Genomic DNA, 57,671 nt, shown 5'->3' with positions numbered 1-57,671 from the left:
AAGCATCAAGATAATCGCCAGTGAATGAACGTCCAGATTCGTAACTATTCAGCACTTTTTCAATTCGCTGGTCTCCAAGTCCGCACCAATTCAGTACGAATCTTACGTCAGATGTTGTCGCTTTGTTTTCGACAGTTTTATTTCCCATTGAAGTAGAGTAGGCGAGATAGCCTAAAATAAGAATTAATCCAATTAAGGATATTCCACCCCAAATCGCAAGTGCATTTTTTCCTATTCTAAATATTTTGTTTTTCAATCAATTAATTTTTCAACGGTTTGTTTGGGCATTGCACAGAACGTTTATGTGTAAGCAACGTTGCGTGGATGTGTGCGAGGATTTTCCGAAGGAAAATCAGAAGCTAACAAACGAGCGATAATTTTTGGTTTAGCTAAAGCTAGCATTCTTTTATATACTTTTTTGGGCAACGTATTTTATTTTAAAAGATTCATTTCAGAACCTGTTAGTATTTCTATTATTTTTTTAGCTGTTTCTATTGAAATCACTCCGCTCAATGCCAAATCAATAAATTTACCTTTTATCAATTCGAACCAGTTCTTTTTATTTACTCTTTCGGTTAATTCTTTTAATTCCTCAATTTCGTCAAAGATTATTTGTTGCCCATAACCTTGTTTTAATAGCATTTCCTTTAAATCCACAAGCTGATCTTTTATTTCATCTCGACTTTTATATGAGAAATAATCAGAAGTTGATTCTGTTTTACTTTCATAAATATACCATAAGAATAAGTCCTTGAATGGGTTTAAGAAATTGGTGTTAAAATATCTCTGATATTCATAAAAATCTTTTCCTCTATCATACCAATCTCTAGCTAGTTGAATGTAATGTGGTGTCGACTTGTCTTCTTGATTAAATTTTGAAAGAATAGTAAAATATGCAAATGCTCCCTGCATATCTGGTGTAAACAATCCTTGGGTTATTTTTTGTTTATCTGTCCAATTTAAATTATTGTTATCAGATGGTAGTTTTGTTTTAATTTCAGAATAATCACTTTCTATTCTTTCAAGTATTCGATTTGAAATGTTTTGATGTTTTAAAAAATTTATCAACTGAGTCAATTTAGTAATAACATCTGAAAATTCACAATATTCAACATCAGAAATATAATCTCTGAATTTATCTTCTAATTCGTTTAGTGTTAATTGTCTCATATGGTGACCAACTCGTTATATAACAAATTTTATCTTTCATACCCCACGAATAGGGCAGAAAATAGAAAGTCTTGGATAGTTGTTATCCCGTAAATATAATTTATTATTTGTAAGAAAAACGAGTTTTTAAGTTTTTCTGTCAGAAATAAATGCAATCAGATGGCTTCACAAATTTTGCTAATAATTGAGAGGTTCATAAAGTAAAATCAATCCTCCAACAAATCGGGGCGACGTTCTTTTGTGCGTAAATAAGCTTGTTCTTCACGCCACTTTTCAATTTTTGGGAAGTTGCCACTAAAAAGGAGTTCTGGTACTTTCCAGCCTTTGTACTCGCGCGGTTTGGTGTAAATAGGTGGTGCGAGCAAATTATCTTGAAAGGAATCGGTTAGGGCAGAGGTTTCATTACCCAAAACACCGGGTATTAGCCTAATAATGGCATCGCAAAGTACGGCGGCGCCTAATTCGCCACCAGATAGTACATAATCGCCAATAGAAATTTCGCGGGTTATAAAATGGTCGCGCACCCGTTGGTCCACACCTTTATAATGTCCGCATAAAATAATAATGTTTTCTTTTAGTGATAATTGGTTGGCAATGCCCTGCTTTAGGGTTTCTCCATCGGGGGTCATATAGATAACTTCGTCGTAATGGCGTTGTTCTTTTAAAGCAGAAATACATTTATCAATAGGTTCTATCATCATCACCATGCCAGCGCCTCCTCCAAACTGGGTGTCGTCAATAGATTTGTATCTGTCTGAAGTATAATCTCGTAAATTATGAAAATGGACTTCAACCAAATTAGCTTCAATAGCGCGTTTTAAAATAGAGGCTTCAAACGGACTTTTAAGTAATTCTGGTAAAACGGTAATAATATCAATGCGCATGGTTCTGTTTTAAGAATTGCAAAGATAATTGAATTAATGGGTTTTGAATATCGATTTGTTATTCTAATTGTGGATGCTTTAAGTAAGTTTAAACCGTTAGCTGTAATTAAAGTTTTAAATGTCAAATGAATGTTCTGTGTCACACTGAGCTTGTCGAAGTGGATTTTTTTTAGGTCTTCGACAAGGTCAGACTGACATTTTGGAAGTATTTGGCTTAAATTTCACTTGAAAAGAAATGTTTCATTATAAATCAGGGTATAATCTCAAATAGGTTAAGCCTAATCATATTTTCTTTTTTGGAACCAAATGCCTTCTAAACTTAGATTTATAGAAAGTAAGTGGTAGTTTTCTTTTATTAAACCGTTGGTAATTTGTCCCTTGCTTCCATAAGAATAGCCAATATTTATCATGGAATTTGTGTAAGGATCTAAAGGGATTCCTATACCTAAACTCATACTGCTGTTTTTTATACGTTGGTTGTTTACTTCTAAATTGCCATCATTAAAACTATAACCAACCCGGTATTCTAGGTTATTAAAGAATTTAGATACTTTTTTTTCGGCGGCATATTGTAAACCCATGGCAAACAAGTTTTGGTTTACATAGGTACCCAATTGGTCTGTTTGGTTGGTGTTATCCCAATAGCTTTTTTTGTAATCAACATTTAGCGAAAAATTATTTTTAAGCATTGTATTTAATCCAAAACCGAGCTCTAATGGTAAGTTGAAATTATCAATATCAGTTTCGGAGTTTTCAGTTAAATCGGTGGTGGAATCTGTGCTATTTAAAGTGATGGTGCTCGATTTGCTTCCGTTTAAACTGGTTGGTAACTGGACGGTGCCACCTATAGAAAAATTCTTTAAGGCATTATATTGGAAACCTGTGCCCACACGGAAACCAGAATAATAGTTTTCATCTTCAATTACTAAAGTGTTACTTGGTAAATAATCGGTTTCCGTTTGCGTTATTTTACCAAATAGGGCCGAAGCCATAATACCAATTCTAAATTTATTGGTTAAAGCATAGCCATAGTTTAGTTTTAAATCGTTTATGCCTCCGGTACCATTTATATCGGTAATAAAATTGCTATTGTTAGTGCCTTCAATATTTGTTTGAATGCCCGAAATACTATATCCCACACTGGTTAATGGAATGAGGGTGATGCCCAAACCAGATTGTTTTGTTACAGGAAATGCAATGGCAATGTTAGAAAAATTGGCTATGATGTTTGAGTTTGAACTGCTGCCTTCGGCCAAAGTATTGGTTTGTGCTTTAAAGCCAAAATCATAGAAAAATGAGTTTAATAACACATTACCAAATGAAGCGGGGTTGGAATTATTAATAAAAGAGTTAGAAGGCATAGCAATTCCTAAACCACCCAAAGCATTTACTTTTCCGGTAGATGTTTCGTTGCTTAAACCTAACCCATATAAGGAATATGGCGAGCTGGATAAGGCGTTGGTTTGTGCCAAGGTTTGCTCTGTAAGTACCACCAAGAACAGGCTTAGTATTATTAACTTATTTATCATAAATAGCGTAAATTAATTCGATTTTGGTTTTTAAATTGTTTGAAGCGGCTTCGCCATTTAAAATATACCGGTTTACAGATTGATCAAAATCTTTTGGATACAAGGCTAAATAATAATCATCGCCATTAGCATCGTTTAGTTTGAAGTTTAGAAAATATTTAAGGGGCATGGAGTAGGTGGTTACATTAAATTCCGTGTCTTCATTTGTAATGGTAGCTAATACGGTATTGCCTTGTGTATCTACCAATGCACTTATAATATTTGCTTTTTTATCTATGATATAGACGTTTAGAGAGTCGTTTGTATGCAGGTTATTAGTGCTAGAGTTTTGCTTTAACGATATGGATAGGCTAGCATCAATAATAATTCCCGTACCTGGTATGTCATATAACGATTCTAAATTGGGAATGTCAATTCTTGTAGCAATACCCGTTCCTGCTTGCATATAACTGTTGTTGCTGGTGGCGGTACTTGATAAGTAGGTTTCTTGATCGGTTAATGTTTCAAAATTAGTGCCCACTTTGTCACTTGAAATGTTATGAAAACTGTTTGTTGCATCAAAAGGCATGTCCAAAGTGAGTTCTGTATCGGTGGAGAGTTCTCCTTTAACGGTGTAATAAACTCTAACAAAACTGCTTTCTAAAAAACCTAAAATGGCGGTGTTATTTGCGTCTGGTTCAATAAGTAACCCTTTGTAGACTTTTAAAAATTCGTCTGTATTATTTATTTTATTGTCTCTTAAATTTTCAAAAAGGGTTTTTCCGTAGGCGTTATTCAAAGTAACATGTAATGAATCGTCTTTTTTGGGTTTAGCATAAAAACTTTTTGTGCCTATAGGAGAACTGCTTGCTGAAATTTTTGTTGTATTATAATAGCTATCTGCATCTTCATCGGGTTCCAAATCCTTTAGTAATTCATAAACATTTATTTTTTGAACGGGGATGGTATCATTATAAAAATAGGAGTCGTAATTTAAAATTAAAGCAACCGAATCAAAAACAGCATTGCTACTTAATGTGTAAGTAGCGTTTGTTATTTGGGAATATGCTTTGCTTGTGGTTTTTCCAAAAACAGGATCGGTGTAAGCACCAATTAATAACCTAGCAGTAGAGGAAATAGCAATAGAATCAAGTTTAAAAGTGCTTGTTTTAACGGTTAAGGTATCAATATAGAAAACCTGCGTATCTAGGTTTATCCAATCTTCTCCCACCGGGTAATTTTCGTCGTCTTTGGTGCATGATGTTATTAGTGTACATATTACTATGAATGTACATAAGGGAACCGCAAGGGCTTGCTTCAGGGTCATAAAAAAAATAATTTCGGCGAACTTAATTAAACAGCCTTTTCAATTAAAATTAGTTATACAAATACAGGGTTTTAATATGCAAATAGGCTAATAGTTTCTACCAAATTTGATTGGAGGCGTTGGTCTTGTAAAAAGCGGTGTTTGTATAGACTAATGGCCAGAACAGCTATAATCTTTTTGTTTCTTGATTGTAAAAAATAGTTTTGGCAAAAATTTGAATTGAAGAATATAACAAAACAACAAAAGATGAAAAACAATAAAACACTTTTAATATTAATCATTTCTATGGCATCCATCACTTTTATTGGATGTTCATCTGATGAGGATACAGATAGAGGAAACTGGCAAGAACGTTCGGTTTTTGATGGTACTCCAAGAAGCAATTCCGTTAGTTTCACTATTGGCGATTTTGGTTATATGGGAACAGGTTATGATGGCGATGATTATTTAAATGATTTTTGGCAATATAATATTGAAGGTAATTATTGGGTGCAAAAAGCAGATTTTCCCGGAGTTGCCAGAAGTTCAGCATCTGGTTTTGCTATTGATGATAAAGGCTATGTTGGTGTTGGTTATGATGGTGACGATGAATTGGCCGATTTTTGGGAATATAACCCAACCACAAACGCATGGACCCAAAAAGCCAATTTTGGTGGTGGTGTAAGACGTGCTGCCGTGGAATTTGGAATTAATGGTAAAGGTTATATTGGAACTGGTAACGATGGCGACAATGATAAAAAGGATTTTTGGAAATATGATCCTGTAACAGATGCTTGGTCTGAGCTTGTAGGTTTTGGAGGTGAAAAAAGAGTGGATGCTACCACTTTTACCATAAACAATAAAGTGTATTTAGGAACGGGTGTTAGCAACGGGTTGTACAAAGTTGACTTTTGGGAATTCGATCCAACAACTGAAGTGTGGACTCGTAAAAATGATTTGGATGAAGATGATGATTACTCCATTATCAGATCCAATGCAGTGGGTCTAAATATAGGTGGTTTGGGTTATATAGCTACCGGGTATTATGGTGGTGCAATAAAAACCATTTGGGAATATGATCCAACCTTTGATACTTGGGAAGAAATATCTGCTTTAGAAGCAACCGTTCGTCAAGATGCTGTTGCTTTTTCAAACGGAAGTAGAGGTTTTGTATTAATGGGTAGAACAGGTAGTTTGTACTTAGATGATATATATGAATTGTTCCCGATGGATGATTATGATGATGAAGATTAAATTTGTTTGATTGATAGTTTTGTTTTAAATCCAAAGCACAAGCTCTTAGGTAGTTAAAATTGAGTGCTTTGGATTTTTTTTATTTTTAAGTTATGAATAAAAAATCAAAATATGTGATAGCGCTATTACTAATTTTAAGCGTTATTTTAATAGGTGTAATTATTTCCAAAACCAATGTGGAAGAACCTTTTAACACCAAGGTTTTTAAAACAGATTCCGGATACGGTTATAGCATAAGTTTTAGAAATACCCTGTTAATAAAACAAGACTATATACCAACCATACAAAATAATGTGTCTTTTTGCACGCCCCAAGATGCCCAAAAAGTTGCCGATTTAGTTAAGAAGAAATTGAACCATAAAGAAAACCCGAAAATTACACTTTCAGAGTTAAAACAGCTTGGTATTAAATTAAACTGTATAAATTAGTGCTATGGAACACATAGACTTAACAAACGCCAGAAAGCGTAACCAAATTTTATTGCACGGTTCTATTTGGGCGGTTTTTATATGTTTTAATTTAATGCAACCCAGAGCAGAATCTGATGTGGTAGCAAAACGCATTTTTTTTGCTTTAATGGGCAACATGTTTCTTTTTTATATTAACTACTCCTATTTAGTAACTAAATTTCTTCTTAAAAAAAAGACACTTTTATATGTGGTATTGGTGTTGGCGTTAATCATATTATCCGCAGTTATAACTAATGGGCTGATGCCAGAAGTTAGACATAATCCAGATTTTAACCCACCTTTTCCAAAAAACAAACCAGATTCTTTTTTTCGTATAAAACTCATTGGGCCTATTATTTTTAATGTTTTGTTAGTGGTTACAGGAACCGCTTTAAGGGTTTATGCAGAATGGAATAGGAATGAAAGAAAGAAAAAAGAAATTGAGGTACAAAAAACATCAACCGAATTGCATGCTTTAAAGCATCAAATAAATCCGCATTTTTTGTTTAATTCATTAAACAGCATTTATTCGCTTACAACAAAAAAATCAAATGATGCTCCTGAAGCCATCATAACACTTTCAGAGTTAATGCGGTATATGCTATACGAAACCAATAGCGAATTTGTGCCGTTAGTAAAAGATTTGGAGTACATTCAAAATTATTTAAAGTTACAACGCTTGCGCATAGCAAATAATAAAGATGTCACGTTAAATATACACGGTGCTGTTACAAATCAAAAAATTAGACCGCTACTTTTTATTTCGTTTATTGAAAATGCCTTTAAGTATGGTACTGATTTTAAAGGACATACAGAGGTTAAAATTGAAATTAAGATTAATGGTGATGACTTACAGTTTAAATGCATCAACGTAATAGGGATTAGAAAAACCGATAAAGACAGTTCGGGCATTGGCCTACAAAACACCAAAGAACGTTTGGAACTTTTGTACCCAAAGAAACATTTACTACATGTTGAAGAAAAAGATAACAGATTTATTGTAAGTTTAAAAATTAATTTAAGCTTATGAAGTGTGTAATTATAGACGATGAGCCTTTAGCAATCGACATTATTGAATCTTATATAAAACAAATAGGAGGACTGGAAATTGTTGTTAAGTGCACCAATCCGTTGGAAGCCATAACGCTATTGAATAAGAACAAGGTAGATCTTATTTTTTTAGATATTGAAATGCCAAACCTAACGGGTATCGATTTGGTAAAAGCATTGGACAATATGCCTCAATTTATTTTTACAACAGCGTATCCGCAATATGCTTTAGATGGTTTTAACCTTAATGCCACCGATTATTTGGTAAAACCCATACCATTTCATAGGTTTTTAAAAGCGGTAACCCGCGCCAAAGAAAAGTATGAGTTGGAAAATAAAAGCGTTTCAAAAACTGATACTATTATAGAAGTTCCTCAAGCCAATACACAGGACAATTTTATTTTTGTGAAATCGGAATACGAAAACATTAAAATAAACATCGATACCATAAAGTACATTCAGGGTTTGAAAGATTATATAAAAATCTACACTTCAGAATCTGATAAAGCCATTTTAACCCTTTCTAGTTTTAAGGATATTTTAGATAAGTTGCCAGCAGCACGTTTTATAAGAGTTCATAGATCGTACGTAGTGAATATCGATTTTATAAAAGCCCTGCAAAAAACAAAGGTTATTGTTGATGGTATTCAAATACCCATTGGAGATACTTATAAAGATGATGTTGTAAAACGTTTTGGAGTTTAGGTTTATGAAATTAGTTGATTTTATTACGATCAAACAAAACAACACATAAAAAAATCCGTAACATAAATTACAGATTTTTTTAAGGTATTATTCAGTTGTTAAAAGCCTATTTTTTAGCCTTAATCACCTTTTGTTTGTTTATTTCGTCTTGTAATTGGCGGCGTACTTTTTGTTCGCGCTCTACAGCTGTTTTGCGGTGTTCTTCAAATTCATCTTCTACATCTGCAAGTGTACGTTTGGCCTCTTTGGTAACAGCGTTACTGTTTTTAAATTGATAAATAAAGAAAATAAGCAAAGCTAATAGTACGCCTATTATAGACCACATAATTCCGCTATAGCTGCTTTTGCTCATTTGTATTCCAAGCAACGACATATTGTTTTTCTCGCTCTTGGTTTTGTCTAAAGTGTTTTGGGTGTTAGCAAGACTGGTTTTTAAATCTGCAATTTCTTGCGTTTGTGCTTTTACGGTTATTTCGGTAGCTATGATATCTTTCTTAATAGTTGCCAATGAATCTAGTACATGCTCCTTTAGCTCGGTTAGCCAATAGGTTTTTATAACTCTATATGATTGTCCTCGTTCATCATTCCAACCATTCGATTTTTTTATAACATAATCAAATTGATTATCAAGAGTTCCACTGTTTAATGATAGTTTATCATCATCATTATCAGTTGTTTGAGAAATTGCGGCTAAAGAGAATAAAAGTGTTAGTAGGGTTAAAGCTTTGGTAAAATTCATTTTAAGTTTGGTTTTCAATTTACTAATTTAAAAAATATTGTCGATAAACAGTTAAAATTTAACAAAAAGCCTCACGAAAGTGAGGCTAAATTATATACGGGTAAAAACGTAAATTAGATTTTTTATAATTTAATAGTATGTAAAACGTCTCACTTTCGCAATGTATTTTGAGAGCCTAATTACTTGATGGCTATAACCATACTCGTTATCGTACCAGATATAGAGCACTGCATTTTTTCCATCAGAACGCACTATCGTTGCCTTGCTATCGTAAATAGCGGGCGCAGAACAGCCAACAATATCGGTGGATACTAACTCGTCGCTTAACTCATATTTTATTTGTTCAACCAAATCGCCTTCTAAAGCATATTTTTTTAAAATGGTATTGATGCCATCCACCGAAGTTTTGTTTTTCAATTCTAAATTTAAAATAGCTAACGATCCGTTGGGTACTGGAACACGTATGGCGTTTGAAGTTAATTTACCAGCTAAACTAGGCAGTGCTTTAGCTACTGCGCTACCAGCACCGGTTTCGGTAATTACCATGTTTAATGCTGCTGCACGACCACGACGGTACTTGCTGTGCAAATTATCAACTAAATTCTGGTCGTTAGTATAGGCGTGAATGGTTTCTATATGGCCGCTTTTTATTCCAAAAGAATCTTCAACAACTTTTAAAATAGGGGTAATAGCATTTGTGGTACATGATGCGGCTGAAAATATATCCAATTTATCAGGATTGTTTTCTAAATGGTTAACCCCGTAAACAATATTTGGAACCTCTTTTCCTGGTGCTGTTAACAATACTTTATCAACGCCTTTAGATTTTAAATGTCTACTTAAAGCCGTTTTATCTCTATAGGCACCTGTATTGTCAATAACTAAAGCATTATCTATACCATAGGCTGTATAATCAATTTCTTCTGGAGCATTTGCTGAAATGATATTTACCGTAGTGCCATTTATTATTAAGGCATTATTTTTTACATCAACAGAAACAGAACCTGAAAAAACACCATGAACCGAATCATTACGCAACAATGCGGCTCTTTTTTCAAGTATTTGGGCATCAATTGTTCCTCGTGTAACAATGGCCCTTAAACGTAACTGACTTCCTTTTCCAGTCCGTGCCATGAGTTCGCGGGCAACCAATCTGCCAATTCTACCAAAACCGTAGAGAACAACATTTTTTGGTTGAAAATCTTCCGCTTTTTTTGCACCTTTTAATTTTTCTGTAATAAAGCTTCTGGCATTTTCAAAATTGTTTTCTTCAGAATGGAATTCATAGGTTAGTTTACCAATATCTAACTTTGCAGGTGGAATTTCCATAGCTTTAATAGCTTGGGCAATTTCAACAGAATCGAAAATAGAAATAGGTTTTTGCACAAATTTGCCAGCATATTCATGCAAGCTTAAAATTTGGCTTACGTTTCTGTCAATTAACTGGTTTCTAAAAATTACCAGCTCAATAGACTTGTCGTACCATAAATCGCTCACAATTTTTATAAATTCTACAGTGGCTTTTCTACGATCTGCTTGAAAGGCTAATTCCTTTTCATAATTTTTATTCAAAGGCATTCTTAAATAGTTTAGGTTGTTTATTCTTTAGCAAAAATACTACAACTCAAACGTTTTCGTGAATTATTTTAATAAAAAAAACCACTTAAAAATTTAATTTCAAGCGGTTTTTAAAGTTTATAAATATTTAAGTACTATCTAAAATTATAACGTTCTTTTTCGCCATTAGCATTTATAAGTTCTATGCGTAACGGTTCGTAAGCCGATTTGTTTTTAATGGCTTCCTGCGCATCATCAACCGAGTTGATTTTGGTATCGTTGATGGAGGTGATGATGGTTCCTTCTTTTACACCGTTCTTTTTCCAATAGTCGGCATATTTTTCATCCAGTTCAATAATTTTAATTCCGTTAGAAGCTTTAAATCGTTTTAAATCTTCGTGTTTCGCATTTTTTACACGACCTACTAATGGAAGTGTTAAAGTTTCATTTCGGGTTAATGTTACGTTAATGGTTTTTAACGAACCATCTCTAGATATTTTTAAATTTACAACATCTCCCACGCGTTTTGCTCCAATGTGTCCGGTTAAATCGGCAAATTTAGAAACCTTCACATTATCAATTTCCTTAATAATGTCGCCTTTTTTTATACCTGCTTTTTCAGCACCCGATTCTTCAACCACACTATCAACATAAATACCTTGCGTGTCGTTGATGCCTAACTTATCAGAAAACTCACTGTTTAATGAGCCCCCGCTAATACCAAGAATACCATTTTGTACGTTACCAAACTCCATAATATCTTCAATAACGCGACGTGCAATGTTGCTAGGTACAGCAAATGAATAACCTATATAAGACCCGGTTTGCGATGATATAGCGGTATTAATACCAATAAGCTCCCCTCTGGTATTTACAAGCGCACCACCCGAATTACCTGGGTTTACAGCAGCATCGGTTTGTATAAACGATTGTGAACTGGTACCCGATAAATCTCTAGCTTTCGCACTTATAATACCCGCTGTAACGGTAGATGTTAAGTTAAATGGATTACCAACGGCCAGCACCCATTCGCCAATTTTAGCTTGGTCTGAATCGGCAAACGTTACAAACGGCAAATCTTCATCAGCATCAATTTTTAAAAGCGCTATATCGGTTTTAGGGTCAGACCCCACAATTTCAGCTTTATAGGTTCTATTGTTGTTCAAAGTAACCGACAGTTCATCCGAATTATTAATAACGTGGTTATTAGTAATAATATACCCATCCGAGTTAATAATTACGCCCGAACCTGTTCCCATTTGTGCTCGCGGTGTTGTTCTGCCCGAAAACAAATCCTGCAAACTCATTTGACCTGAACTAATCGACACGTTTTTAACGTGCACCACAGCATTCACCGCATTTTCTGCGGCCACTGTAAAATCAGGAGCTTCGTAAGCCAAATTATTTACATTGCTAGTTGGCAAAAATGCCGGAGTCGCAGCTGGTGTAGTTAAAACAAATTCACTTTTTGGCTCTACAAAAACTTTGTAAGCCCCAAGGGTTAAAGCCCCACCTAATGCCGAAACCAGTACTAATGATAATATCTTCTTCATATATTTTCAGTTTAAGTTTTATTTTTAATTAACGATTAAAATTAAATATTTATTGACTTAACAATTCAACTTTAACGATTTTTAACGCCCACTTTAACGCCTATTTAACAAACACAAACGCAACCATAATATGGGTGTTACCCTTCCCGATAAATATCTGGATCTCTGTGGGCTTTCCACTTCAAATGCGTAGCATTCACAATTTCATTAATCTAAAATAGCATGCATGAGTAATCCCTAATGCACCTAGCAACAGGCTTAGTAATAGTCACAAAATTCGTTAATCGTTAATCAAAATTCGTAAATCATAAAAAGACTTCTTTATCTTTGTGCATTATTATGCAACAGACTTTTTACAAATATCAAGGAACAGGAAACGATTTTGTGATGATAGATAATCGTCAAGAATCGTTCAACAAAAAAGATACCAAACACATCGCATACTTGTGCGACCGTCGTTTTGGCATAGGTGCCGATGGTTTAATTCTATTGGAAAACCACCCAACTTTAGATTTTAAAATGGTGTACTACAATGCCGATGGTAATGAGAGCACCATGTGTGGCAACGGTGGGCGCTGTTTGGTGGCTTTCGCAAATCAATTAGGCGTTATAAAAGATAAAGCGGTGTTTGAGGCGATAGATGGGTTACACCATGCCACCATAAATAATGGCATTGTAAAACTTCAAATGCTAGATGTAGATGTAGTTGAAAAACACGAAAATCACGTATTTTTGAATACAGGATCGCCACACCATGTACAGTTTGAAGAGCAAATAGAAAATTTCGATATTAAAACAAAAGGTGCCAAAATTAGATATGGTGCACCTTACAACGAAGCGGGCAGCAATGTAAACTTCGTAAAGAAAATTAGCGACCAAATTTTTGCTGTAAGAACTTACGAACGTGGTGTAGAAGATGAAACTTTGTCATGTGGAACCGGTGTTACAGCTGTAGCTTTGGCAATGCATGCACTAAAAGAAACGAACGATAATTTGATAACCTTAAAAGTTCAAGGAGGCGAATTGCAAGTAAGTTTTGATGTGGAAAATGGCGTTTATAAAAACGTTTGGCTTATTGGGCCGGCAACTTACGTGTTTAGCGGAACGATATGATTACCCTAAAAGGAGAACATATCTATTTACGTGCTTTAGAGCCAGAAGATTTAGAGTTTATTCATGCAATTGAAAACGACGAATCGGTATGGGAAATAAGCAATACCATAACACCTTATTCCAGGTTTTTAATTAAGCAGTATTTAAAACAATCTCACAAAGATATTTTTGAAGTGAAACAATTACGCTTGGTAATTTCAAATTATGATGATGTGGCTTTGGGTATGATAGATTTGTTCGATTTCGATTTTAAAAACAGTAGAGCTGGTGTTGGTATTTTGCTAAAAGAAACTAAGGACAGAGCTAAAGGTTATGGTAGTGAAGCTCTTAATTTACTAATAAATTACAGTTTCAACCATTTGGGATTGCATCAGTTGTATTGTAATATTTCCGAAGAAAACAATGCAAGTATTAAGCTTTTTGCCAATCAAGGTTTTGAAAAAATAGGATTAAAAAAGGATTGGAATTTAGTTAACGGTTCTTATAAAAACGAGTATATATTTCAGCTTATTAAAAATTAAATGTACATAAAAAAAATACTTATTGCCATTGCGTTTATTGGGTTGGTTGCTGCTGCATATTTTGCATACTATGTTTATAGTGTTATGATGAATTCCAACACTGCTTTTTACAACGATACCGCTTACGTTTTTGTGGCCACTAATGCTACTTATGATGATGTTAGGGAGCAATTGGAACCTTTATTAAAAGATATCAATACGTTTGATGCTTTGGCGAAACAAAAAAAGTATGTAACGAATGTGAAAGCAGGACGTTTTGCTATTACCAAAGGCATGAACAATAACGATATTATCAATTCCATTAGAAGCAAAAACCTTCCTATAACATTAGCTTTTAACAATCAAGAAAGTCTTGAAAAATTAGCAGGACGCGTTTCTTTACAAATTGAAGCAGATAGCCTGTCTTTGTTAAAAGCTATGAAAGACACGTCGTTTTTATCTAAATACGGTTTCAGCAATGCAACAGCTTTGGGGATGTATTTACCAAATAGTTACGAGTTTTTTTGGAACACTTCCGCAGAACAATTTAGAGAGCGCATGCTTAAAGAGTATAATCGTTTTTGGACGCAGGCTCGAAATGAAAAAGCAAAAGCCATTGGTTTATCAAGGGATCAAGTTATTGCTTTGGCATCCATTGTTTATGAAGAATCCAAACAAGCTTCAGAACAACCACGTATAGCAGGTGTTTACATGAACCGTATTAGAATAGGTATGCCACTGCAAGCAGACCCAACCTTGAAATTTGCAGCATATCAATTGCCAGAATATAAAGATACCGTAATAAAACGTGTTTTAAATATCCATAAGGAAATAGTATCTCCTTATAATACCTATAAAAATTTAGGATTACCTCCAGGTCTTATCGCTATGCCTGATATTTCGGCTATCGATGCGGTTTTAAATTATGAAAAGCATGATTATCTATATTTCTGTGCGGATGCTAAACGCTTAGGGTTTCATAAATTTGCCAAAACTTTATCGCAGCATAATGCGAACGCACGTGAATATCAACACTATTTATCATCTCAAGGCATAAATAAATAGTGATACAACCGGCAATAAAATACCTGTTGTTTTTTGTTTTATTGCCGCTGTTTTCGTTTTCACAATCTAATCTTGATGCTTTTTTAACACCCAGCGATACACTTAATAAACCCCGACGAAATGCGGTTGTAATTGCCGAGGCTTCACTTGCTGGTATCTCGTTAATTGGTCTGCATCAACTTTGGTATGCCGATTATGAGCAATCCAAGTTTCATACTATAAATGATAACAATGAGTGGCTTCAAATGGATAAAATGGGGCATGTGTTCACCTCGTATCAAATGGGGAAACATGGTGCGCAATTATTAAACTGGAGCGGTGTTAGTAAAAAAGACCAATTAATTTACGGAGCAACTTTAGGGATCGGTTTTTTAACAACCGTTGAAATTTTTGATGGTTATTCCCAAGAATGGGGTTTTTCTTGGGGCGATATTTTGGCAAATGCATCCGGAACGGGTTTGTATGTGGGTCAAGAATTGCTTTGGAATGAACAACGCATTGCTTTAAAATTCTCTTTTCATCAAACAAAATATGCTTTAGAACGGCCTGATAAACTGGGTGAAGATTTTTTGGAACAGATTTTGAAGGACTATAACGGTCAAACATATTGGCTAAGTGGAAATTTACATTCGTTTTTTAAAGAAAAAAACATACCTAAATGGTTGAATGTAGCAGTAGGGTATGGGGCTGATGGTATGTTGACTGGTGTGAAAGATGTTGACAATCAGTTGTTAACAAATTTAGATAGGCAACGTCAATTCTATTTGAGTTTAGATGTAAATTTATCAAACATTGAAACAAACTCAAAGTTGCTTAGGTCGGTTTTAGATATTTTTAATATGATAAAAGTTCCCTTGCCAACTTTAGAATTCAATAAAAAAGGCTGTGTATTTCATCTATTCTACTACTAAAAAAAGTAGTTAAACGATTAGTTTTGAAATATTTAAAAATAAGTGTACCTTTGCACGCTGAAATTTTCAAGTGATTTTACCATGTAATTTTGCTGAAGAAATTTAAAAACTATGAGAAAAAGTATTGCAAGTTACTTAATGTTAACTGTAACAATATGTATTCTATTGTTCGTATCGTTTTCACCAGATGAAGCGATGGATTTAAGTAAGTATTCAACAGCTGGCTTAAAGTTAAATTATACCGTAAGTCAAGACCATAGCATTAAGGATGATGCTTTAGTGTCAAATGAAGTTAACAAGCCAATTTCTCCAATATTAGGAAAATCGTTTGTAGGATTTAAAGAAGCCTTAGCATTTAAAGAATCCCGAGGCGATTATTTTGTAGTTAACACTTTGGGTTATTTAGGAAAATACCAATTTGGAGCAGAAACTTTAAAATTAATTGGTATCCATAATCCTTCCCTGTTTTTAAAAACCCCTGAGCTTCAAGAAAAGGCATTTATAGCTAATACCCAACGTAACAAATGGATTTTGCGTAGAGATATTAAAAACTTTGTGGGTAAAAAGCTTAATGGTATCTTAATTACCGAATCTGGTATTTTGGCAGCAGCCCATTTAGCAGGCGCAGGTAGTGTGAAAAACTACTTAAGAAGTTACGGTATTGATAATTTTGAAGATAGCTATGGTACTACCATTGAGTACTATATGAAAAAGTTCTCAGGTTACGATACATCTTCTATTAAAGCTAATAAGAAAGCCAAAGCTATTTAACTTTAGCTTTTATGGATAATAAATATCGTAGGTCTTTTATGAAGGTCTACGATATTTTTTTTCCATTGGTTTGCCGTTTGTGTTTTTATAAATTCGGTAGATAAAGTAATATCACAAGCCACACAAACTTGGGTGTTCAGGTCGAGAATATTACTTAAATCTTCAAGCATTTTATTGTTTCTATAAGGCGTTTCAATAAATATTTGCGATTGATTGTGTTCAAAAGATAAACGTTCTAAGCGTTTAATTTCACTTTTTCTTTCGCCTTTATCAATTGGTAAATAGCCATTAAAAGCAAAACTTTGCCCATTCATGCCAGAACTCATCAGTGCCATTAAAATAGACGATGGCCCCACCAATGGAATTACTTTAATGTTTTTTTGATGCGCAATTTTAACAATGTCGGCACCAGGATCTGCAACGCCAGGGCAGCCCGCTTCAGATAAAAGACCAACGTTGAAACCGTTCAAGCAAGGCTCTAAAAAGGTTGGTAAATCTGCAACTTCAGTATGTTTGTTCAAATGGAACATTTTTAATGAAGGTTGCGATTTTTCTGGAGTAATACGCTTTATAAAGTGTCTAGCTGTTTTATCGTTTTCAACAATAAAGGTATCGGTTTCTTCAATAACTTGTTTAACGGTAATAGGAAGCACCTCTAAAGGTTCGTTGTCGCCTAATGTTGTTGGTATAAGGAATAATTTTCCTAAAGGATTTGCCATTAATATTTGATGAGTTTTTTAATTGCTTTCACACCGCTAATATCTGATAATTCTATAAAATACATACCATTTGCCAAGTTGTTTATTGATATGGTGGTAACAGGGCTGCTAATGGAAGTGATTGATTTTATTTGTTTACCTTGAATATCAATGACTTTGATATATGCTAAAGGATTGCTTATTTGCGACACATTAAAATTTAAAATATTATTTGTTGGGTTTGGATATATTTTGATATTTGAAATAGTATCGTCTTTAACACTTAAATTAGCATCTACGATTTTGTAGATAGAAGATCCGCCTGCAATGTAAATTTCACCATTTACATCTTCTCCAAAAGTAGTCCACCCCGCAGTGATGTTTGGAGTTTGAAAAGAAAGAGACCAACCAGATCCGGTATCTGTCAAAATTCCAATGGTCTGCTTGCAATAGTCTGCAAAAAAATACTTGCCTATAAAACTGCTATATAGAGAACCTCTATACAAATAGCCTCCTGTTATAGAGCCCGAGCACCCAGTCCCTACGTGTGGATACTCCGCCACGGGAGCAACCGTATTATTGAAGTCTATTGTGCTGCAGTTGCCTGTTGAATTGAAAATATGGTTATTGCCTTCAAAACAACGCCACCCAAAGTTGTTCCCAGCTCCATTTGCCGTATTGATTTTATTAATTTCTTCGTAGTTGTCTTGCCCAACATCGGCTATCCAAATGTCGGATGTAGTTTTGTCAAATGAAAATTTCCAAGGGTTTCTTAATCCGTAAGCCCAAATTTCTGGTAATGTATTAGTATCTCCATCATTCAAATACGGATTGTTAGAGGGAATCGCATAGTTGTTGCCATTGCTGGTGTTATCAACGTCTATTCTAAGCAATTTTCCTAATAAGGTATTCAGGCTTTGGGCATAATTACTTGGGTCTCCCGCGCCCCCGCCATCGCCACTAGCAATATATAAATAACCATCAGATCCAAAATTCATATCGCCTCCATTGTGGTTTGATGCAGGTTGGTTTATTGTAAGTAAAATAAGTTCGGAATTGACATCGGCTGTAGTTTCATTTGTTCTGGAATATCTTGCTATAACCGTGTTGCCGGAGTTGTTTACATAATTAACATAAAAAAAGCCATTACTACTGTAGTTTGGGTGGAATGCTAAGCCCAACAAACCGCGTTCGCCACCAGAATCACTTACTTTACTATCGATGTCTAAAAACGCTGTACTATTTACGCTGCCATTGGCATTTAAAATTTTAATAACTCCTTTTCGTTCAACAATAAATAGTTTGCTGTCGTTTGCGTTTTTGATACTTACAGGAGCCTCAAAACCGTTTGCAACTAGTTCTATTTGGATGTTTTGTGCAGCTATTATAGAAGTAAAACAGATTATAAAAAGAAAGGTTGTTTTTTTCATCTTATTGTTTTTTAGGAGGTTACAATTTCCTAAAGTTACAAAAAATCTTTGATGAAAATATAAGTTAATTCTGAAGTTTAGTGGCAATTACCGAACATGCTTCGTCTAACATTCTATAAACATTTTCAAAACCATCGTTTCCGCCATAATAGGGGTCTGGAACATTAAAGTTTTGGTCTGGGTGAATTTCGTTTAAAATGAAGTTGACTTTAGCTTTGTCTTGTTCGTTTCGGGCAAGTTGTATCACATTTCGATAGTTCGATTCATCCATCACATAAATAATATCGAAGGTATCAAAATCGGATACGTTAAATTGTCTGCCTCTTAAATTGGAAATATCTAAACCGTATTTTTTGGCTACAGCAATAGAACGAGTGTCTGGGTTTTTACCAATATGGTAATCGCCCGTGCCAGCAGAATCTACAATAAAAGAATCGTTGGATAGTTTTGATTTTAAAATGCCTTCGGCAAGCGGAGAACGACAAATGTTTCCCAAGCATACCATCAGAATTTTAGTCATCTTAATTGTGTTTTAAACAGATAGTTTTTTAGTAATATCTTCAACGTATTTTTTAAATTGCTTATCCGTTGAAGATAGGTTGTCTACAGTTTTACAAGCGTGTAAAACAGTGGCATGGTCGCGTTTTCCTATTTGAGAACCAATACTTGCCAATGAAGCCTTGGTGAATTTTTTAGCAAAAAACATGGCCAATTGCCTCGCTTGAACAATGTGTCGTTTTCTGGTTTTTGATTGAAGTGTGTCAATATCCATTTGGAAATAATCGGACACTACTTTTTGTATATAATCAATAGAAACTTCACGTTTCGTGTTTTTTACAAACTTCTCAACGATAACTCTAGCAAGATCAATAGTGATTTCTTTTTTGTTGAAAGATGATTGCGCAATTAACGAAATAATAGCACCTTCCAATTCACGTACATTGGACTTGATGTTTTTGGCAACATACTCAATAATATCATCTGGCATATCTACACCATCACGATATAATTTATTCTTTAGAATTGATACACGGGTTTCAAAATCCGGTGTTTGCAATTCAGCTGAAAGTCCCCATTTGAAACGAGATAACAAGCGTTGTTCAATATCTTGCATATCAACAGGTGCTTTATCACTCGTTAAAATAACTTGCTTACCATTTTGGTGTAAATGGTTAAAAATATGGAAGAATACATCTTGTGTACCGGTTTTTCCAGAAAGGAATTGTACATCGTCAATAATCAACACATCAATAATTTGGTAGAAATGTATAAAATCATTTCTGTTGTTCTTCTTAACAGAATCTATATATTGTTGTGTAAATTTCTCAGCAGAAATGTATAAAACCGTTTTCTCGGGGTATTTATCTTTAATGTCCACACCAATAGCATGCGCTAAGTGGGTTTTTCCTAAACCAACACCTCCAAAAATAAGCAACGGATTAAAAGAAGTACCTCCTGGTTTGGAAGCCACTGCTAAACCTGCGCTACGTGCCAATCGGTTAGAGTCACCTTCTAAAAAGTTTTCAAAACTGTAATTAGGATTAAGTTGTGATTCAATCTTAACATTTCTGATACCCGGAATAACAAACGGATTGCGTAATTCTGGGCTTTTATTGTTCAGTGGCACATCAACTTCCTGAGATTTCATGGCGCTTCTGTTGGCACTTGGAATTTTTTCGGTAAAAGGCTGCTTGTTGCCATACGTGTTTTCCATTTTAATAATGTAAACAAGTTTGGCTTTTTCGCCTAATTCTTTAGTTAATGATACCTTTAGGATTTTTACGTAGTGTTCTTCAAGCCATTCGTAAAAAAATTTACTAGGTACTTGAATACTCAAAGCGTTATCTGTAAGTTTAACTGCTTGAATGGGTTCAAACCAAGTTTTGTATGCTTGCGGTTGAATATTATCCTTTATGAATTCAAGACAATTATTCCATACCGTTTGCGCAGTTATACTCATTTTTATTATTCTGATTTTGTTTGTTAGGTTGTGAAAGAAAATTAATATTATTAACCCCCTTTTTGGTTTGGCAAATATGTGAACAAAATTCTTAAAAAAAAAATGAAATAGTATTGAATTTTTAGAATTTTTTCCCCATGTTTATCCCTTTGCCGAAGCTACAAAAAATTATTTAATTAACCTTATGAAAATCGACGAAATACAAATAAGAGTGAGATACGGTGAAACAGACCAAATGGGCGTTGTTTATCACGGAAACTACGCATTATATCTGGAAATGGGGCGTATTGAGTGGCTTAGGAAATTAGGAATTTCTTATAAGAGTATGGAGGAAAATGGCGTGATGCTACCCGTAGTTTCTTTAAGTATAAACTATAAAAAATCAGCTGTTTATGATGATGTAATTAATGTAAAAACTCAACTAAAAAATAGGCCCACCGCTAAGATTGAATTTGAGTATGAAATTACTAATGAAAAGGGTGAGATTTTAACCTTGGCAAGTACCACATTGGTGTTTATAGATATGAAAACCAACAGACCAATGAAAGTGCCTCAATACATTTTAGACGCTATTAATAATTAATCTAAATTTCTTTTATGTCGATTTCAAAAAGATGATTGAAAGTTTCAAAAACAGATTCGGCTTCTTTTTTTCTAACAGAGATTGTTATTTGGCAATCCAATTCCAATTTTTGGTTGGTAATGTTTAAATTTTTCTCTTTTATAATCCGCATCACGGTGTTCATGTTTTTGTAATCAAAAGAGATTACATAATCAACATTGATGGTTTTTTCAATAATTGTGGATGCTTCCAGGGTTAATTGCGCTGTGGCGCGATAGGCGCTTATTAAACCGCCAACACCCAGTTTAACGCCTCCAAAGTAACGAACCACCACAACTAAAATATTGGTAACCTCAAACGATTGTATTTGCCCGTAAATGGGCATGCCAGCAGAATTACTGGGTTCGCCATCGTCATTGGCTCGGTAGTATATGGTTTCCGTTCCAAGTTGGTATGCGTAGCACCAATGTCTTGCTGCATGGTGTTCTTTTTTTAATGTTTCCAAATGAAGCTTTACATCATCTTCATTTAAAACAGGGTAGGCATAACCAAAAAACTTGCTGTTCTTCTCTTTAAACAGTATGGCTTCGGTTGAAGTTTTGATGGTTTTGTATGTGTCTTTTTCAACCAAACTCAATTAAAATAGGTCTTTTTTAGTTTTAAATAAATTTGAAACATCTTCGGTTTCTGGATTAATGTGCCATGTTTCAATGCCTAAGGCTTTTGAGGTGTTGCAATTGGCTTCATTGTCATCTATAAAAAGACATTCGTTGGCATTTAATTTGTTTTCATTTAAAACAAAATCGAAAATATCGCGGTTCGGTTTTCTTAAATTGATTTCGTGCGATAAATAAAATGCATCAAAATAATTTTTAAATGCATCGTAAAACGGAACATTTCTTTTTATGTAATCTATATGAAGTTCGTTGGTATTGCTTAAAAGTATGAGTTTGTACTTTGAAGATGCTTTTAACTCTTTTAAAAATTCCAATCGGTGCTTCGGAAAATCTTTAAGCATGAAATTCCAAATGTCTATTAATGCTTCTGAAGACATATCTGGAAAATTTTCAACATAAAACTCAAGGAATTCTTCGGTTGAAATTAATCCTTGTTCATATAAACCATTAAAAGCCGTCATTTCTTCCGAAAGGGTATCAATTTTAAATTGATTAAAAGTGTGTTTAATAGCGCCTTCAATATCTAGGTTGATGAACACGTTGCCAAAGTCGAATATAATGGCTTTAATCATTCTTGTAGGTTTTGAGTATATCGGTTAATATTTTTTCTTCTGAAATTAATGTTCCAGAAAAATTAGGTGCTTTTACACCATTTTTGAATGTGGTAGTTCCTGTAAAAATGCGCGCTTCATCCCAAAGGTTTTCATTTATAAAAGTTTGAAGCGTTTTTGTGCCCCCTTCAATAATAATGGAATTGATGTTACGGTTATAAAGACAGTCGCAAATTTGTTTTGCTATAGAAGTTTTTAAATCCCAATTTATAAATTCCAAATTCCAATGTTGGTTTTTGGAATTTGTGTTTTGATTTTTTGAGCTTATTACAATTGTTTCAGCTTGTACATTAAAAACATTTAGGCTTTTTGGTAACTTTTCGTTTTTGTCTAAAACAACTCTAATAGGGTTGTGCCCTGTCCAATCTCTAACGGTTAAACTGGGGTTGTCTTGCAAAACGGTATTTGTTCCTACTAAAATAGCTTGCTCTTCGGTGCGCCATTTGTGGACTAACTGTCTGGAATATGCATTGGTTATCCAAACAGGTTTTTGTTCGTTCTTTGTTTCTGGGGCAATAAAACCATCGGCGGTTTCGGCCCATTTTAAAATAATATAAGGCCTTTTTTTATTGTGAAATGTGAAAAAGCGTTTGTGGTGCGCTTTGCATTCTTTTTCTAAAACACCAATAGTTACATGGCAACCGGCATTTTTTAGTTTTTCTATGCCTTTTCCAGCAACTTGTAAATTATCGTCAATACAACCAATAACTACATTTGGTATTTGGTGTTTGATAATGAGGTCACTACAAGGTGGTGTTTTTCCAAAATGGGAACAAGGTTCTAAAGTAACATATAGAGTAGCTTCTTTTAAAAGCGATTTGTCTTTTACCGCATTGATAGCATTCGCTTCGGCATGGTTGCCACCATAAGCACTGGTAAAACCTTCGCCAATAATTTGTTGGTTATAAACAATCACGCTGCCAACCATGGGGTTGGGTCTGGTAGTGCCTAAACCGTTTTTGGCAATTTCAATGCAACGTTTTATGTATGTTTCGTGGTTGTTCAAAAAAAATAGGTTATTTAATTTTTACGTCTTCGGTTTTATCAACCTCATAACTATGTGAATAGCCTAAAACTTTATAGTTAATTACGCCTTTATAGTTTACTTTTATTTTTTTGGTTAACAAACTCCCTATCAAACTGCTTAAATTTTCATCACCAAAAATGCTGTCAATAGGTACATTGGCGGTCAATGGTATTGAAAACTCCTTTTTAGCAGGAATTTCAAAATTATTTGATGAAACTGAAGCCATTTCGCTGTTGTTTACATAAACTTTTATATCGCTAACTTCCAGTTCACCACCAATAATATTAGGGTTTTCAAATAGAGCGTCAGCAGTAAGAATGATGTATTCTGGGGTAGATTCAAGTATTTTTATATTTTCAACACCTAAAAACTCAGGCTTCTCATTTACAGAGCAATTAAAAAGGGTAAGCAATATTGTTGATAAGATTATAAGGCGTTTCATTCCTGATTTTTTAGATTTAATGTATCTTCATCCCGATAAACATCGAGTACAAAATTAACATTTTAAGTGAGTAAAGATACTATTGTTATTCGGAAAATAGCACCTAAAGATAACGCTCAAATAGAGCAAGTTATTAGAGCGTGTTTTCATGAATTTAAAATTCCTTTGGAAGGAACGGCGTATGCTGATGAAGAAACACCAAGAATGTACGAATCTTATCAAAACACCAATGATGCTTATTTTGTAATTGATGCCGATGGTGAAATTTTAGGTGGCGGTGGGGTAAAACCATTAAAGGATTTTGAAACTGATGTGTGCGAAATTCAAAAAATGTATTTTTCACCTAAAATACGAGGAAAAGGTTTTGGACGCGCCCTTTTTGAAAAATGTTTGGAAACTGCCAAAAATTTGGGATATAAAAAATGTTATTTGGAATCGGCACCACAGCTAAAAGCCGCTATTCATATCTACGAAAGTTACGGTTTTAAGCATTTGAAAAGCGCTTTAGGAAATACCGGGCATTACTCATGTGGTGTTTGGATGGTAAAAGATTTGTAATCAAATATTTTTATTAGATTACCGTAGGTGCTAGTATAGGTGAGCACTAATTATTTTAAAATATTATTTTGAATTTAAAAGACGTACAAAATACATTTCATTTAGAATTAGATGCTGTTTATGATAAAGAAGAAGTAGATAGCTTCTTTTTTATGCTTATTGAATCGTATTATAATGTGTCTAGATTGAAGTTGGCCATGGAGCCAAATTTATCGGTTGATGGTTATGAAGCTATTTTAAATGCTTTGAATTTATTAAAAGAAGAGCAGCCCATTCAATATATTTTAGGTGAAAGCGAATTTTACGGGTTGCCTTTTAAGGTAAATCAGTATACTTTAATACCAAGACCAGAAACGGAGGAATTGGTTGCGTGGATCATTTCAAAATTCAAAAATCAGAATTCGGAAATCAGAATTTTGGATGTAGGAACGGGTAGTGGTTGTATTGCTGTTTCATTGGCCAAAAACTTGCCAAACGCTAAAGTTTATGCTTTAGATGTGAGTAATGAAGCTATAAGGATGGCAAAAAAAAATGCTCAGTTGAATGATGTGACTGTTGAATTTATTGAAGCCGATATATTAAAACCTGAAACATGGGGTCCCGATTTTAGTAAAATGACATTTGATGTCATTGTTTCCAACCCGCCTTATGTAAGAGAGCAAGAAAAACAGTTGATGAAACCTAACGTTTTAAATAACGAACCACACTTGGCTTTGTTTGTAAATGATGAAAACCCACTGTTGTTTTATAAGGCCATTACGGAGTTTGCGGTTAAAAATTTAACTGAAAATGGCGAGTTGTTTTTTGAAATCAATGAATATCTTGGAAAGGAAATGATACAACTGTTGGTAAATAATAACTTCAAAAATATAGAATTGAAACAAGATATCTTCAAAAAAGATAGGATGATTAAAGGAGAAAACAATTAACAATAACCAAATACCAAATACCATCTATAAATACAATGGATATAGAGCAACAGATACAAAACCTTCGTGACGAGTTGAATGAGCACAACTATAACTATTATGTGCTTGATAATGCAACTATTTCAGATTACGATTTCGATATCAAATTAAAAGAGCTTCAGGAATTGGAAATGATGCATCCGGAATTTTTTGATGTCAATTCGCCAACGCAACGTGTGGGAGGAGAGGTTACTAAAAATTTCGAGACCATTCCGCATGAGTATCGTATGTATTCGTTGGACAATTCTTATTCCAAAGAAGATTTATTGGATTGGGAAACGCGCTTAAAAAAGCAAATAGATGGCGATATTCAATACACTTGCGAATTAAAATATGATGGTGCTTCCATAAGTTTAACTTATGAAAATGGTGTATTGGTTCGAGCACTAACACGAGGTGATGGTTTCCAGGGCGATAATGTAACGGCTAATGTGAAAACCATAAAATCTGTGCCTTTGCGATTAAAAGGAACTGATTATCCCCAGAAATTCGATATACGTGGTGAAATTGTTTTGCCTTTTGAAGGGTTTAACAAAATGAACGAAGAGCGTATTGAAATAGGCGAAGAACCTTATAGAAACCCAAGAAATACAGCATCAGGTAGTTTAAAATTGCAAGATAGTGCCGAAGTTGCCAAACGTCCGTTGGAATGTATGCTTTACAATCTTACAGGATTAAATTTGGGAATTAGCACACAGTTTGAAAGTTTAGAAAAAGCCAGACAATGGGGTTTTAAAGTGCCCATTGCAGCAAAAATCGCAAATTCCATTGATGAGGTTTTAGAGTTTATAGATTATTGGAACGTACATCGCCACGAGTTGCCTTACGAAACCGATGGTGTGGTTATAAAAGTAAACAGCTTGCAACAGCAAGAGGAGTTGGGGTACACCGCTAAAGCACCTCGTTGGGCTATGGCATATAAATTTAAAGCGGAACAGGTATCAACAAAATTAAATAGTATCACATATCAAGTTGGAAGAACTGGGGCTATTACCCCAGTTGCTAATTTAGAGCCTGTTGAATTGGCGGGCACGACTGTAAAAAGAGCATCGCTTCATAATGCTGACCAAATTGAAAAATTAGATATTCGAGTTGGTGATGAGGTGTATGTTGAAAAAGGAGGGGAGATTATTCCAAAAATTTTGGGTGTCGACTTAAGTCAGCGTCCTTTAAATTCCCAACCAACCGAATATATTACAACTTGCCCTGAATGTGAAACTGAATTGGTAAGGCAAGAAGGAGAAGCCCAGCATTATTGCCCTAATTATAATGGCTGCAAACCGCAAATAATTGGGCGTATTCAGCATTTTATATCCAGAAAAGCCATGGATATTGAAGGTTTGGGAGGGGAAACTGTAGCACTTTTGGTAAATGAGGGATTGATTTCCAATTATTCCGATTTGTATGAATTGACCAAAGAGCAGGTTATTCCGTTGGAACGTATGGCAGAAAAGAGTGCTGATAATTTAATTCAAGGCATCGAACAGTCTAAAAATATTCCTTTTGAACGTGTTTTGTATGCTTTGGGAATTCGTTATGTAGGAGAAACGGTCGCCAAAAAATTAGCTAAACATTACAAAAGTATTGATGCTATTGCGCAAGCATCAGAAGAGGAATTGGTTCATGTAGATGAAATAGGAATTAAAATAGCCGAAAGTGTGCAAGCATTCTTTTCTTCCGAAGAAAACAGACTCATCATTAACAGGTTGAAGGATTTTGGTGTGCAATTAGAGATTTCAGCAGAACAACTCAAAGGGCAAACTGATATTTTAAAAGGGCAAAGCATTGTAATATCTGGTGTATTTGAGTCGCTTTCTCGCGATGAACTAAAAAAACTCATAGAAGATAATGGTGGTAAAGTAAGTAGTTCTATATCATCAAAAACAAGTTTTATTGTTGCTGGAGATAATATGGGGCCAAGTAAAAGAAAAAAGGCAGAGGATTTAAGTATCTTACTTATAAATGAATGCGAATTCTTACAAAAAATAAAATAAACGTTGCGTTTTGTAGGTAAAATGTATTTTTTTGCCGTTTAAAAACATAATGTAGTTATATTTGTAATTCAACAATAAATTGTTATTATGAACAAGTCGAAAGTCTTGGTGATTTTAGCATTATTACTTTACATACTATCTGTCATATTTCAGCTTAGGAGTGAAGATATAATAGCAAACGCTCTCAAATCCATTATATTGCCCGTAGTTACTGTTTTGTATTTCGTTACCGTAAATAAAAAATCTTTGTTTTTTACGCTTTTTTTAGTGCTGTTTTCTCTTTCGGAATTAATGATTTTTATAGCACCTTATATTTCGCATGATTTTTATTATTATGTAGCAAACGGTTTGTATATACTTGCTTATGCTTTTTTAACTATAGAAGTTTTAAAATCTATTTCTTTAAGTTACTCACTAAAAAATTATACAATTCATATACTAATTTTAACAATTTTAAATATATATATCATTTATGTTTTACAAGGGATAATAGCCCCCTATGTGGTGGATGCCAATGAATATTATTTTGAATTAGCCTACAACATAATCATGCTAATACTTTTATCGGTTACATTAATAAATTATTTTTACAGAGATAATGTGAAGGCTTTGTACTTGTTTTTAGGGTCGTTATGCATTGTTTTTGGAGAGGTAATATGGGTGGCTTATACTTATATTACAGCAAGAAATTTTCTTCAAGTGATTTCTACGACTTTGTTTTTGTTCTCAGTTTATTTTTTCTATAAACAATCTAAAATCGAACCTGACCGTGTAAAGTGGGAAGAAGAGAAGATGTATCTTGATTAATTTCATACAATCACACCCGTTTTTAATTATTTTCTGTCAGATAAATAATTCAATAACCGATAAAACGCACAAAAAAAACACTAAACATCGATAAAAGGTATTATTTTAACGTTTAAAACGTTTTTATTTATATATTTGAGTCAACCTACTTGTCTTGAAATCATGAAAAATTGGCCCAAATTTACTTTTAGTACGATCTTTTTTTGTGCATTAATCCTATTAATAGCATTAAACGTTTATGGAGTTATCACAAATGATGCTCTCATAATGAAAACAGCTATGCCTCTTTTCATACCTGTATTATTAATTTTCTTCTTTGTTAGATTTTCATCTTTGGGATTTGTTTTTATCTCCTTTTTATTATTCTCTTTTTTGGGGGATATAAGCCCTATGTTTTTTAATGAAGATGTCATAATTGAAACGTCAAGCATACTTTATATAATAAGTTACTTGTATTTATTAATTATGGTGGTTCCCAAATTTAAACTTTCGGAAGTTACTATTTTAATTGGAGTCTATTTGTTGGTTGTGCTTTCAATAAACCTTTATTTCTTGAATATTATATATGGTATTTTAAGTGAAGTTGTATCAAATAGAACTGAAGTGATGCTGTATGGTATAAAAAGTATTTTCTTAATTGTTTTAATGTTAGTGTCTTTAGGGGTTTATTTAAACACACAAACAAAACAATCTACCTTATTTTTAACAGCCGTATTGTTTATTGGTTTATCTGTAACATTGAACTATTTAAAATTATATTATTTAAACGACTGGAGTTTAGAGCTATTGCATAGGGTATTGTATGCATTGGGACTATACATTATGTTTAAGTATATAATGAATACAGGTATTAAAGTAAAAAAGCCTAAACCATTACTATTAAAGGAAAGTTATAGGACTGATACAGTTTTATCTTAAACAATGATGGAAGTGCCGTTTGCAGATTTATCTTTGTTGGCATCAAAATAAAAATCTATTTTGCCTAAATTTATTCCATAGCATCCCACTTGGTTTACCAGCATGTTTTTGTTTTCAATATTTTTTATAACAGTCGGTTTTGGTAAAAAAGTATGTGTGTGCCCTCCAATAATTAAATCAATATCTTTTGTTAAAGCTGCCAGTTTTAAATCGCTTATTTTGTTAGGATTCGTTTTGTAATCATACCCTAAATGCGATAAGCATATTACCAAATCGCACTTTTCATTGGTTTTTAAAATGTGGGTCATCTCCTGAGCCATTTCAACAGGGTCTAAATACTTTGTTTCATTGTACATGGCAGGGTCTACCAAACCATCTAATTCAATACCTAACCCGAAAACACCAATTTTAATACCCTCTTTTATAAAGGTTTTGTATGGTTTTACGTGTGTATCCATGATGGTGTTTGAAAAATCATAATTTGAAGATATAAACTGAAATTCAGCATGTGGAAGTTGGGCATATAGCCCATCAATTCCGTTATCAAAATCATGATTGCCAATAGTGGCTGCATCATATTTTAATTTACTCATCAATTTAAATTCCAGTTCGCCTCCATAATAATTAAAGTAGGGGGTTCCTTGAAAAATATCGCCAGCATCCAATAAAAGGGTGTTTGGATTTTCATTTCTAATAGATTCAATTAACGCAGCTCTTCTTGCTACGCCTCCTTTATTGGCATTTCTACCATCATCAGGTCCAAAAGCATCAATATGGCTATGGACATCGTTGGTATGTAGAATGGTAATTTTTGTGGTTTTAGGTAATGTAGAAAACGATTGAAGTCCGAAACCTCCAATGGTTACCACTGCCGTTGTTGCCGATACTTGTTGTATAAAATCTCTACGCTTCATTTTTTTTGAGTTTCAGTGTTTCAGAGCTTCAAAGCTTCACAGTTTCAAAGATTCAAAGATTTCAAGTTTATCAGGGTTATTAAGTTCAGTTACTCTTATTTTGCTCATAACTCATAACTCATAACTCATAACTCATAACTCATAACTTTGCCTCTTTGTCACTTTGAAACTTTGCTACTTAATCATAATAAACCTATCGTCCATTATTGGGCTTATAGTGTCAACTTTTTTGAAATTATCAATTAAGGCATTTCGTATTTTGTAATCTAAAACATAAACTTCTTCATTTGGTTTAAAAAATGTCATGTCGTCACCTCCATTATACAAATAATCGTTTGTAGCAACATAATATGTTTTGTGAGGGTCTATTTCTTGGCCATTAATTAAAGCTTCAATCACATCAAAATTTTTATCAATTGAAAGTTTAAGTTTCGATATGGGGTGCGCTTTATATGCTTTACTTAGGTAGTTTACCAAACTATCTATCTGACTCCCTTTCATGGCTACCACTATAATACTGTTTTCAAAAGGCATTAATTCAAAAGCAGTCCTTGTAGTTATGTTTCCTTTATTGATTATAGAGCGGATGCCACCGTGGTTTAAAATAACCATGTCTATGTCTTTACCCGTTCTCTTTTTAAAAACAGGGTTTGCTTCATCAAAAACGGCATCGGCCATAAAATTTCCAATCGCTGTATTAAACTCCCCATCAGATTTTGTGTAAGTGCCAGCCGAAAACGCCAACACACTGTCCAGGTCTTTTTTAATATGTGTTCTGTATGGTTTTATAAAAGCTTCAATATCCTGATCAATGGCTAATGAATCTGTAATTTGAATTTGCTTCCCTTCAATTTTTGTTAGATATTCTTTAGGTTGCTTGCAGTTAAAAAGTACTAATATATATAACAAATAAATTAAATATGTAAACCTCATATTTTTAATAGATTTTTTGAGTGTACTTTTGTTACCTTTGCCCAAAGTATAAAGATAAATGATTTTAAAAGGTTTTAAAGAAAAATCTATTAAAAAACACATCAATAAATTGTTGTCTGAACGTTATGTAAATGTTTCAGGTAAGCAGGTTGAAAGTTTAGGGATTATCTTTAATTTAGATGAGTTAGATAATTTTGAACAGTTTAATACATTGGCATCTTGTTTAAAGGTTAAACCAAATAAGTTAAAGGTTATAGCGTTTTCTTCAAATAAAAAAGAAACACTTAAATCTTGGGATGTTTGTTTTAATCCAGATGATTTTGGATGGAAAGGCGCTATAAAAAATAGCGAATTGCAAACCTTTTTGGATACTAAATTCGATGTTTTAATTAGTTATTACGAAGCTGATATTACCGAGCTAAAATTGCTTACGGCCAAATCTAAGGCTGAATTTAAGGTAGGTTTATTGCAAACAGACGAACGGATTAACGATTTAATTGTTAAAACAAACCTAAAAGAATTTAACGTATTTAAAGATGAAGTTTTTAAATACCTAACTATATTAAAAAAAATTAAAAATGAATAGTAAGTTTCTAGGAACTGGAGTTGCATTGGTTACACCTTTTAAATCAGATTTAACGATAGATCATGATGCCTTAACAAGCATAGTGAATTTCAATATTGAGAATGGCGTAGAATATCTTGTGGTATGTGGTACTACAGGCGAAAGTGTTACCATTTCTAAGCAAGAAAAAAAGGAAGTTATTGAAACTATATCTAAAGCGAATATGGGGCGCGTGCCTATGGTTTTAGGGATTGGTGGAAATAATACAGCTCAGGTTATAGAAGAAATAAAATCTACAGATTTAAGTAATATCGATGCTATTTTATCGGTATCTCCATATTATAGTAAGCCAACTCAAGAAGGAATTTATCAGCATTTCAAAGCAATCTCTGAAGCGTCACCTATTGATATTATTCTATATAATGTTCCTGGACGTACTTCTAAAAATATGGAAGTTGAAACAACCTTAAGATTGGCCAACGATTTTAAAAATATTGTTGCCGTAAAAGAGGCAGGGAACAATGTTTCTCAATATTTGGAGTTAATTAAAAACAAGCCAGAAGATTTTTTAATAATTTCTGGAGATGACGATTTAGCTTTAGGTGTTGTATTGGCAGGAGGTGCCGGCGTCATTTCAGTAATAGGTCAAGGGTTTCCTAAAGAATTTTCAGAAATGATTCGTTTAGGGTTAAACGGAAAAGCAAAAGACGCTTATAAACTGCACTTCAGGTTAATGGATGTTATCGGCTATATTTTTGAAGAAAATAATCCTGCTGGTATTAAAGCGGTTTTTGAAGCATTAGGGTTGTGTAAAGACAGAGTAAGGTTGCCTTTGGTGCCAGCTTCAAATGCACTAAAAGAGAAAATCAAATTGTTTGTGGAAAAGTTTTAAGAGCTAAGTTAATTTCATATATCTGTTAAATATTACTTAATCCTTATGATTGCTGTATTTAAGCCATTATTTTAGCGGTAAAATAATATTTTTAAAATCCATATTAATAACTTAATTTTGCATCTTGTTTCAAAACTATGAAATCGCAATTACAATATTCTTTTGAATAGCATTAAAAATGTAGCGATTGCATATGACCTTTAAAAAGCAGATGTTAATTCTCATATGAATAGATTTCTTTACATATTAATAACTATCACACTTTTAAGCTCTTGTAGCGAATATCAAAAAGCATTAAAAAATGAAGATATTGCCACTAAGTTTAAAATGGGAGAAGACCTATATAACGAAGGTAAATTTTCTAAGGCCAATAAATTATTTGCGCAAATAGTACCTAGTTATAGAGGTAAGCCCCAAGCAGAAAAGCTTATGTATTTGTATTCAAATTCTTTTTATCAAATGAAAGATTTTTATACGGCAGGATATCAGTTTGAACGTTTTGCATCTAGTTACCCTAATAGTGAAAAACGGGAAGAAGCATCTTTTTTAAGTGCTAAGAGTTATTATATGCTATCTCCAGTTTACAGTAAGGACCAAAAAGAAACAAAATCGGCTATTGAGAAGCTACAAGAATTCATCAATTTGTTTCCAGAATCTGAGCATCTTTCAGAAGCTAACAAACTAGTTAAAGAATTAGATTTTAAGTTAGAGAAGAAAGCTTTTGAAATAGCCAAGCAATACAATACTATTTCCGATTATCCTGCATCTGTAAGGTCGTTTGATAATTTTATGTTCGATTTCCCAGGTTCTACATTGCGAGAAGAAGCTTTGTTTTTAAGATTTGATGCGGCGTATAAACTAGCCGTTAATAGTATTGAATACAAAAATACAGTTAATGGCCTTATTCCCTTAAAGAAAAACCGTTTGGAAAAAGCTAAAGAATACCACGATTCATTTAAAAAAGCATATGCTAATTCTAAACATAAAGAAGAAGTTGAAAAAATGGCGATTGAATTAAATGAACAATTAAAAAAATATAGCACTAAAAGTTAAATAACAAAGACAATGGATTTAAAGAAAACCAATGCACCTGTTAATACCATCACGTACGACAGAAACCAAATTGACGAACCAACAGAGAACATCTACGAGTCAATTTCAATCATAGCAAGACGTGCTGAACAGATTAACACAGAGATTAAAAAAGAACTTATCGATAAGTTAGAGGAATTTGCTACTTACAACGATAGTTTAGAAGAGATCTTTGAAAATAAAGAGCAAATAGAGGTTTCTAAATTTTACGAAAAATTACCAAAACCACATGCTTTAGCTGTTCAAGAATGGTTAACAGATAAAATATATTTTAGAAATACTGAGGAAGATAATCAGTAAACTTTTTTAAAATGTCAATATTAAGCGGCAAGAACATACTATTAGGAATTAGTGGTGGTATTGCCGCTTACAAAACAGCTTCTCTTGTAAGGTTGTTTGTAAAATTGGGTGCTAACGTAAAAGTCGTTATGACGCCTGCTTCTAAAGATTTTATTACACCTTTAACCTTATCAACACTTTCAAAACATCCAGTTTTTTCATCGTTTACCAATGAAGAAGATGATAACGCTGTGTGGAATAACCATGTAGATTTAGGTTTGTGGGCAGATTTTTTCGTTATAGCTCCAGCCACCGCAAATACCTTATCAAAAATGGCAAATGGCGTTTGCGATAATTTGTTGTTGGCAACCTATTTATCGGCTAAATGCCCCGTGTATTTTGCTCCAGCCATGGATTTGGATATGTACAAGCATGAAAGCACATTGCGCTCCTTTAAAATCTTAAAAACCTACGGAAATATTATGATTCCCGCTACCAATGGAGAACTTGCAAGTGGTTTGATAGGCGAGGGTAGAATGGCAGAACCTGAAGATATTGTAACTTTTATTGAAAACGATATTTTAGATAAACTTCCCTTAAAAGGAAAAAAAGTACTTATCACCGCAGGACCAACTTATGAAGCTATTGATCCTGTTCGGTTTATTGGCAATCATTCCAGTGGAAAAATGGGGTTTGAGATAGCAAAAGTATCGGCAAACTTGGGTGCTGAGGTCATTTTAATTACGGGACCAACGTACGAAAAAGTAGCTAACAGTCTTATAAATGTCATCCCAGTTGTTAGTGCAGATGCTATGTATAACGCGGTTCACCAGCATTTCAAAACAGTTGATGTTGCCATACTTTCAGCAGCAGTAGCAGATTACAAACCAAAAGAAGTCACTTCACAAAAAATAAAAAAGAAAGAAGCAACGTTAACTTTAGAGCTAGAAAAAACAAAAGATATTTTAGCGTCATTGGGTGTCATTAAAACCAATCAGTACTTAGTGGGGTTTGCATTAGAAACCAATAACGAACTGGAAAACGCAAAAGACAAATTAAAAAGAAAGAATTTAAATTTAATTGTTTTAAATTCGTTAAACGATGCAGGTGCTGGTTTTAAAAGTGAAACAAATAAAGTAACTTTTATTGATGCAGACGAAACCGTAACCGAGTTTCAGTTAAAATCGAAAGCAGAGGTTGCCAGCGATTTATTAAATAAAATCTTAGAACAAATTAATGCGTAACATACTTATAGTTTTAATATTCAGTTTAGGAGTTGTAGGTTTTTCACAAGAGTTAAACTGCGATGTGGTTGTAAATGCCCAACAAACTGGTAATGAAAATCTGCAAATTTTTAAAACTTTAGAAAAACAATTAAAAGAGTTTGTTAACAATACAAAATGGACAAAAAAAACCTTTGCTGCCCAAGAGCGTATAGATTGCAGCATGGTAGTGAATGTAGTGAATTACAGTGGTGAATTATTTCAAGCATCATTGCAAGTGCAATCGTCTAGACCTGTTTATGGTTCTTCATTTACTACTCCAATTTATAATTTCAACGATAAAGATTTTAATTTCACATATTTAGAATTTCAAAATTTAATTTTCAGTCCAACACAATTCGAATCTAATTTAGTATCTGTTTTGGCATTTCACATCCATATGATTTTAGGTTTAGATGCCGAATCTTTTTCTCCAAACGGCGGCGATCCGTATTTTCAACAAGCCCAAACCATTGTTAATTACTCACAACAAGGTAATTTTAAAGGTTGGAAATTGGCAGATGGCTTACAAAGCCGGTTTGCACTTATAGACAATATTTTGTCGCCAACCTATAAAGAATATAAGGATGTTATGTACACGTACCACCGTAAAGGTTTGGATGTTATGAGCAATAACACAAAAGAAGGTAAAGAGCAAATAGCGGCGTCTTTAAAACAATTTCAGGTTATGAACACGCGTAGACCAAATTCCTTTTTACTTCGAACTTTTTTTGATGCGAAGGCAGATGAAATAGAACAAATTTTTAGTGGCGGTCCTAACGTAAACATAGCCAGTGTAAAAGAAACGCTTCAAAAGGTAGCGCCCATGTACAATAGCAAATGGCAGAATATCAAGTTTTAAGCAAACCAACTTTTAACTTTTAACTTACAACTTTTAACTTCCATGTTAACATCACTTTCCATAAAAAATTACGCATTAATTGATAACCTTCATGTAGATTTCAATGATGGTTTTTCAATAATTACAGGTGAAACTGGTGCTGGTAAATCCATACTTTTAGGTGGTTTGTCTTTAATTCTAGGGAAGCGTGCCGATTTAAGCAGCTTAAAAAATACCGAAGAAAAGTGTGTCATTGAAGCGGTTTTTAATATATCAAATTACAAACTTCAATCGCTTTTTAAAGCAGAAGATTTAGATTATGAAAATGAAACCATCATCCGTAGGGAGATATTGCCTTCAGGAAAATCGAGAGCTTTTGTAAACGATTCACCCGTAAATTTGAATAGTTTGCAATTATTAGGAGAACGATTGATTGATATCCATTCACAACACGAAACCTTGCAACTTATAAGTAATGAGTTTCAGTTTCAAATTATTGATGCTTTAGCAAACAATGAGGAAACGCTTCAAACATATAAATTAGAATTAAAATCTTATAAAAAATTAAAAAAAGAGCTTCAAGAACTTTTGGATTTTCAAGCGGAAGCTATAAAAGAACACGATTATAATTCGTTTTTATTAAATGAATTGGTAGAAGCTAATTTAGTGGAAGGCGAATTGGAATTGCTTGAAGAAGAATACGAAACTTTAAATAATATTGAGGGCATTAAAGAAAAACTTTCTGAAGCCTATCAATTATTAAATGAAGAGCAAATAGGGGTGTTGCCAACCTTAACGTCTTTAAAAAATACATTTCAAAAACTATCAAGCTACGCTGCTAAATACGAAGATTTATTCACTAGAGTAAATAGTAGTTTAATTGAAATGGATGATGTTTTTAAAGAAGTTGATGTGTTGCACGAAAACTTGGAAGCAGACCCCAAACGATTGGAAGCTGTAGATTCTAAATTACGTGTGCTTCATAATTTGATGCAAAAGCATGTAGTAACTAGTATTTCAGAATTAATCGACATAAAAAATCAACTGGAAGAAAAAGTAGCATTTACAGAAAATTTAGATGATGCTATCGAGAAAAAACGTTTGGAAATTACTTCTAAAGAAGTGGAGCTTGATGTTGTTTCAAAAGCCATCCATGATAAGCGTACAGAGGTTATTCCGCAATTAAAAGAACAATTGGAAGCTATTTTAGCTACCTTGGGTATGCCAAATGCCCAGTTTAAAATAGAAGTTGTTTACGGTACCGAATTTTTTGCTAACGGAAAAGACGATTTATCATTCTTATTTTCAGCCAACAAAGGCGGGAATTTTAACGAGCTTAAAAAAGCGGCTTCTGGCGGCGAATTGTCTCGAATTATGTTAGCCATAAAATCGGTATTGGCAAAATACATCCAGTTACCAACCATCATGTTTGATGAAATTGATACGGGTGTTTCAGGTGAAATCTCCAATAAAATGGGTGATATCATGTTGCAAATGAGCAAGACCATGCAGGTATTTTCAATAACCCATTTACCGCAAATTGCAGCTAAAGGGCATTCGCATTTTAAAGTATTTAAAGAAGATGTTAACAATGTTACGCAAACAAACTTGGTGAAATTAAACCACGACGAGCGCATTGTTGAAATCGCTCAAATGCTTGGTGGATTGGAGATGTCGTCTTCTGCCATAGCTCACGCAAAAGAATTATTGAACTAAAAAGTATAAAGTATAAAGTTTAAAAGTATAAAGTTTAGTATTTTTGGACTTTGAAACTCTGACGAATCAATAAGTCAGCACATCAACGAATTAACAAATCAACATATAAACTAACGCATATGTATAATTTACTGAAAGGAAAAAGAGGGATCATTTTTGGAGCATTAGACTCAAATTCAATTGCTTGGAAAACAGCAGAACGTGTTCATGAAGAAGGTGGAACGTTTGTTTTAACCAATGCACCAGTTGCCATGCGTATGGGGCAAATTAACGAGTTAGCTGAAAAAACAGGGTCTCAAATTATTCCTGCTGATGCTACTTCTTTAGAAGATTTAGAAAATTTGGTGAAGCAATCTATGGAAATTCTTGGAGGTAAAATAGATTTCGTTTTACATTCCATTGGGATGTCTATAAACGTTAGAAAAGGAAAGCACTATACCGACCAAAATTATGATTGGACGCAAAAAGGAACCGATGTTTCTGCTATGTCTTTCCATAAAGTGATGCAAACACTTTACAAGCAAGATGCTATGAACGAGTGGGGAAGTATTGTAGCATTAAGTTATATGGCTGCGCAACGTGTATTCCCAGATTATAACGATATGGCCGATAATAAAGCATATTTAGAAAGTATTGCACGTAGTTTTGGGTATTTCTTTGGTCGTGACAAAAAAGTGCGCGTAAATACCATTTCACAATCACCAACACCAACGACTGCGGGTAGTGGTGTAAAAGGTTTTGACGGATTTATTGCCTATGCCGATAAAATGTCGCCACTTGGTAATGCGACAGCTTTAGATTGTGCAAACTACACCGTAACATTGTTTAGCGATTTAACAAAACGCGTCACCTTACAAAACCTGTATAACGATGGCGGTTTTAGTAACATGGGTGTGAGTGATGCCGTAATGAGTACTTTCGTAGGAGAAGAATAAAAAATATAGATAGACCACACAGGTTTTTGAAACCTGTGAGGTCTAAAAAAATAAAAACATAGCCACTTGTATAAGGTGGCTTTTTTGTTTGCTTTAATTACATTTGTGTTATGCAATTACAATTTTCATTCATCATTCCAGTTTATAATCGTCCGGACGAAACACAAGAACTTTTGCAAAGTTTTTTTGGGTTGAAAACGGATACTAAGTTTGAAATTGTTATTGTTGAAGATGGCTCCACCATATCATCTAAAGCAGTGGTGGATGCTTTTACATCTTCGCTCGATATTTCATATTATTTCAAAGAAAATTCAGGTCCTGGAGACTCTAGAAACTTTGGGATGCAAAAGGCAAAAGGCAACTATTTTATTATTTTAGATTCCGATTGTATTTTGCCTGAAAACTATTTGTTTGAAGTTGAAAAAAGTTTAAAAGCAAATTACGTAGATTGTTTTGGCGGTCCTGATGCGGCACACCATTCGTTTACCAATTTGCAAAAAGCCATTAATTTTTCAATGACGTCTTTTATCACCACCGGTGGTATTAGAGGCAACAAAAAAAGTGTTGATACGTTTCAACCACGAAGTTTCAATATGGGACTTTCAAAGGAAGCTTTTTTAGCTTCAGGTGGTTTTGGTTTTATCCATCCCGGTGAAGACCCCGATTTATCCATCCGCCTTTGGAATTTAGGTTTTAAAACAAAGCTTATTCCAGAAGCATTTGTGTATCATAAACGACGTATTTCCTGGAGTAAATTTTACAAGCAAGTGCATAAGTTTGGGTTGGTGCGCCCTATTTTAAATAACTGGCATCCTTCAACAAAAAAAATAACTTATTGGTTTCCAACGGTGTTTAGTTTAGGGCTTGTTGTTTCGTTACTTTTACTGTTTTTCCAAATAAAGTTTTTCATTGCTTTTTATGCGTTTTACTTTGTTTTGGCGTTTTTAATAGCGTTATATACAACTAAAAACTTGCTGGTTTCTGTTTTATCGTTATTGGCAATTACAGTCCAGTTTTTTGGATATGGTTATGGTTTTTTAAAATCCACACTTGCTATAAACGTTTTCAAAAACAACCCCGAAACGCATTTTCCTAATTTGTTTTTTAAATCATCATGATAAAAAAAATAAAATCCGACATATTAACCTCTATCAAAAACAAAAAAATAAATGTGTTTTTTCTGTTTTTGCTCTTGGCATTCATCATTTTGATATTTACCAAACTTTCAAAAACCTATACCAATACAGTGGTTTTTAATATTGAAAAAATCAATATTCCAGAAGAAGATGTTGTTTTTGATGATTCCGTAGCTTTAAACATCACCTTAAAAACACATGGATTTAAATGGTTAACCTATTATTTTTCGAAACCTAAAATTAAAATAGATTTTAAAAAAGATGTCTATAAAAAGGATTCTGTTTTTGTTTGGAATAAGTCCAAGGCCTATTTAGAAAACACACAATTTGGCAAACAAGTTGAATTACTAAACATAGCTCCAGAGGTGCTCACCTTTAGATATGGTTTAAACATGGTGAAAAAAGTGCCTATTAAACTAAATGAAGATATAAAATATAGCGTGGGTTTTGATGTGTCTAGCACTTATGTTTTGGAACCCGACTCGTTGCTTGTAGTGGGGCCAAAGGCATTGGTGTCTAATATTGATTTTGTTGAAACCGAAAAGGTATCATTAAAAGATGTTAAAAAAAATCTATCCGAAACCGTTAAGCTGAAAACAGCTAGAAAGAACAAAGATGTAAAGTTTTCAACCGACAAAATAATCTTAAAAGCAAAAGTTGAAAAGTTTACAGAAGGTACTTTAAAAATACCGGTATTTGTTATTAATGTGCCGGAAAATATCAATTTAAAATATTTTCCTAAAGAAGTTAATGTGTCTTATTATGTAAGTTTAAGTAACTTTAATTCTATTTCGGCTAAAGATTTCAGGGTGGTTTGCGATTACAGTAAAGTGGTAAATAATCAATCGCTATTGGTGCCAGAATTGGAAAAATTTCCAAAATCAGCAAAAAATGTTAAAATTAAACAACAACGTATAGAGTTCATCATAATAGAATGATTGTAGTAGGTTTAACAGGTGGTATAGGAAGTGGTAAAACAACGGTTGCCAAACAATTTGAGGCGTTGGGTATTCCCGTTTATATAGCTGATGAAGAGGCCAAAAAACTCATGAACCGTTCTAAAGTTATCAAACGCAAACTTATAGCCTTGTTTGGTGAAGAGGCGTATTTGGATAATCGATTAAACAAACCTTTTATTGCAAATATCATTTTTAACGATAAAAGTTATTTACAGCAAATGAATGCCATGGTGCACCCACGTGTGGCAGCTCACTTTAAAAAATGGTCAGCAAAGCAAAATAGTCCTTATGTAATAAAAGAAGTGGCTATTTTGTTTGAAAATGGAGGTCATAAACTATGCGATTATGTGATTACCGTTACAGCACCAAAAGAAGTGCGTATACAACGTTTGTTAAAACGTGACGATACTACGGAAGAGAAAGTAGAAGCTATCATGAAAAATCAATGGTCTGACGATGAAAAAGTAAAACTTTCAGATTATGTAATTACAAATACAACACTTGAAGATACTATAAATCAAGTAAAGAAAATTCACGTTAAAATTCTAAAATCTATTAAATAAACACAAATTTTAACATTTTTGTTAATGTAAGGTTAAAAGGGCTTAGCACTAAATGTTAAAATGTTAATTTTGAATAATGAGCAAAAAGATTTTCGTACTATTAATCCTGTTAATGAGTTTATCTCTAATAGGTATCATTTTTGTTCAGGCATACTATATAAATGGTTCTGTAAAAAATGAAAAAGAACGTTTTAAGTTTAATGTAAACAAAGTGCTTAACTATGTTTCAAATACCATTGAAAAACGCGAGTACTCAGAATATGTGTACAAACTTCAAGATTTAATTTCTAAGGGTGAAAAAGTTGACACCACGGCAATTAGAAATTTATATATCATAAAAGAAGATTTAGACTCAAAAGAGACCACAATTTACAGAAACGGTACTTTAGAAGAAAATTATAAGTTTAATTCATCGCTCTTTGACATAGGTTTAGATACCATTAGTGTAAAGCGGATTTTAAGTAATCGCGAAACCAAAGTGTACCAAAATAGTGGCTCTAGTTTGGATTTGGATTTAAGTACAAACGATAAGTTGTTGCTTTTAGACAAAATGTCCAGTACCGATGAAATTGTTTTTGAAGATGTTTATAAAGATTTAACATCTCGTTTACCAATTCATAAGCGTGTAACAAAAGAAGAAATTCAAAAGTTATTATCTGAAAAGCTAAAAGAAGATGGCATTAACATCGATTTTGAATTTGCTATTTACAGCAACGGTTTAGCCACTAGAATACGTAGCGATAATTTTGAAAATTACGACGAATCGGCATTCAGTGTTTTTATGTTTTATAATGAAAGCAACCAAAGCACATACAAACTGTTGGTGAATTTTCCAGATGATAAAAGATTCATTTTATCATCTATTATGGGTATGATTTTACTATCGGTAATTTTCACATCCATCATCATTTTAGCTTACGGAAGTGCTTTGTACCAATTAGTAAAACAGCGTAAAATATCTGAAATAAAAACAGATTTCATCAATAACATGACGCACGAGTTTAAAACACCTATTGCTACCATAAATTTAGCTTTAGATGCCATTAAAAACCCAAAAGTTATTGATGATAAAGAAAAAGTAGTGCGCTATTTGGCAATGATAAAGGAAGAAAACAAACGCATGCACGCCCAAGTAGAAAACGTATTGCGTATATCTAAACTAGAGAAAAATGAATTAAATATAAGTAAGGATAGGTTGGATTTGCACGACTTAGTGGAAGATGCCATAACGCATGTAGGGCTTATAGTTGAAGACAGGCAAGGGTATATCAAAACATTTTTTGATGCACCAAAATCCACGGTTTTAGCAAACGATACCCACTTTACGAATGTAATAGTTAACATTCTGGATAATGCCATTAAGTATTCACCAGAAGCACCAAAAATAGAAGTATATACCGAAAATGTTGGAAACAATATTTTGTTAAAAATAAAAGATCATGGCAGTGGTATGAGCAAAGCAGCTGCCAAACGCGTGTTCGAAAAATTTTATAGAGAACACACCGGAAACATTCATAACGTAAAAGGTCATGGTTTAGGTTTGGCCTATGTAAAACGTATTGTAGAAGACCATCAAGGTCATGTATCAGTAGAAAGTGAAAAAGACAAAGGAAGCACATTTATAATAAAGCTTCCAATAATATCATAAACATGGAAGAGCAAAAAAAGAAAATATTATTAGTTGAAGACGATCCGAATTTCGGAATTATTCTTAAAGATTATTTGATGATGAACGATTACGATGTTGTTCATGCAAAAAACGGAATGGAAGGCTTCGAAAAATTTAAAAAGGACGATTACGATTTATGCATTTTAGATGTTATGATGCCTTACAAAGATGGCTTCACGCTAGCTAAGGAAATTCGTGAAAAGAATACCGATGTGCCTATTGTTTTCTTAACGGCCAAAACCATGAAAGAAGATGTTTTAAAAGGCTATAAAGTAGGCGCAGACGATTATTTAAACAAACCGTTTGATAGCGAAGTATTGCTCATGAAAATTAAGGCTATTATGCAACGCAAAGCCACCGAAACAATTTCGGACAGCAAACAATTTGAGTTTAAAATTGGAAGGTTCGATTTAAACTCCAAATTGCGTTTTTTAAAATTTGATGGCGGAGACCCCGTTAAATTATCGCCCAAAGAAAATGAATTGTTACGTTTGTTGGCATTGCATGAAAACGATTTAATGCCACGTGAATTAGCACTTACCAAAATTTGGAGAGACGATAATTATTTTACCTCTCGTAGTATGGATGTGTACATTGCAAAACTGCGTAAGTACTTAAAACTTGATGAAAAAGTTGAAATCCTTAACATTCACGGTGAAGGTTTTAGATTGGTGGTAAACTAATTGAACAAATTGTTTTAGATATTTAAAATCCAGCTAATTGCTGGATTTTTTTATGATTTATGGATTTATGAGTTCGTTTAACGTTTATTATATCTTGGAAAATCAGAAGCTAACAAACAAAGCAATGAGCAAACGGTTTAACTAAAATAAACAATGTTTTTTTTTACATAGAGTTACAACCAGTTTTTATATTATTTCCAAATAAATATCTGGGTGACTTATTTTTATCCAACGAATTAAATTCCCAAAATCACTTTGACATTCGTCCAGATAAACTTTATTAAAGAAATCATCTATAAATTTCGGAAATCGGTCACTGTATCTAGATTGAATTAAATTAAAAATCTGATTTAATTTTTGTTCGTTAGTTTGGATGTATTGAATTTGTCTATGTCTATTTAATTTCCATTTGTCTTTTCTATTCGGTACATTTTTTTCAAAATTTCGTTCAGGATTATTACCTATTAATTGAAAAATTAATTCAGTTTGAGTACAGATAAGAGAATTGTCAAGAGATTCAAAGGTTTTTGAACTGCTCAATCTTTTTTTTCCTTCCGAGATTATAGATTTCAACAATTGCACATGAGTTTTGTCAGAAATAATGATTGTTTCATTTATTGCTATTAAGAAGGTATCAAGAATTTTCAAATAGTAACGTTTCGCTTTAGCAACAGTTTGAGAATTTTTTACTTTATAATAATCATTTTGACCATAAAGTCCTTGAATCAAAAACTTGAAAGCAATATCTGTTTTTCTCTTATTTATCATTAAAATAGGTTTAATATTTTTTCACGGAATGATTTTTCTCAAATTGCGTACAATGCGAAGATAAAGTTCCGTTTCAATGAACTTTATCGATTGTTAAACGAAGTTAGTTGATTTTTCTTATAAAATCAAATTTTGTGCAAAGCATAATTTTCGATTACACAACAGTTGATTTAAGTAGTATTACTAAGAAGATTATTGGATTACGGTTTAGCATTTCCGGAATTAATTTGAAAAAAACTGTCCTCTATGCGGTTTTAAAGCATCTCGAATGGGTTTCATATCCGCTTCATCAACCACTAAAAAAGCGATAGCATGTACATCGCTTACAGCTTCAAAACCCGTAATGGAAATGTCTAATTTTTCGAGTTGAATATATTCTTTTAAATGTATTTCATGGTGTTCCGCAATTTTATTGGCGTCTGGCCCATGAAAATCCCATATTAGCTTTAATTTTCGCATGTTATTTTATAAATATGAATATGGAAAGGTAAAAAAATATATCATTTAGAATGGTAATATTTTATCTTTTTCATCGTTTGTTAAAGCAACTTGCATAAAAGGTTTATATTGCTATTTTTGTGCTATCAATTAAATTTTTTCAAATGAATTATAAGTATTTATTTATTTTATTTTTTTCAACAGCAATTTTCAATATTTATGGTCAATCTGCTAATAAAGATATCCTTTTTTCAGTAGATGGTGAACCCGTTTATACATCGGAGTTTTTAAGGGTTTATAATAAGAATTTAGATTTGGTTCAAGATGAATCTCAAAAAAATGTAGATGAATATTTATCACTTTTCACCAATTATAAATTAAAATTAAAGGAAGCAAAAGCTTTAGAGCTTCATGAGAAACCATCGTACATACGCGAATTGGATTCATATAAAAAGCAGTTGGCTAAAAGTTTTATTTCAGATTCTGAAGTAACAGATGCTTTGGTTCAAGAAGCTTATGAACGTGTTTCCAACGATGTAAAAGCATCGCATATTTTAATAAAAATTCCAGAAAACGCAAATCCTAAAGATACGCTGGCAGCTTATAATACCATCGTAAAATTACGTGAAAGAGCTTTAAAAGAAGGTTTTGAAAAAGTTAGAAAAGAAGTGCACAATGGACAAACGGTTTATGGAGAAGATTTAGGTTATTTTTCGGGTTTCAGAATGGTTTATCCGTTTGAAAATGCCGCATACAATACCAAAGTAGGCGCTATTTCGCAACCGTTTAAAACCCAATTTGGCTACCATATTGTATATGTGCAAGATAAAAGAAAATCGAGAGGTGAGCGTACCGTAGCGCATATTATGGTTGTTGAAAAACCAGGGGATTCCTTAGCGGAAAAACCAGAAAATAGAATTCAAGATATTTATAAAAAACTAAAACAAGGTGAAGATTTTGAAGCCTTGGCAAAACAGTTTTCAGACGATGGAAATTCGGCTCCAAACGGAGGTAAGCTTGCGCCGTTTTCGGGTGGACAAATAAATTCGGAAGAGTTTGAAGGTACTGCTTTTGGTTTAAAGGAAATAGGAGATGTGTCTGAGCCTTTTAAATCGGCTTACGGTTGGCATATTGTTAAGTTGCTTGGTAAAAGGCCTGTAGCATCTTTTGAAAAAATGAAACCGGAATTGGAACAAAAAGTTAAACGCGATGAACGTTCTAAGTTAATAGACGAGGCTTTGTATACGAAGCTTAAGGCAAAGTATAACCTTAAGGAAGAAAACAAAGCATTAGCTTATTTTGCATCCATTTTAAACGACAATTTTTTTAAAGGTACTTGGGAACTCCCAAAAGGTTTTACCGAAAGCAAACCTCTTGTTAAAATAGGGAACAAGCAATTAACTTATAAAGATTTTGGCGATTATTTAGTTTCGGCACAACGAAATATGCCTTCAAAAACCGATTTTAAAACATTGGTTTCAAAACAGTACAACACGTTTTTAAATACCAATGTTGTAACTTATCAGGAAGATAATCTAGAAAGCGAAAACGAAGAATACGCCCATGTAGTTGCAGAATATAGAGACGGATTATTATTGTTCGATTTAATGGAAACAACTATTTGGAATACGGCTAAAACCGATTCTTTGGAAATTGAAAATTACTATAACGCACACAAAAATAAGTACACAACTCCAAAGCGAATAGATGCGGTTGTTGCTTCTTCAAAAGACCAAAAAACGCTTAAAAAAGTCGGAAAACTATTGAAAAAGCGTATGGGTTTACCAGAAATTAAAGCCCTTATCAATAGTAATAACAAAATAGACGTTATCTTTACTGTAGATACTATGGAGGCTAACCACCAAGCATTGCCAAAAGCGTTTGAATTTAAAAAAGGCATCTCTAAAATATACAATCATAACAACGCCTTTGTTTTGGTTCAAGTAAATGAGGTGTTGCCTGAAACTCAAAAAACATTGGATGAAGCTAAGGGCTTGGTTATAAGCGACTATCAAGCTTTTAAAGAAGAAAAATGGCTAAAAGAGTTGGCGGAAAAATACAAAGTAGTTGTAAACCAAGAGGCTTTAGAAAGTGTAAAAACTCAAATAAAAAACCAATAAGTGCGAAATAAAACCATCATATTTTTTCTTTTTATTTTAGTCAATTCCTGCGACTTTTTTAAAAAAACAGACGATAGGGTACCTGTCGCAAGGGTGAACGATACCTATTTGTATTATGATGATATTAAAGATTTGGTATCTGAAGGAACACCTAAAGAAGATAGTATGTTAGTGGTTCAAAACTTTATCAATCGTTGGGCAACCCAACAATTATTTGTTGATGGTGCCAAAGTAAATTTAAGCCAATCGAAACAAGACGAATTTAATAAATTAATACAGCAATATAAAAATGACTTGTATACCAAGGCTTATATTGAAGCATTGGTAAAAAGGGATATGGATACGGTTGTTACCACCCAAGAAGCCGAAACTTATTACAATGAAAATAAAGATGTATTTAAACTAAACGAAGACTTGCTTAAATTTAGATACATTCATATAGATGAAAATATTTTAAATTTCAATTCTGTTGTAGAAAAATTTAAACGCTTCAATTCCAAAGACAAAAAAGATTTAAACGCGATATCAATTCAGTTTAAATCCTATTCTTTAAATGATACTATTTGGATTAAAACCAACCAAGTAATCAATAAAATTTCGGCAATAACTCCCGAAAATAAAAATCAACTGTTAAAAAAATCTAATTTTGTACAACTCAAAGACTCATTAGGAGTATATTTGATGCAAATTAATGACGTTTTACTTCGAAATGATACGGCGCCTTTAGAGTATGTAAGGCCAACTATAGACCAAATTGTCGTTAACAAAAGAAAGCTTGAACTTATTAGAGAATTAGAAAAAGACATTACTAAAGATGCTATTAAAAATAAACAATTTGAAATTTATAAATAATTTGAAACACCTTGGGTTTTTATGTATAACCCTATTGCTAGTAAATAATATATCTGCTCAAGAAGTAATTAACGACGAGATAGTAGAGGATGCACCTAAAAAAGTAGACACAACTAAAGCCCAAAATGCTAAAAAAGTAGATGGTGTTGCAGCGGTTGTGGGTGATTATATTCTTTTGGATTCAGATGTTGATAAAGCCTATTTGCAACTACAGGCACAAGGTGTAAATACCTCTAGTATTAAACCCTGTGAGTTATTCGGAAAATTGTTAGAAGATAAGTTGTATGCACATCAAGCAGTACAAGACAGTATATTAGTATCAGACGCTGAAATTAGAAGAAATGTAGACTATCAAGTGGAGCAATTTTTAGCACAATCTGGGAAATCTATGAAAGAACTTTTAGAGTTCTACAAAAAGGATGATGAAAAATCTTTTAGAGATGAAATGTTTGAAATCAATAAAACCAACCAGTTAGCACAAAAGATGCAAGCTAAAATTGTTGAGTCCATTGAAATAACGCCTGAAGAAGTACGTGCTTTTTTTGAAAGAATTCCTAAAGAAGAACGCCCAACATTTGGTACCGAATTAAAAGTTGCCCAAATAGTTGCAGAACCTAGGGTGTCTGAAGAAGAAAAACAACGTGTTATTAACAGGTTAAAGGAATTTAAAGCAGATATCATCGAAAACGGAGCAAGCTTCCGTTCCAAAGCTGTTTTGTATTCAGAAGATCCTGGGTCGGCAAGTAAAGGTGGAAAATACACGTTAAACAGAAAGCAACCTCGAATGGTTAAGGAGTTTAGACAAGTGGCTTTTTCGCTTCAAGAAGGAGAAATATCAGAACCTTTTGAAACTGAATTTGGATACCATATCATTCAATGTGATAAAATTAGAGGACAAGAATATGATGTAGCCCATATTTTACTATCACCTAAGGTTTCTACCGAAGCTGTAAAGGAAGCAAAAGAGCGTTTAGAAAAAGTTAGACAACGTATTGTTGATGGAAAAATATCGTTTGCAGATGCAGCAAGAGAGGCAAGTGATGAAAAAGAAACACGTGGAGATGGTGGCCAACTTATAAACCCAACCACACAAGATTATAATTTTGAGTTGACTAGGATGGAACCAGAATTATATTCGCAAATTCAGAACTTGAAAGATAATGAAGTAAGCCTTGTTTTAAAAGAAGAAGACCGAACTGGCAAAGTGAAGTTTAAAATTTTAATGGTTACAGATAGAATCAATGAGCATGAAGCAGATTATGCGCGCGATTATTTGAAAATCAAAAGTTTGGCTTTAGACGAAAAGAAGATAAAGGCAATTGCAAAATGGCAAGAGGAGAAAATCTTAGATACTTATATAAAAATTAGCGGGGAATACAGAAACTGTGAATTTTCTAGCAACTGGTTAAAGAAATAATTATATGTCTGATGTAGCTGCGATTGAACAATTTGTAAAACGATATAAAGATTTAAAAACCGAAATTGCCAAAGTTATTGTTGGTCAAGATGAAGTAGTTAATCAAATATTGATTTCTATTTTTTCTGGTGGTCACTCTTTGCTTATTGGTGTTCCTGGTTTAGCAAAAACCTTAATGGTAAATACCATTGCACAAGCTTTAGGACTCGATTTTAAACGCATTCAATTCACCCCAGATTTAATGCCGAGTGATATTCTTGGTAGTGAGATATTGGATGAAGACCGCCATTTTAAATTTATAAAAGGCCCTATTTTTTCAAATATTATTTTGGCAGATGAGATTAACAGAACACCGCCAAAAACCCAAGCAGCTTTATTGGAAGCCATGCAGGAGCGTGCCGTAACCGTTGCAGGGCATCACTATAAATTGGAATTACCTTATTTTGTTTTAGCAACTCAAAACCCAATTGAGCAAGAAGGAACTTATCCGTTGCCTGAAGCACAGTTAGACCGTTTTATGTTCGCAATAAATTTAGATTATCCATCATTTCAAGAAGAAGTTGATGTTGTAAAAGCAACTACTACAGATACACAAGCTAAAGTGAATGCACTTTTTTCTGCAAAGGAAATAATAGATTTTCAACATTTAATAAGAAGAATACCAGTAGCCGATAATGTTATTGAATATGCCGTGGCTATGGTTGGTAAAACAAGACCAAATGGCGATGCTGCTAACGATTTGGTTAAAAACTACATCGATTGGGGAGCAGGACCAAGAGCTTCACAAAACTTAATTTTAGCAGCCAAAACACATGCCGCTATACATGGTAAATTTTCTCCAGATATTGAAAACGTACAAGCGGTAGCACATAGTATTTTAAGGCATAGAATTATTAAAAACTACAAAGCGGAAGCTGAAGGAATTTCAGAGATACAAATTATAAATAGTCTTTTTTAATTCTTTAATATTAAAGCGTTATTAAATCATCATTTTTTTGTTGATTTCATTAAAAAAACACAAATCATATTAAAAAATAATAGTACTATAATAATTTAATATTGTTGTGTGTAGCATTCCGTGTTTTATTTTCAAAACTTTGTATTTATTTAGTATTTTGCATCACTTTTAAAATGAACTAACAACTATAATTAGGGCTTTTAACATGAATATTAAAGTCTGTAATCAGTTTACTGGGCTTACAGCTAGTGTGTTTATAAAAAGCTAAAAAAACGAAAAGACTTTCCAATATGAACATTTACAATGATTACATCAAGGAGATTGAAGAAAGAAAAGCTCAAGGGCTAAGTCCAAAGCCAATTGAAAGTGCCGAATTGTTAAGCGCAATTATTGAGCAAATTAAAGATTTAGATAACAAGTATAGAGAAGATTCTCTTAACTTTTTCATTTACAATGTTGTGCCAGGTACTACCAGTGCAGCAGGAGCAAAAGCTAAATTTTTAAAAGAGATCATTCTTGGTGAATCTTTAGTTAAAGAAATTTCACCTGCCTTTGCTTTAGAGTTGTTATCACATATGAAAGGGGGGCCTTCTATTGAAGTGTTACTTGATATCGCTTTAGGTGATGATGAAGCAAAAGCCAAAGCGGCTGCCGAAGTTTTAAAAACACAAGTTTACCTTTATGAGGCAGACATGTATCGTTTAAAGGAAGCTTATAAAAGCGATAGCGCTATTGCTAAAGATATTTTGGAAAGCTATGCCCAAGCAGAGTTTTTTACAAAACTTCCAGAGATTGATGAGAAAATAGATATCGTGACATTTATTGCGGGTATTGGTGATATTTCTACCGATTTACTTTCGCCTGGTGGTGATGCGCATTCAAGATCTGATCGTGAGTTGCACGGTCAGTGTATCTTTGAGCATAATAAAGAAATGCAAAAGAATCTTTTAAAATTAAAAGAGCAGCATCCAGACAAACGTGTGATGTTAATTGCCGAAAAAGGAACCATGGGAGTTGGTTCTTCAAGAATGTCAGGTGTAAACAATGTGGCTTTATGGACAGGTGTTCAAGCAAGTCCGTATGTGCCTTTTATCAATATAGCTCCAATTATTGCAGGTACTAACGGTATTTCTCCAATTTTCTTAACTACAGTTGGTGTAACAGGAGGTATTGGAATTGATTTACAAAACTGGGTAAAGCAAAAAGATGCTGATGGCAATACCATTATGGGTGCCGATGGAGAACCTGTATTAGAGCAAAAATATTCTGTTGAAACAGGTACGGTTTTAACAATAAACACAAAAGAGAAAAAGTTATACAAGGGCAATCAAGAGTTAATGGATATTTCGGCTTCATTAACACCACAAAAAGTGGAGTTTATCAAAGCGGGAGGTTCTTATGCTATTGTATTTGGTAAAAAACTACAAACATTTGCAGCTAAAACTTTAGGAATTGATATTCCTCAAGTGTATGCACCATCAAAAGAGATTTCTATTGAAGGCCAAGGTCTTACGGCTGTTGAAAAAATATTCAATAAAAATGCTGTTGGTAATACACCCGGAAAAGTATTGCATGCAGGATCGGATGTTCGTGTAGAGGTAAATATTGTTGGTTCGCAAGATACCACAGGTTTAATGACCGCTCAAGAGCTTGAATCTATGGCAGCTAAGGTTATTTCGCCTATTGTGGACGGTGCTTACCAATCTGGATGCCATACAGCTTCTGTTTGGGACAATAAATCGAAAGCAAATATTCCAAAGTTAATGAAGTTCATGAACGATTTTGGTTTAATTACTGCGCGCGATCCTAAAGGAGAATATCATGCTATGACGGATGTAATCCATAAAGTTTTGAATGATATTACGGTTGATGATTGGGCAATAATTATTGGTGGAGATTCTCATACAAGAATGTCTAAAGGTGTTGCTTTTGGTGCCGATTCTGGAACAGTTGCTTTAGCACTTGCTACTGGTGAAGCTACCATGCCAATTCCACAATCTGTAAAAGTGACTTTTAAAGGAACTATGAAAGATTACATGGATTTCCGTGATGTTGTTCATGCAACGCAATCTCAAATGCTTTCGCAATTTGGTGGAGATAATGTATTCCAAGGTAGAGTGATTGAGGTTCATTTAGGAACACTTACAGCAGATCAGGCATTCACATTTACAGATTGGACTGCAGAAATGAAAGCAAAAGCCTCTATCTGTATTTCTGAAGATGCTACTTTAATTGAATCTTTAGAGATTGCAAAGGAAAGAATCCAAATCATGATTGATAAAGGGATGGATAATAAATTGCAAGTTCTTAAAGGTTTGGTTGCCATTGCTGATAAACGAATAGCTGAGATTAAATCTGGTGAAAAACCAGCATTAACCCCAGATGCCTATGCTAAGTATTTTGCAGAAGTTGTTATTGATCTTGATAAAATAGAAGAACCAATGATTGCTGATCCAGATGTATATAACGATGATGTTTCTAAACGTTATACGCATGATACTATCAGACCATTGTCTTTTTATGGTGGTACTAAAAAAGTAGATTTAGGCTTTGTAGGATCTTGTATGGTTCACAAAGGTGATATGAAAATATTAGCTCAAATGTTGAAAAATATTGAGTCGCAACAAGGAAAAGTTGAGTTTAAAGCACCTCTAGTAGTAGCGCCTCCTACATATAATATTGTAGATGAGTTAAGAGCAGAAGGCGATTGGGAAGTTTTACAAAAATACTCTGGTTTTGAGTTTGATGACAACGACCCTAAAGCTGCAGCTCGTACTAAATATGAAAATATGCTGTACTTAGAGCGTCCAGGTTGTAACTTGTGTATGGGTAACCAAGAAAAAGCAGAACCAGGTGATACTGTAATGGCGACATCCACACGCTTATTCCAAGGAAGAGTGGTGAAAGATTCTGGTGAGAAAAAGGGTGAATCTTTATTATCGTCAACGCCAGTTGTTGTTTTATCTACAGTTTTAGGTAGAACACCTAATTTAGCTGAATATCAAGCTGCTGTAGTTGGCATTAACTTAACCAAGTTTAAACCTTCAAGTAAATTACTAGTGAAGTAATCTTGATTTATATAAACGTAATTCAAAAGCCCGAGTTTTATGCTCGGGCTTTTTTTTTTTGCACTGTGAAATGATTACTTTTTTTAAACAATAATTAGACGATTAATATAGTAATGTTGTAAAAAATCATTAAAAGTAGAAATCAATTTTTATTGCCCTTCTATATTTCGTATCTTGTGTTAATCAAAATTGAAAAAATAAAATTTATGGCATTTGACATTGATATGATAAAAGGGGTTTACGCTAGAATGAAAGAACGCGTAGATGTTGCCCGAGACATTGTTGGTAAACCACTAACATTATCTGAAAAAATATTATACAATCATCTATGGGATGGAAACGCAACAACAGCTTTTGAAAGAGGCAAGGATTATGTAGATTTTGCTCCTGATAGAATTGCATGTCAAGACGCAACAGCTCAAATGGCGTTATTACAGTTTATGCAAGCTGGAAAAAGCAAAGTTGCTGTTCCCACTACGGTGCATTGCGATCACTTAATACAAGCTAAAGAAGGTGCGGCAGTCGATTTAAAACATGCCAATAGCGTAAGTAGTGAGGTGTTTAATTTCTTAGAGTCGGTTTCAAATAAATACGGAATTGGTTTCTGGAAACCAGGTGCCGGTATTATCCACCAAGTAGTATTGGAAAATTATGCATTCCCTGGAGGGATGATGATTGGTACCGATTCCCATACCGTTAACGCAGGTGGTTTAGGTATGGTTGCTATTGGTGTTGGTGGAGCAGATGCGGTTGATGTAATGGCAGGTATGGCTTGGGAACTTAAATTCCCTAAGTTAATAGGAGTGAAGTTAACAGGTAAATTATCGGGTTGGACAGCACCAAAAGATGTTATTTTAAAAGTAGCCGAAATTTTAACCGTTAAAGGTGGTACCGGAGCGATTGTAGAGTATTTTGGACCTGGAGCAACAGCCATGTCCTGTACCGGTAAAGGAACCATTTGTAATATGGGTGCAGAAATAGGTGCTACCACATCAACTTTTGGTTATGATGAATCTATGGAGCGCTATTTACGTTCTACCGATAGAGCAGATGTTGCCGATGCTGCTAATAAAGTTAAAGAATATTTAACTGCCGATCCCGAAGTTTATGCTTCACCAGAAAAATATTTCGATCAGGTTATTGAAATCAACTTATCAGAACTAGGACCTTTGTTAAATGGTCCGTTTACTCCAGATTTATCAACGAATGTTGGTAAAGAAATGAAGGAGAAAGCAACTGCTAACGATTGGCCAATTGCCGTAGAATGGGGATTGATTGGATCTTGTACCAATTCATCGTATGAAGATTTATCGCGTGCCGCATCTATTGCACAACAAGCTTTAGATAAGGGCATTAAAATGAAATCTGAACTGGGTATTAATCCAGGTTCTGAACAAGTAAGATATACTGCTGAAAGAGACGGTATTCTTCAAGTATTTGAAAAATTAGACGCAAAAATTTTCACCAATGCCTGTGGCCCTTGTATTGGGCAGTGGGCTAGATATAGCGATCCGAAAAATGCTCCAAAGAATAGCATCGTGCATTCATTCAATAGAAACTTTGCGAAGCGTGCCGATGGAAACCCAAATACACATGCTTTTGTGGCTTCACCAGAAATTACAGCGGCTATTGCCATTGCAGGGCGTTTGGATTTCAACCCTATGACGGATAAGCTTATCAGCGAAAATGGTGAAGAAGTCATGTTCGAAGAGCCAACGGGATGGGAACTACCTCCAAAAGGTTTTGAAGTTAAAGATAATGGCTATTTGGCTCCTGAAGAAGATGGTAGTCATGTGCAAGTAAATGTGTCTCCAACTTCAGAGCGTTTACAATTATTAGAGCCTTTCGAACCTATAGGAAACACTATAAAAGGCGCTAAATTATTAATAAAAGCATTCGGTAAATGTACAACCGACCATATTAGTATGGCTGGACCTTGGTTGCGTTTCCGTGGGCATTTAGATAATATTTCAAACAACTGTTTAATTGGTGCGGTAAATGCCTATAACCAAAAAACAAATTTTGTTAAAAATCAATTAACGGGTGAATACGGTGGTGTGCCAGATGTACAACGTCAATACAAAGCTAAAGGCATTAAAACCATTGTTGTGGGAGATCATAATTATGGTGAAGGGTCTTCACGTGAACATGCAGCTATGGAACCTCGCTTTTTAGGAGTTGCTGCGGTTATTGTAAAATCGTTTGCCCGTATTCATGAAACAAACCTTAAAAAACAAGGTATGTTAGGATTAACGTTTGCTAATGAAGCCGATTATGATTTAATTCAAGAAGATGATACATTCAACTTTTTGGATTTAAATGAGTTTGCTCCCGATAAACAATTAACACTGGAAGCTGTACATGCAGATGGTAGTAAAGATAACATCAAATTGAATCATACCTATAATGCTGCACAAATAGCATGGTATAATGAAGGATCTGCTTTAAACTTAATTAAAAAGGAAAATAATAAAGCCTCTTAATAAATTTACAAGTTATTACATAAACATAAGCCATTACATATTTGTAGTGGCTTTTGCTTTAGGTTTTTTTACCTTAATTGATAAATTGCACAATAACTATCAGAGGATGTTCCTAAAATATTGACCGTAGCAAGGGTTGAACTTACTTTAAAAGTGATAGTGTCGTTTGATGCTAAATCCAATATAGTCGAAATATATCGAATGGGTGGTGATACATTAATATTAACACTTAATATGCTCACAACAACGCTGAGAAAGTTTTGTTCAGCTATTAAAACATTATTTTTATAAATTCCTAAACCAAAGTTTGTACTCACACTAATTGAAGAATTAAGTTTTATTTGTGCGCTAATGCTATAAATACCGTCTTGTTTTGCCGTAAATGTGTTTGTAGCAGTATCAAATTCATTATTATAATCAGTCAGTTCGTTATTAAATTTAATTATAGAGCTGCCTGAAACTATGTTGTGAGAAATATTTCCACCACTTGAAAAAGAAGCCCTAACCATACTGGGTAACGTAGCGTTTATGATATCGACACCTTTAACGCTATTAATATTTCCAGATTTAGATACCACTAAAATAGAATCATTAATAACATCTACATCGGTTTCATTTGTAGTGCTTCTAATTCGGACTGTGCCGTTAACATCAAGTGTTGCTGTGGGAGTTGTAATTCCTATACCAACTTGAGCAAATAATGTTGGTGTGAAAAGTAGAAAAAAAATGATTTTGTTCATCATATTTTAATTTAAGATTAATAAACAGAAATTATATATGAGAGACTTATCCTTACAAAATAGTAAAAAATATAATATATTTTGATGGTTTTAGTTTTTTTTCGATGTACGGATTAAAATTTTTACGGTTCATCACAAATTGAAAATAATATTAATACACTATTCTCTGTCATATTTAATACATTTACTTTTCTATAAAATATAAAAAGCATCCATTAAAGAAATATATATGAATAGTAGAAAGGAACAACTTAAAGCTTTTGATAGATTATTAACAATCATGGACGAGTTACGAGCCCAGTGCCCATGGGATAAAAAACAAACCATGGAAACATTGCGGCATTTAACCATAGAAGAAACTTACGAACTGGGTGATGCTATTTTAGATAATGATTTAGAAGAAGTTAAAAAGGAATTAGGCGATGTACTGCTTCATATTGTGTTTTATTCCAAAATAGGAAGTGAGACCAATGATTTTGATATTGGCGATGTATGCAATAGTATATGTGAAAAATTGATAAGTAGGCATCCACATATTTATGGCGATGTAACCGTTGAAAAAGAAGAGGATGTTAAGCGCAATTGGGAAAATTTAAAGTTGAAAGAAGGGAAAAAAAGTGTTTTAGAGGGGGTTCCAAATAGTTTGCCAGCACTGGTTAAAGCCAATAGAATACAAGAAAAAGTAGCAGGCGTGGGTTTTGACTGGGAACAACCAAATCAAGTTTGGGAAAAAGTGGAAGAAGAACTTGCCGAATTTAAAACTGAAGTAGAAAAAGGCGATAAGGATGCTATGGAAAGCGAGTTTGGAGATGTAATGTTTTCCATGGTTAATTATGCCCGTTTTCTAAAGATTAATCCGGAAAATGCTTTAGAACGGACCAATAAAAAATTCTCAAAACGCTTTCAATATCTTGAAGAGAAAGCAAAGTCAATTAACAAACCTTTAAAAGAGATGACATTGGCTGAAATGGATGTGTTTTGGGAAGAAGCAAAGCGTATTTAATTAGAAACTATGGGAAATAAAAAAAAAAGCTTGAGAAACCTTAAGCTTTTTTAATTGCTGTATTTGTCCCGTCCGGCAATAGCGATACACTCAAACCTTAGTGTAATGAAAACACCAGAAAACAGTGGGTATGTAAAGCGTACTCAAAAAGATTATTCGATTTCTTTTAAGCTTCAGGTTGTTCAAGAAATAGAATCA

57 protein-coding genes (1 of these 57 running past the window's edge) are annotated in these 57,671 nt (G+C 33.6%); 35 read left to right on the top strand and 22 right to left on the bottom strand.

All coding sequences use genetic code 11. From position 1 onward, the window contains the following. The 5 genes from J8H85_RS15370 to J8H85_RS15350 all read right to left on the bottom strand — a co-directional run. On the bottom strand, positions 1 to 148 hold the 5' portion of the coding sequence (locus J8H85_RS15370; protein ID WP_209656091.1) for a hypothetical protein. 281 nt of this gene lie to the left of the window's left edge; only the first 148 of its 429 coding nucleotides appear in the window; it begins with the start codon at positions 146 to 148; its stop codon lies off the left edge, out of view. Between the two features lie 284 nt (positions 149 to 432). After that, complete coding sequence (locus J8H85_RS15365) at positions 433 to 1,170, bottom strand: hypothetical protein (RefSeq protein WP_209656090.1); 738 nt, start codon at positions 1,168 to 1,170, stop codon at positions 433 to 435. Positions 1,171 to 1,376: 206 nt separating this feature from the next. Further along, complete coding sequence (gene trmD, locus J8H85_RS15360; RefSeq protein ID WP_209656089.1) at positions 1,377 to 2,054, bottom strand: tRNA (guanosine(37)-N1)-methyltransferase TrmD; 678 nt, start codon at positions 2,052 to 2,054, stop codon at positions 1,377 to 1,379. 278 nt (positions 2,055 to 2,332) lie between these two features. Beyond that, positions 2,333 to 3,583 (bottom strand): hypothetical protein, encoded by a 1,251-nt coding sequence (locus J8H85_RS15355; RefSeq protein WP_209656088.1) that lies wholly within the window; start codon positions 3,581 to 3,583, stop codon positions 2,333 to 2,335. Beyond that, complete coding sequence (locus J8H85_RS15350; protein ID WP_209656087.1) at positions 3,573 to 4,889, bottom strand: DUF4270 family protein; 1,317 nt, start codon at positions 4,887 to 4,889, stop codon at positions 3,573 to 3,575. The genes J8H85_RS15355 and J8H85_RS15350 overlap by 11 nt, the downstream gene beginning before the upstream one ends. A gap of 246 nt (positions 4,890 to 5,135) precedes the next feature. Between J8H85_RS15350 and J8H85_RS15345 the strand changes: the two genes are divergently transcribed. The 4 genes from J8H85_RS15345 (at position 5,136) to J8H85_RS15330 (ending at position 8,326) form a co-directional block, all read left to right on the top strand. Continuing rightward, complete coding sequence (locus tag J8H85_RS15345) at positions 5,136 to 6,122, top strand: Kelch repeat-containing protein (RefSeq protein WP_209656086.1); 987 nt, start codon at positions 5,136 to 5,138, stop codon at positions 6,120 to 6,122. 92 nt (positions 6,123 to 6,214) lie between these two features. After that, on the top strand, positions 6,215 to 6,550 hold the full coding sequence (locus tag J8H85_RS15340) for a DUF4907 domain-containing protein (RefSeq protein ID WP_209656085.1): 336 nt from the start codon (positions 6,215 to 6,217) through the stop codon (positions 6,548 to 6,550). A 4-nt stretch (positions 6,551 to 6,554) separates the two neighbouring features. Continuing rightward, positions 6,555 to 7,601, top strand: coding sequence for a sensor histidine kinase (locus J8H85_RS15335; RefSeq protein WP_209656084.1), 1,047 nt, complete (start codon positions 6,555 to 6,557; stop codon positions 7,599 to 7,601). Beyond that, positions 7,598 to 8,326 (top strand): LytR/AlgR family response regulator transcription factor, encoded by a 729-nt coding sequence (locus J8H85_RS15330; protein ID WP_209656083.1) that lies wholly within the window; start codon positions 7,598 to 7,600, stop codon positions 8,324 to 8,326. Before J8H85_RS15335 ends, J8H85_RS15330 begins: the two co-directional genes overlap by 4 nt. 106 nt (positions 8,327 to 8,432) lie before the next feature. On the opposite strand, the gene J8H85_RS15325 is transcribed toward J8H85_RS15330, so the two are convergent. From J8H85_RS15325 to J8H85_RS15315, 3 genes are all read right to left on the bottom strand, one after another. Then, positions 8,433 to 9,065 carry a tRNA (guanine-N1)-methyltransferase gene (locus tag J8H85_RS15325; RefSeq protein WP_209656082.1) on the bottom strand — a complete coding sequence of 211 codons (633 nt, stop codon included), beginning with the start codon at positions 9,063 to 9,065 and terminating at the stop codon, positions 8,433 to 8,435. 129 nt (positions 9,066 to 9,194) lie between these two features. Further along, on the bottom strand, positions 9,195 to 10,643 hold the full coding sequence (locus J8H85_RS15320; RefSeq protein WP_209656081.1) for a glyceraldehyde-3-phosphate dehydrogenase: 1,449 nt from the start codon (positions 10,641 to 10,643) through the stop codon (positions 9,195 to 9,197). A 134-nt stretch (positions 10,644 to 10,777) separates the two neighbouring features. Further along, the gene (locus tag J8H85_RS15315) at positions 10,778 to 12,175 is read right to left on the bottom strand and encodes a trypsin-like peptidase domain-containing protein (protein WP_209656080.1); all 1,398 of its coding nucleotides are present in this window, start codon (positions 12,173 to 12,175) and stop codon (positions 10,778 to 10,780) included. A gap of 339 nt (positions 12,176 to 12,514) precedes the next feature. Here J8H85_RS15315 and dapF point away from each other — a divergent pair, with 339 nt between their 5' ends. The 5 genes from dapF to J8H85_RS15290 all read left to right on the top strand — a co-directional run bounded on the left by dapF (position 12,515) and on the right by J8H85_RS15290 (position 16,535). Then, a complete protein-coding gene (gene dapF / locus J8H85_RS15310; protein WP_209656079.1) occupies positions 12,515 to 13,288 on the top strand; it encodes a diaminopimelate epimerase in 774 nt (257 codons plus the stop codon). Next, positions 13,285 to 13,809 carry a GNAT family N-acetyltransferase gene (locus J8H85_RS15305; protein WP_209656078.1) on the top strand — a complete coding sequence of 175 codons (525 nt, stop codon included), beginning with the start codon at positions 13,285 to 13,287 and terminating at the stop codon, positions 13,807 to 13,809. Before dapF ends, J8H85_RS15305 begins: the two co-directional genes overlap by 4 nt. Next, on the top strand, positions 13,810 to 14,853 hold the full coding sequence (mltG, locus tag J8H85_RS15300; protein WP_209656077.1) for an endolytic transglycosylase MltG: 1,044 nt from the start codon (positions 13,810 to 13,812) through the stop codon (positions 14,851 to 14,853). It abuts the gene before it with no gap. Then, entirely contained in the window at positions 14,853 to 15,764 is a 912-nt protein-coding gene (locus J8H85_RS15295; protein WP_379937634.1) for a DUF2279 domain-containing protein, read from the top strand. Before mltG ends, J8H85_RS15295 begins: the two co-directional genes overlap by 1 nt. A gap of 111 nt (positions 15,765 to 15,875) precedes the next feature. Continuing rightward, positions 15,876 to 16,535: a peptidoglycan-binding protein LysM gene (locus tag J8H85_RS15290; RefSeq protein WP_209656076.1), complete on the top strand. Its 660-nt coding sequence runs from the start codon at positions 15,876 to 15,878 to the stop codon at positions 16,533 to 16,535. A gap of 2 nt (positions 16,536 to 16,537) precedes the next feature. On the opposite strand, the gene J8H85_RS15285 is transcribed toward J8H85_RS15290, so the two are convergent. The 4 genes from J8H85_RS15285 to dnaA all read right to left on the bottom strand — a co-directional run bounded on the left by J8H85_RS15285 (position 16,538) and on the right by dnaA (position 20,623). Next, the gene (locus tag J8H85_RS15285; RefSeq protein ID WP_209656075.1) at positions 16,538 to 17,254 is read right to left on the bottom strand and encodes an SAM-dependent methyltransferase; all 717 of its coding nucleotides are present in this window, start codon (positions 17,252 to 17,254) and stop codon (positions 16,538 to 16,540) included. Next, entirely contained in the window at positions 17,254 to 18,663 is a 1,410-nt protein-coding gene (locus J8H85_RS15280) for a PQQ-dependent sugar dehydrogenase (protein WP_209656074.1), read from the bottom strand. The genes J8H85_RS15285 and J8H85_RS15280 overlap by 1 nt, the downstream gene beginning before the upstream one ends. Positions 18,664 to 18,727: 64 nt before the next feature. Further along, the gene (locus J8H85_RS15275; protein WP_209656073.1) at positions 18,728 to 19,183 is read right to left on the bottom strand and encodes a low molecular weight protein-tyrosine-phosphatase; all 456 of its coding nucleotides are present in this window, start codon (positions 19,181 to 19,183) and stop codon (positions 18,728 to 18,730) included. A gap of 12 nt (positions 19,184 to 19,195) precedes the next feature. Beyond that, positions 19,196 to 20,623 (bottom strand): chromosomal replication initiator protein DnaA, encoded by a 1,428-nt coding sequence (dnaA, locus tag J8H85_RS15270; protein WP_209656072.1) that lies wholly within the window; start codon positions 20,621 to 20,623, stop codon positions 19,196 to 19,198. Between the two features lie 184 nt (positions 20,624 to 20,807). Between dnaA and J8H85_RS15265 the strand changes: the two genes are divergently transcribed. Further along, on the top strand, positions 20,808 to 21,206 hold the full coding sequence (locus J8H85_RS15265; protein ID WP_209656071.1) for an acyl-CoA thioesterase: 399 nt from the start codon (positions 20,808 to 20,810) through the stop codon (positions 21,204 to 21,206). Position 21,207: 1 nt separating this feature from the next. Here the strand turns inward: J8H85_RS15265 and J8H85_RS15260 are convergent, their stop codons facing one another. The 4 genes from J8H85_RS15260 to J8H85_RS15245 are packed head-to-tail and all read right to left on the bottom strand — an operon-like array spanning position 21,208 to position 23,942. Next, complete coding sequence (locus J8H85_RS15260) at positions 21,208 to 21,816, bottom strand: IMPACT family protein (RefSeq protein WP_209656109.1); 609 nt, start codon at positions 21,814 to 21,816, stop codon at positions 21,208 to 21,210. Between the two features lie 6 nt (positions 21,817 to 21,822). Further along, entirely contained in the window at positions 21,823 to 22,434 is a 612-nt protein-coding gene (locus J8H85_RS15255; protein WP_209656070.1) for an HAD family hydrolase, read from the bottom strand. Next, complete coding sequence (gene ribD, locus J8H85_RS15250; RefSeq protein ID WP_209656069.1) at positions 22,427 to 23,479, bottom strand: bifunctional diaminohydroxyphosphoribosylaminopyrimidine deaminase/5-amino-6-(5-phosphoribosylamino)uracil reductase RibD; 1,053 nt, start codon at positions 23,477 to 23,479, stop codon at positions 22,427 to 22,429. Before ribD ends, J8H85_RS15255 begins: the two co-directional genes overlap by 8 nt. Before the next feature lie 10 nt (positions 23,480 to 23,489). Further along, a complete protein-coding gene (locus tag J8H85_RS15245; RefSeq protein WP_209656068.1) occupies positions 23,490 to 23,942 on the bottom strand; it encodes an LEA type 2 family protein in 453 nt (150 codons plus the stop codon). A 66-nt stretch (positions 23,943 to 24,008) separates the two neighbouring features. Between J8H85_RS15245 and J8H85_RS15240 the strand changes: the two genes are divergently transcribed. The 4 genes from J8H85_RS15240 (at position 24,009) to J8H85_RS15225 (ending at position 28,269) form a co-directional block, all read left to right on the top strand. Beyond that, entirely contained in the window at positions 24,009 to 24,500 is a 492-nt protein-coding gene (locus J8H85_RS15240) for a GNAT family N-acetyltransferase (protein ID WP_209656067.1), read from the top strand. Positions 24,501 to 24,568: 68 nt separating this feature from the next. After that, positions 24,569 to 25,429 (top strand): peptide chain release factor N(5)-glutamine methyltransferase, encoded by an 861-nt coding sequence (gene prmC, locus J8H85_RS15235; protein ID WP_209656066.1) that lies wholly within the window; start codon positions 24,569 to 24,571, stop codon positions 25,427 to 25,429. A 35-nt stretch (positions 25,430 to 25,464) separates the two neighbouring features. Beyond that, entirely contained in the window at positions 25,465 to 27,462 is a 1,998-nt protein-coding gene (gene ligA, locus J8H85_RS15230; protein ID WP_209656065.1) for an NAD-dependent DNA ligase LigA, read from the top strand. Positions 27,463 to 27,549: 87 nt separating this feature from the next. Continuing rightward, the gene (locus tag J8H85_RS15225) at positions 27,550 to 28,269 is read left to right on the top strand and encodes a hypothetical protein (protein ID WP_209656064.1); all 720 of its coding nucleotides are present in this window, start codon (positions 27,550 to 27,552) and stop codon (positions 28,267 to 28,269) included. Between the two features lie 236 nt (positions 28,270 to 28,505). Here the strand turns inward: J8H85_RS15225 and J8H85_RS15220 are convergent, their stop codons facing one another. Further along, positions 28,506 to 28,700, bottom strand: coding sequence for a hypothetical protein (locus J8H85_RS15220; RefSeq protein ID WP_209656063.1), 195 nt, complete (start codon positions 28,698 to 28,700; stop codon positions 28,506 to 28,508). Between the two features lie 34 nt (positions 28,701 to 28,734). On the opposite strand from J8H85_RS15220, the gene J8H85_RS15215 reads away from it, so the two are divergent. Then, positions 28,735 to 29,187, top strand: coding sequence for a hypothetical protein (locus J8H85_RS15215; protein ID WP_209656062.1), 453 nt, complete (start codon positions 28,735 to 28,737; stop codon positions 29,185 to 29,187). Here J8H85_RS15215 and J8H85_RS15210 read toward each other — a convergent pair. After that, positions 29,184 to 30,101 (bottom strand): bifunctional metallophosphatase/5'-nucleotidase, encoded by a 918-nt coding sequence (locus tag J8H85_RS15210; RefSeq protein WP_209656061.1) that lies wholly within the window; start codon positions 30,099 to 30,101, stop codon positions 29,184 to 29,186. The genes J8H85_RS15215 and J8H85_RS15210 overlap by 4 nt on opposite strands. Before the next feature lie 174 nt (positions 30,102 to 30,275). Further along, a complete protein-coding gene (locus J8H85_RS15205) occupies positions 30,276 to 31,034 on the bottom strand; it encodes a 5'-nucleotidase C-terminal domain-containing protein (protein WP_209656060.1) in 759 nt (252 codons plus the stop codon). A 58-nt stretch (positions 31,035 to 31,092) separates the two neighbouring features. Here J8H85_RS15205 and J8H85_RS15200 point away from each other — a divergent pair, with 58 nt between their 5' ends. The 13 genes from J8H85_RS15200 to J8H85_RS15140 all read left to right on the top strand — a co-directional run bounded on the left by J8H85_RS15200 (position 31,093) and on the right by J8H85_RS15140 (position 43,626). After that, positions 31,093 to 31,620, top strand: a complete 528-nt coding sequence (locus J8H85_RS15200; RefSeq protein WP_209656059.1) for a DUF6913 domain-containing protein — start codon at positions 31,093 to 31,095, stop codon at positions 31,618 to 31,620. Then, positions 31,613 to 32,491, top strand: a complete 879-nt coding sequence (dapA, locus tag J8H85_RS15195) for a 4-hydroxy-tetrahydrodipicolinate synthase (RefSeq protein WP_209656058.1) — start codon at positions 31,613 to 31,615, stop codon at positions 32,489 to 32,491. The genes J8H85_RS15200 and dapA overlap by 8 nt, the downstream gene beginning before the upstream one ends. Before the next feature lie 225 nt (positions 32,492 to 32,716). After that, entirely contained in the window at positions 32,717 to 33,544 is an 828-nt protein-coding gene (locus tag J8H85_RS15190; RefSeq protein WP_209656057.1) for an outer membrane protein assembly factor BamD, read from the top strand. Between the two features lie 12 nt (positions 33,545 to 33,556). Next, a complete protein-coding gene (locus J8H85_RS15185; RefSeq protein ID WP_132218790.1) occupies positions 33,557 to 33,883 on the top strand; it encodes a DNA-directed RNA polymerase subunit omega in 327 nt (108 codons plus the stop codon). Between the two features lie 11 nt (positions 33,884 to 33,894). Then, positions 33,895 to 35,106: a bifunctional phosphopantothenoylcysteine decarboxylase/phosphopantothenate--cysteine ligase CoaBC gene (gene coaBC / locus J8H85_RS15180; protein WP_209656056.1), complete on the top strand. Its 1,212-nt coding sequence runs from the start codon at positions 33,895 to 33,897 to the stop codon at positions 35,104 to 35,106. Continuing rightward, positions 35,099 to 35,986 (top strand): type IX secretion system protein PorD, encoded by an 888-nt coding sequence (gene porD / locus J8H85_RS15175; protein WP_209656055.1) that lies wholly within the window; start codon positions 35,099 to 35,101, stop codon positions 35,984 to 35,986. Before coaBC ends, porD begins: the two co-directional genes overlap by 8 nt. A gap of 42 nt (positions 35,987 to 36,028) precedes the next feature. Next, positions 36,029 to 37,681 (top strand): DNA repair protein RecN, encoded by a 1,653-nt coding sequence (gene recN, locus J8H85_RS15170; RefSeq protein WP_209656054.1) that lies wholly within the window; start codon positions 36,029 to 36,031, stop codon positions 37,679 to 37,681. A 119-nt stretch (positions 37,682 to 37,800) separates the two neighbouring features. Next, entirely contained in the window at positions 37,801 to 38,616 is an 816-nt protein-coding gene (locus J8H85_RS15165) for an enoyl-ACP reductase FabI (protein WP_209656053.1), read from the top strand. A gap of 110 nt (positions 38,617 to 38,726) precedes the next feature. Beyond that, on the top strand, positions 38,727 to 39,734 hold the full coding sequence (locus J8H85_RS15160) for a glycosyltransferase (protein WP_209656052.1): 1,008 nt from the start codon (positions 38,727 to 38,729) through the stop codon (positions 39,732 to 39,734). Further along, positions 39,731 to 40,690, top strand: coding sequence for a CdaR family protein (locus J8H85_RS15155; protein WP_245243834.1), 960 nt, complete (start codon positions 39,731 to 39,733; stop codon positions 40,688 to 40,690). Before J8H85_RS15160 ends, J8H85_RS15155 begins: the two co-directional genes overlap by 4 nt. Continuing rightward, positions 40,687 to 41,274: a dephospho-CoA kinase gene (gene coaE / locus J8H85_RS15150; protein WP_209656051.1), complete on the top strand. Its 588-nt coding sequence runs from the start codon at positions 40,687 to 40,689 to the stop codon at positions 41,272 to 41,274. Before J8H85_RS15155 ends, coaE begins: the two co-directional genes overlap by 4 nt. Before the next feature lie 112 nt (positions 41,275 to 41,386). After that, positions 41,387 to 42,922 carry a sensor histidine kinase gene (locus J8H85_RS15145; protein ID WP_245243833.1) on the top strand — a complete coding sequence of 512 codons (1,536 nt, stop codon included), beginning with the start codon at positions 41,387 to 41,389 and terminating at the stop codon, positions 42,920 to 42,922. A 2-nt stretch (positions 42,923 to 42,924) separates the two neighbouring features. Next, complete coding sequence (locus tag J8H85_RS15140; RefSeq protein WP_132218798.1) at positions 42,925 to 43,626, top strand: response regulator transcription factor; 702 nt, start codon at positions 42,925 to 42,927, stop codon at positions 43,624 to 43,626. A 186-nt stretch (positions 43,627 to 43,812) separates the two neighbouring features. Here J8H85_RS15140 and J8H85_RS15135 read toward each other — a convergent pair whose 3' ends face one another. Both J8H85_RS15135 and J8H85_RS15130 read right to left on the bottom strand, forming a co-directional pair. Beyond that, the gene (locus J8H85_RS15135) at positions 43,813 to 44,394 is read right to left on the bottom strand and encodes a hypothetical protein (RefSeq protein WP_209656049.1); all 582 of its coding nucleotides are present in this window, start codon (positions 44,392 to 44,394) and stop codon (positions 43,813 to 43,815) included. A gap of 222 nt (positions 44,395 to 44,616) precedes the next feature. Continuing rightward, entirely contained in the window at positions 44,617 to 44,853 is a 237-nt protein-coding gene (locus J8H85_RS15130) for a hypothetical protein (RefSeq protein ID WP_209656048.1), read from the bottom strand. 143 nt (positions 44,854 to 44,996) lie between these two features. On the opposite strand from J8H85_RS15130, the gene J8H85_RS15125 reads away from it, so the two are divergent. The 6 genes from J8H85_RS15125 to J8H85_RS15100 all read left to right on the top strand — a co-directional run bounded on the left by J8H85_RS15125 (position 44,997) and on the right by J8H85_RS15100 (position 55,730). Then, positions 44,997 to 46,952, top strand: coding sequence for a peptidylprolyl isomerase (locus tag J8H85_RS15125; protein ID WP_209656047.1), 1,956 nt, complete (start codon positions 44,997 to 44,999; stop codon positions 46,950 to 46,952). Continuing rightward, positions 46,953 to 47,804: a peptidyl-prolyl cis-trans isomerase gene (locus J8H85_RS15120; RefSeq protein WP_317195017.1), complete on the top strand. Its 852-nt coding sequence runs from the start codon at positions 46,953 to 46,955 to the stop codon at positions 47,802 to 47,804. It begins immediately after the preceding gene. Beyond that, positions 47,767 to 49,221, top strand: a complete 1,455-nt coding sequence (locus tag J8H85_RS15115; RefSeq protein WP_209656046.1) for a peptidylprolyl isomerase — start codon at positions 47,767 to 47,769, stop codon at positions 49,219 to 49,221. The genes J8H85_RS15120 and J8H85_RS15115 overlap by 38 nt, the downstream gene beginning before the upstream one ends. Before the next feature lie 4 nt (positions 49,222 to 49,225). Next, entirely contained in the window at positions 49,226 to 50,179 is a 954-nt protein-coding gene (locus J8H85_RS15110; RefSeq protein ID WP_209656045.1) for an AAA family ATPase, read from the top strand. A 290-nt stretch (positions 50,180 to 50,469) separates the two neighbouring features. After that, the gene (locus J8H85_RS15105; RefSeq protein WP_209656044.1) at positions 50,470 to 53,247 is read left to right on the top strand and encodes a bifunctional aconitate hydratase 2/2-methylisocitrate dehydratase; all 2,778 of its coding nucleotides are present in this window, start codon (positions 50,470 to 50,472) and stop codon (positions 53,245 to 53,247) included. A gap of 206 nt (positions 53,248 to 53,453) precedes the next feature. Beyond that, entirely contained in the window at positions 53,454 to 55,730 is a 2,277-nt protein-coding gene (locus tag J8H85_RS15100) for an aconitate hydratase (RefSeq protein WP_209656043.1), read from the top strand. Positions 55,731 to 55,798: 68 nt separating this feature from the next. Here the strand turns inward: J8H85_RS15100 and J8H85_RS15095 are convergent, their stop codons facing one another. Continuing rightward, positions 55,799 to 56,473: a C1q-like domain-containing protein gene (locus J8H85_RS15095; RefSeq protein WP_209656042.1), complete on the bottom strand. Its 675-nt coding sequence runs from the start codon at positions 56,471 to 56,473 to the stop codon at positions 55,799 to 55,801. A gap of 226 nt (positions 56,474 to 56,699) precedes the next feature. Here J8H85_RS15095 and mazG point away from each other — a divergent pair, with 226 nt between their 5' ends. Beyond that, positions 56,700 to 57,473 carry a nucleoside triphosphate pyrophosphohydrolase gene (gene mazG / locus J8H85_RS15090; protein WP_209656041.1) on the top strand — a complete coding sequence of 258 codons (774 nt, stop codon included), beginning with the start codon at positions 56,700 to 56,702 and terminating at the stop codon, positions 57,471 to 57,473. Positions 57,474 to 57,671: the final 198 nt, after the last annotated feature.

The sequence above is a fragment of the Mariniflexile gromovii genome (assembly GCF_017814435.1).
Taxonomy (GTDB): Bacteria; Bacteroidota; Bacteroidia; order Flavobacteriales; family Flavobacteriaceae; genus Mariniflexile; species Mariniflexile gromovii.
Note: the sequence above shows the minus strand (reverse complement) of the source record. Positions and strands in the feature narration are given on the sequence as shown.

What these genes read in the sequence shown, in the direction of transcription:
- J8H85_RS15365 (WP_209656090.1), bottom strand. Translation starts at nt 1,170, where the DNA reads ATGAGACAATTAACACTAAACGAATTAGAAGATAAATTCAGAGATTAT.
- trmD (WP_209656089.1), bottom strand. Translation starts at nt 2,054, where the DNA reads ATGCGCATTGATATTATTACCGTTTTACCAGAATTACTTAAAAGTCCG.
- J8H85_RS15355 (WP_209656088.1), bottom strand. Translation starts at nt 3,583, where the DNA reads ATGATAAATAAGTTAATAATACTAAGCCTGTTCTTGGTGGTACTTACA.
- J8H85_RS15350 (WP_209656087.1), bottom strand. Translation starts at nt 4,889, where the DNA reads ATGACCCTGAAGCAAGCCCTTGCGGTTCCCTTATGTACATTCATAGTA.
- J8H85_RS15345 (WP_209656086.1), top strand. Translation starts at nt 5,136, where the DNA reads ATGAAAAACAATAAAACACTTTTAATATTAATCATTTCTATGGCATCC.
- J8H85_RS15340 (WP_209656085.1), top strand. Translation starts at nt 6,215, where the DNA reads ATGAATAAAAAATCAAAATATGTGATAGCGCTATTACTAATTTTAAGC.
- J8H85_RS15335 (WP_209656084.1), top strand. Translation starts at nt 6,555, where the DNA reads ATGGAACACATAGACTTAACAAACGCCAGAAAGCGTAACCAAATTTTA.
- J8H85_RS15330 (WP_209656083.1), top strand. Translation starts at nt 7,598, where the DNA reads ATGAAGTGTGTAATTATAGACGATGAGCCTTTAGCAATCGACATTATT.
- J8H85_RS15325 (WP_209656082.1), bottom strand. Translation starts at nt 9,065, where the DNA reads ATGAATTTTACCAAAGCTTTAACCCTACTAACACTTTTATTCTCTTTA.
- J8H85_RS15320 (WP_209656081.1), bottom strand. Translation starts at nt 10,643, where the DNA reads ATGCCTTTGAATAAAAATTATGAAAAGGAATTAGCCTTTCAAGCAGAT.
- J8H85_RS15315 (WP_209656080.1), bottom strand. Translation starts at nt 12,175, where the DNA reads ATGAAGAAGATATTATCATTAGTACTGGTTTCGGCATTAGGTGGGGCT.
- dapF (WP_209656079.1), top strand. Translation starts at nt 12,515, where the DNA reads ATGCAACAGACTTTTTACAAATATCAAGGAACAGGAAACGATTTTGTG.
- J8H85_RS15305 (WP_209656078.1), top strand. Translation starts at nt 13,285, where the DNA reads ATGATTACCCTAAAAGGAGAACATATCTATTTACGTGCTTTAGAGCCA.
- mltG (WP_209656077.1), top strand. Translation starts at nt 13,810, where the DNA reads ATGTACATAAAAAAAATACTTATTGCCATTGCGTTTATTGGGTTGGTT.
- J8H85_RS15290 (WP_209656076.1), top strand. Translation starts at nt 15,876, where the DNA reads ATGAGAAAAAGTATTGCAAGTTACTTAATGTTAACTGTAACAATATGT.
- J8H85_RS15285 (WP_209656075.1), bottom strand. Translation starts at nt 17,254, where the DNA reads ATGGCAAATCCTTTAGGAAAATTATTCCTTATACCAACAACATTAGGC.
- J8H85_RS15280 (WP_209656074.1), bottom strand. Translation starts at nt 18,663, where the DNA reads ATGAAAAAAACAACCTTTCTTTTTATAATCTGTTTTACTTCTATAATA.
- J8H85_RS15275 (WP_209656073.1), bottom strand. Translation starts at nt 19,183, where the DNA reads ATGACTAAAATTCTGATGGTATGCTTGGGAAACATTTGTCGTTCTCCG.
- dnaA (WP_209656072.1), bottom strand. Translation starts at nt 20,623, where the DNA reads ATGAGTATAACTGCGCAAACGGTATGGAATAATTGTCTTGAATTCATA.
- J8H85_RS15265 (WP_209656071.1), top strand. Translation starts at nt 20,808, where the DNA reads ATGAAAATCGACGAAATACAAATAAGAGTGAGATACGGTGAAACAGAC.
- J8H85_RS15255 (WP_209656070.1), bottom strand. Translation starts at nt 22,434, where the DNA reads ATGATTAAAGCCATTATATTCGACTTTGGCAACGTGTTCATCAACCTA.
- J8H85_RS15245 (WP_209656068.1), bottom strand. Translation starts at nt 23,942, where the DNA reads ATGAAACGCCTTATAATCTTATCAACAATATTGCTTACCCTTTTTAAT.
- ligA (WP_209656065.1), top strand. Translation starts at nt 25,465, where the DNA reads ATGGATATAGAGCAACAGATACAAAACCTTCGTGACGAGTTGAATGAG.
- J8H85_RS15225 (WP_209656064.1), top strand. Translation starts at nt 27,550, where the DNA reads ATGAACAAGTCGAAAGTCTTGGTGATTTTAGCATTATTACTTTACATA.
- J8H85_RS15220 (WP_209656063.1), bottom strand. Translation starts at nt 28,700, where the DNA reads ATGCTTGACGTTTCAATTATGACATCTTCATTAAAAAACATAGGGCTT.
- J8H85_RS15215 (WP_209656062.1), top strand. Translation starts at nt 28,735, where the DNA reads ATGGTGGTTCCCAAATTTAAACTTTCGGAAGTTACTATTTTAATTGGA.
- J8H85_RS15210 (WP_209656061.1), bottom strand. Translation starts at nt 30,101, where the DNA reads ATGAAGCGTAGAGATTTTATACAACAAGTATCGGCAACAACGGCAGTG.
- J8H85_RS15205 (WP_209656060.1), bottom strand. Translation starts at nt 31,034, where the DNA reads ATGAGGTTTACATATTTAATTTATTTGTTATATATATTAGTACTTTTT.
- J8H85_RS15200 (WP_209656059.1), top strand. Translation starts at nt 31,093, where the DNA reads ATGATTTTAAAAGGTTTTAAAGAAAAATCTATTAAAAAACACATCAAT.
- dapA (WP_209656058.1), top strand. Translation starts at nt 31,613, where the DNA reads ATGAATAGTAAGTTTCTAGGAACTGGAGTTGCATTGGTTACACCTTTT.
- J8H85_RS15190 (WP_209656057.1), top strand. Translation starts at nt 32,717, where the DNA reads ATGAATAGATTTCTTTACATATTAATAACTATCACACTTTTAAGCTCT.
- J8H85_RS15185 (WP_132218790.1), top strand. Translation starts at nt 33,557, where the DNA reads ATGGATTTAAAGAAAACCAATGCACCTGTTAATACCATCACGTACGAC.
- coaBC (WP_209656056.1), top strand. Translation starts at nt 33,895, where the DNA reads ATGTCAATATTAAGCGGCAAGAACATACTATTAGGAATTAGTGGTGGT.
- porD (WP_209656055.1), top strand. Translation starts at nt 35,099, where the DNA reads ATGCGTAACATACTTATAGTTTTAATATTCAGTTTAGGAGTTGTAGGT.
- recN (WP_209656054.1), top strand. Translation starts at nt 36,029, where the DNA reads ATGTTAACATCACTTTCCATAAAAAATTACGCATTAATTGATAACCTT.
- J8H85_RS15165 (WP_209656053.1), top strand. Translation starts at nt 37,801, where the DNA reads ATGTATAATTTACTGAAAGGAAAAAGAGGGATCATTTTTGGAGCATTA.
- J8H85_RS15160 (WP_209656052.1), top strand. Translation starts at nt 38,727, where the DNA reads ATGCAATTACAATTTTCATTCATCATTCCAGTTTATAATCGTCCGGAC.
- J8H85_RS15155 (WP_245243834.1), top strand. Translation starts at nt 39,731, where the DNA reads ATGATAAAAAAAATAAAATCCGACATATTAACCTCTATCAAAAACAAA.
- coaE (WP_209656051.1), top strand. Translation starts at nt 40,687, where the DNA reads ATGATTGTAGTAGGTTTAACAGGTGGTATAGGAAGTGGTAAAACAACG.
- J8H85_RS15145 (WP_245243833.1), top strand. Translation starts at nt 41,387, where the DNA reads ATGAGTTTATCTCTAATAGGTATCATTTTTGTTCAGGCATACTATATA.
- J8H85_RS15140 (WP_132218798.1), top strand. Translation starts at nt 42,925, where the DNA reads ATGGAAGAGCAAAAAAAGAAAATATTATTAGTTGAAGACGATCCGAAT.
- J8H85_RS15135 (WP_209656049.1), bottom strand. Translation starts at nt 44,394, where the DNA reads ATGATAAATAAGAGAAAAACAGATATTGCTTTCAAGTTTTTGATTCAA.
- J8H85_RS15130 (WP_209656048.1), bottom strand. Translation starts at nt 44,853, where the DNA reads ATGCGAAAATTAAAGCTAATATGGGATTTTCATGGGCCAGACGCCAAT.
- J8H85_RS15125 (WP_209656047.1), top strand. Translation starts at nt 44,997, where the DNA reads ATGAATTATAAGTATTTATTTATTTTATTTTTTTCAACAGCAATTTTC.
- J8H85_RS15115 (WP_209656046.1), top strand. Translation starts at nt 47,767, where the DNA reads ATGCTATTAAAAATAAACAATTTGAAATTTATAAATAATTTGAAACAC.
- J8H85_RS15110 (WP_209656045.1), top strand. Translation starts at nt 49,226, where the DNA reads ATGTCTGATGTAGCTGCGATTGAACAATTTGTAAAACGATATAAAGAT.
- J8H85_RS15105 (WP_209656044.1), top strand. Translation starts at nt 50,470, where the DNA reads ATGAACATTTACAATGATTACATCAAGGAGATTGAAGAAAGAAAAGCT.
- J8H85_RS15100 (WP_209656043.1), top strand. Translation starts at nt 53,454, where the DNA reads ATGGCATTTGACATTGATATGATAAAAGGGGTTTACGCTAGAATGAAA.
- J8H85_RS15095 (WP_209656042.1), bottom strand. Translation starts at nt 56,473, where the DNA reads ATGATGAACAAAATCATTTTTTTTCTACTTTTCACACCAACATTATTT.
- mazG (WP_209656041.1), top strand. Translation starts at nt 56,700, where the DNA reads ATGAATAGTAGAAAGGAACAACTTAAAGCTTTTGATAGATTATTAACA.